Genomic DNA, 57671 nt, shown 5'->3' on the forward strand with positions numbered 1-57671 from the left:
ACCGGCATTGTTCGATCAGTATTCCATAAGCCCGCTTGGCATCCCGGTAATAATTGGACACCGCTCTGCCACGCCGGATGCTTCGCCGGCGTTAGCCGCGTGAAGCCGCCGGAACCAGGGTCCAGAGAACCACCGCTTCCGCATCCGAGGGGTTGAGCCAGGTGTGCGGTTCCCTGCCGGGAAAGGTGATGGTATCGCCGGCTTCCAGCTGGTAGCGGTCGTTGGAAAAGATCAGCTCGAACCTGCCGGCGATGATGTGCAGGGTCTCCACTTCGCAGTCCACCGAATACAGGTCCGATTCACCCTTGCCATAGGGCTCAATGACGGCACGGATCATCTGCAGACGACGTTCGGAGCGGGCTGTCAGCAGACGCTCGTTGATGCCTTCCCCGCCGAGGCTGATCCTCGGCGCTTCGTCCAACCGGGTCAGGTGCGTTTCGGGGACGATGAACAGGTCCCCGATCGAGATCGACAGAACCTGGCAGAGCGTGACGAGGGAAGCGACCGACGGCGATGTCAGGTCCCTTTCCACGCGGCTGAGGAAGCCCTTCGTCAGGCCGGTGGAGTCGGCCACCTGCTCGATGGTCATGCGCTGCGCCTGCCGCGCAGAACGGATCCGGGACCCGATCGCCACCGGTGCATTACTGGGTTCTACTGGCAGAGCCTTCATGGTTTCCTTCCGCGGCGGCTGATTCCCGAGCATACCGAAGCTGTCCGCACAGTCGTCGCCGGTGTCAACCGCCACAAAAACGTCCCGCAGGTGCAGGGCCGCCGGTTCGAAGCGGCAGTCCTGCACCTGCGGGACGTTTTTGGGCTTATGGGTCGCCCACGTTGCTGTCCGCCGCGTCCGCGTCCACGGCATCCGCGTCCGGCCCGTCCGAGCCCGGTTCCCGTGCGTCCAGGCCCGGGTTGTCCTCACCCGTCCACACCTTGATCGCTGCCCAGGCCACGGCGGCTACCGGAACGGAAAGAATCGCCCCGATGATCCCCGCCAGGATGGTGCCGGCGGTCAGCGCCAGCAGAATCACCAGGGGATGGATGCTCAGGGAGCGGCCCATGACCACCGGCTGCAGGAAATTCCCCTCCAGCTGGTTGACCACCACGACGGCGAGAATCACCATCAGCGCCACGAAAGGCCCGTTGGCCACCAGGGCAACCAGCGCGGCGAGCGCTCCGGCAACAGTGGCACCCACCAACGGCACGAAGGCGCCGACGAAGACGATCACGGCAAGGGGCAGCGCCAGCGGCACACCGAGGATAAACAGGGCAAGGCCGATGAAGACCGAATCGACCAGGGCGATGATCGCCGTCCCGCGGACATACCCGCCAAGCACCTCAAGGCTTCGGAATCCCACCAGACGGGCCTTGCGGAGCCTCTCCCCCTTGAAGCCGCGCAGCATGAACGCCCAGATCCTGTCGCCGTCCTTCAGGAAGAAGAAGAGGATGACCGCCATCAGCAGTACACCCGTGATGAAGGTGCCGGCGGCGGTGAGGCCGGAGAGCGCCGTCGATCCCGCGGTCGCGCTCGTCGCGAAGTCAACCAGCGCCTGACGCGCCTCCTGGATCTGGGCGTCGTCCACCGGCAGCGGACCGGTGCGGATGAATTCGTAGACCTGGTCGAACCCCTCATTCGCGCGGGACACCAGTTCATCGAACTGGCCGCGCACCGCGAACACTATGCCGGTCACAACACCGCCCAGCACACCGAGCAGCAGGAGGAAGGCAAACGCCGTGGCGAGTGCACCCGGCCAGCCCTTGCGCCGCAGCATGTTGACGAGCGGGCTGATGGCAGCGGCCAGGATAAGCGCCAGGAGCAGCGGGATGACCAGCAGGCGCACCTGGATCAGCGCGTACACCGACACCACCAGCGCCGCGATGAGCAGCAGCAGCTGCGCGCTGCGGATGCTCGCGCGGCCCAGGCCGTCTTTCCACGGGCTCGATCGGTATTGTGCTGCACTGGTGTCGTCTCGGTACTCCACGGGCGCTTCTTTCTTGCTGGGAGAGGAGCCTGCCGGGCGCAGGCGCGTTCGCTACTACCCTACGTGCCGGTCTTTAGAGGGGCAGGAACAGCACTGTGTAGATTCCCAGCGCGCCCATGGCGGCCACCGCCAGCGAGGTGCACACCACCGCGACGACGTCGGCGTCCACCTGTCCCCGCGACACCCCGGCGACGCTCCGCGCATACCGTCGGCGCTGGCTTCCATAGATCCCCATTGCTGCGGCCAGCGCTGACGCCACCAGCGCGACGGCAAACCACCCGTGGTCCGGCACCCACCGCAGGAACAACAGGCTCGAGCCGACCAGCGCTGTCAGGGTCCTGCCCCAGGCCAGGGACGTCCGCTCCGGCTGTAATCCCGGGTCCCGGTCCAGCACGGTCAATTCAGGTGCCCCTCACCAGCACAAAAACGACGACGACGGCGGCAACCGCCGACCCGCCCAACGCCAGCAGCGGCGCCAGGAACGGCAGCGGCAGGGGGGTTCCGTGGCGCATGGCGCGCTCCACGTTGATCCACCGGAAACAGGCCACCGAGGAGATGACCATGGCGAGCAGGAGCAACAGTACCGCGAGGGTGGTGCGCAGCTCGGGAACGAAGATGTCGGTAGTGAAGGCCTCCACGGCGATCCCGCCGGCCATCAGTGCAAGCGAGGTGCGGATCCAGGCGAGGAACGTGCGCTCGTTGGCGAGGGTGAATCTCGCGTCGGGTTCGGTTCCCCCGCGCAGGACGCGCCGCGCGAGGCCGCTCCGGCCGCCGCCGTCGTCATCATTCCGTGTGGTATCCACCGCTTCATCCTAGCCAGAGGGCGGTCGGGCATCGGGAACGGGTAGCATGAGTGTTTGCGAAGGGGAGTAGTTCCGGAGTGTGTGCTCCGCGGCCTGTCGACATACTGGCACTCAGTGATGATGCCCGGCAGTCCACCGCGTCAGCGGCGAACGAGACCTTCGGCCATAAGTTAGTTGATGGCCGGAGCCCCAAGAGCCCTGGCCGTGGAATATCAGGAGCCGGCTTTGACCCCCCAGGGAACGCGAACACCCGCCGATATCAAGCGTTGGCGCCAGTATCTGGCGGACGAGCGTGCGGAAGCCGCAACCTACCGCTACCTCGCGCGGAAGCGCGGCGGCGAGGAGCGGGACATTCTTCTGGCGCTCGCCCAGGCGGAAGGCCGGCACGAACAGCACTGGCGCGCCCTGTTGGGGGACGACGTCGGCAAGCCCCTTCGCCCGTCGCTGCGGAACCGGGCGCTTGGCTTCCTTGCCCGGCGGTTCGGCTCGGTCTTTGTGCTCGCGCTGGCGCAGCGGGCGGAGGGCCGCTCCCCCTATGCTGCGGATCCGTCGGCCACCAACGCCATGGCAGCCGACGAGCAGATCCATGAAGAGGTTGTGCGCGGCCTCGCAACGCGCGGGCGCAACCGGCTCTCCGGCAATTTCCGGGCTGCGGTGTTCGGTGCGAACGACGGCCTGGTGAGTAATCTCGCCCTGGTCATGGGGATCGGCGCCACAGGGGTTTCCAGCGCCTTCGTGCTGTTCAGCGGCATTGCCGGGCTGCTCGCAGGGGCACTGTCGATGGGAGCCGGTGAGTACGTGTCGGTGCGCTCCCAGCGGGAGCTGCTGACGGCGTCGCGCCCCACACAGGTCACTCTGACCGCCGCCAAGGAGCTCGATATCAACGCCAATGAACTGGTGCTGGTCTACCGTGCCCGCGGGATGTCCCCGGAGGCGGCCGAGCACCGCGCGGCAGAACGTATGGGGAGGTTCAGCTGCGACTGCGATCCGAGCCTGTCCCTGCAGCCGGAACGCACGGAACCCCGGGATGAGCATGAGAGCGTCGGCAGTGCCATCGGCGCCGCGGCGTCCAGCTTCTGCTTCTTTGCCTCGGGGGCCATCATCGCCGTCCTTCCCTACATCTTCGGGCTTTCGGGCATCTCGGCGATCGTAACTGCCTGCGTGCTGGTGGGGCTGGCGCTGCTGGGGACGGGGGCCATCGTCGGCCTGCTGTCCGGTGCCTCGCCGCTGAAGCGGGCGCTGCGGCAACTCGCGATCGGGCTTGGAGCCGCCGGCGCAACCTACCTCCTGGGGCTCGCGTTCGGAGTCTCGCTGGGCTGAACTGCTGGGCCGTAGATAACGGTTCGCTCACGTGACCGTTTCGTGCTGTCAGTAATGCAGACCAGGCGGTAGCGTCCAATGCGGGGGATGCGGCACTGCAGGGTTCTTGCGAGGCGATTCTCCGCCAGATTCGATCCGCTTCCTCACGAAAGTACGCCCTTGTCCAAGCTGCCCTCCATTATCACCCTCGCCACGATTGCCGCCCTCCTCGCGGGCTGTTCCAACGCTGCCAGCGAGCCGTCCGCCGAGTCCGCCTCGCCGTCTGCTGCGGAGTCGGAGTCAGCTACACCGTCTGCTGAGCCGACCGCCGAAGCGACTGCCGAGGAAACCAGTCCGGCTGAACCCGAGGAGTCTGCTGAACCGTCGGCCGAGCCGAGCCCCGAACCGGCGTCGGAACCTGCCGCGGAGGCTCCTGCTGAGCCGGCACCGACTCTCGAACCGCTGCCGGCGGGCCCGAATGACCCGTTCGTGCCACCGCCGCATGGTGAGCCGAACCCGCTCGCACCGGTCACGCCCGGCATCCCGGGAGTTCCGCACTCCAGCCGGGAATACTTTGACTGGGTGAAGGTCACCCCGGTGCAGGGCGACGTTGAGACTGCTCCAACGGCAACCATTCGGCAGGGCGAGACGCTGGCCGTCATGGGGGACGGGTATGCGCCGGGTCAGAGTGTTTACGTGATGCTCGGCTGGCCCTACACCGACTACAACTACATCGAGGAGCCGGCCACCGCGGTCGCCGACCAGAACGGCTACTTCATCTACCCGATCGTCATCGGGACCAACGTGCCGCCTCGCGACTACGTCGTGATGACAAAGCCCCGGGGTGCTGACGGGCGCTTCGATGAGAGCCAGAAACGCTACCACAACCTCATCATCACGGCCGCAGAGTAAGGTCTTCGATTCGGCGCTTCGCCAGGCTGGCAGAATAAGAACTCTTTGGGGGACCCATGATGCTCGAACCTTCACCCGTCCTGCTGTTGATCTACGTCGTCATCCCGGCACTGCTCAGTGCACTGGTGCTCTACGCCGTCGTTCGCTTCGGAGTGAAGCACGGCATGCGCGCCTACTACTCCGAAGTGGGACGCAAACCCGGCGACTGAAGAGCTATCCGGGGCGGCTCGCGACCGGCCGGCGGCGCGCCGTTGAAACAATGCCCGCGCCGCGCCTCAACCCGTGAAGGCGCTGCTCCGTGCTGTGCCGTCATACCCGCCGGCAGGGGCATTCATCCCGAACAGGAAGCCCAGCGTTGGTGCAACATCGATGGTCCTCGCCTGCTCGGACGAGACAACCCCGGCCCGTACGCGCGGGCTGCCACCGCTGATGAAGAACGGAATGGGTTCCGTCGCGGGATGCCCGTGGTTGCCGGGAATCGGGTTGGACACCACATACGGATCGGAGAAGCGCCAACCCGCCCGACAGGTGGCGATCAGGTCGCCCGCTTCCGGTCCGAGGCGGAGGCTCGACGGGTCGGCTACTGCCAGCACCCCGGGATGCGCGGCGACCAGGCTGGACACCTCTGCCAGTCCTGAATCCCTGCTTGCTGCAGGCCCGGTCCAGTAGAGCAGGTCCGCTCCCCCATTCTGGGCGATGACTACCTGCGAGCGCAGGTCCTCGCGCTCCCTGAGGATCAGGTCCACCGAGATGACGTTGGTGGGGATAGACCAGTCCATCGAATGGTCCGCCAGCACCAGCAGCACGCTGGTGTCCCATTTCCCGGTGGCGGTGAGGTGGTCGATGAAGCGGCCGACCTGGCGGTCCGTCGACGCGAGCGCCGCCGTGCGCGCCGCCTGCAGCGTGGTTCCGCTCAGGTCGCTGTGTCCCATGCGGTCAACATCGCCCAGATTCGTAAAGACAAGGTCCGGGTCAGCCGCGTCCACCATGGCGATGATGGCATCCATGGTGGCAGCGTCCGGTGCATGCCCGCTCACAGGGACGATCGGCGCCGGTTCCCACCGGTACGTCGCCCGTTCCCCGAAAATCCCATACAGGTACTCCTTGCTGAGCACCGTTCCGGTGGTCCGGCCGGCCTGGTTGAGCCGTTCGATGATGGTTGGGAACCGGAGGTCCGTCGGGCGGTCCAGGTCGCGCTGTACTCCCTCGGCCCTGTCATAGATCTTGTTGGCGGGCACGCCGGTGCGGTCGGGACGCGCGCCGGTCATCATCATCACGTGGTTCGGGATGGTCTCCATGACGGGCAGCGAGCGGGCCGCCGGATAGGTGGTGCCGGACCCGCGGAGCGCCGCAAGCCTCGGAGTGAGGGCGGGCGTTATCTCGTCGGGACGGCAACCATCGACGACCAGTACGTACGCCCGGACGCGCTCCTGCGGGCCTTTCGGCTTCGCCCACGCGGCACCCGGCGCACCCGAAAGAATGACGGCGGCGCCTCCCATAGCGCCCCAGCGGAGGATCTGCCGCCGCGTGGCTTCCTGGTTCACGGACAGCGGTCCGTTCACCGATGATGAGGTGTTGTTCATGCCTGTCCTCCTGCCGGGGTTACCTTCTGGGTGCCCGCTGCTACCTGCCATGACTGGCTGCGCGCAACAGTGGAGCGTGGATCCGTCCGTTCGGTGAGGACGTACCAGTCCATCCGGAGCCCGGCCGGGGTCACATTGAGCACTGAATAGCCGTGAGAGTCGAAGTCGAGGTATTTAACCTGCGGGTTGTTGGCCTTGAATGCTGATTCGACCGACAGGGAGGCCGTCCGTGGCGGCACCCGCAGGATGTCGTCCAGGTTGTCGCTGGTGACGGAAGTACAGACCAGTTCCACTCCGACTGAGTTGCCGTTGACCGGGTACGTTGCAGGATCTGCGGGCAGGTCGCAAGCCCAACCGGAGTGGATGTCGCCGGTAAGGAAAACGGTGTCGCTGATGGCCCGGTCCCGGAGGTGCCGCAGCACCCGGGACTGGTCTGCGGCGTAACCGTCCCACTGGTCCACGTTGTAGGGGACACCATCAATGGTTGTGGTGCCCAGGAGCTGCTGCATCGCACCCAGTTCGGCCGTGCTGAGTGTGGAGGGGAATCGGATGGGGGTGATCATGACTGGGTTGCCGACCAGCTTCCACTGGGCGTCCTGCGACGACAAACCGTTCAGGAGCCAGTCCATCTGCGCCTCGCCGGTGATGCTGCGCGCCGGATCATCGACAGCCGGATCGGTCGGCCCAGAGGCCTGCTCGTCCCGGTAGGTCCGCAGATCCAGCATGGAGAGACTGGCCAGCGAGCCGAAGGTGAGGCGGCGGTAAAGCTGCCCGCCGGCGTCGTACCTCACCGGCATCCACTCCGCATACGCTTGCTGCGCTGCTGCCCGGCGTGCCTGCCACGCGCCTTCCGTCCCTTCGGTATGGTTTTCCGCGCCGCCGGACCAGGCGTCGTTGGCGGACTCGTGGTCATCCCACGTGACAACAAACGGCGCTACTGCGTGGAGCGCCTGAAGATCGGCGTCCTGCTTGTACTGCGCGTGGCGGCGGCGGTAGTGCTCAAGGACCGTCATCTCGATGGCCGGATCGTGTGGACGGACGACGACGTCACGGGCCTGATATTCACCCGGCGCGTACTCGTAGAGGTAGTCGCCCAGATGGAGGACGAGGTCCAGGTCCGGGTGTGCGGCAAGGTGCCGATAGGAGGAGAACCAGCCCGCCTGCAGGTTGGCGCAGGACACCACTCCGATGCGCAGACCGTCGACCGGCGCACCGCTGGCAGGGGCCGTACGTGTCCGACCCACCGGTGATACCACTTTTCCCATCCTGAATCGGTACCAGTAGGTCGTTGCAGGCTCCAGGCCGGTGGCGTCGACCTTGACCGTGTGGTCGCGCCAGGGACCGGTGGCGGTGCTGCCGCGCGAAACGATGCGGCGGAACTCCGGAGAATTCGACACCTCCCAGGTGACCGTGACCTCCGGACCTGCGCCGGAACCCGGCAGCGATTCGTTGCTCGGGGTCACCCGGGTCCACAGGAGAACGCCGCCGGGCAGCGGGTCACCCGAAGCTACACCGTGGCGGAAGGGGCCGGCCGTTACCGGGGCGGACAGTGCGGAAGGGGCGCCGACGGAAGCGGTGGCCGCTCCCACAACTGCAACGGTGCCGGCAGCACGCAGGACATCACGACGGGTGAAAGGGGACATGTCTCAATTAGATAACGGAAAAGCTACCGGGCAGTAACCGAAAAGCGATGTGCGACGGATCGTTTCCATAAAATTCATCCGCCGTTCAGGCTGCAGCCCACGGGACCGGCTTCCTAGTGCCTCTCTACCCCGAGCACGACGCCGGCCGCATCGGTCGCACGGTCCGGAACCGTGGTCGGGGACTCCAGATGCACCGCTCCGGAGGGCAGGATCCCGGCACCCCCGAAGCGTTCCATCACCCGCCACTGCGCGGTCACGTCTTCCCCTGCATGGTTCGGTGGAAGGCGGTCCCAGAAGTCGAACCCGCCGCACTCCACCAGAGCCGCCCGGTTGAACAGGACGCACCCTCCCACCCAGGCCACCTTGTACAGCCGCCAGTCCCCGGGCGCGAGGTCCAGTTCCGCCGCGGTGTGCGTCAGGTTGGCGGCGTTATGCAGCGGCCACCTCTCGAAGGACGGGCGGTCGGGGCGCACCTGCTCGGGATGCACTCCGTGTTCCCAGAACTCAAGGCTGTGGCGTTCATGCTCACGACGGTCGTCAAGGTAGGACAGTCCCTGCACCGCCGCACCCACAAGACCGCATCCCGCGTCCCTCAGCGCTGCATGCATACGCGCAATCATCCCCGGCTCGAGCCAGACGTCGTTGTCCAGGAACAGCACTTCGGGTGCGCTTGACCGTTCCAGCAGGAATTGCCGCTGCTGCGCCACTCCCCGCCGAGGCAGGTTGCGCTCCAGAGTGACGGCGCGTCCCTGCACACGGAGAACGCGGATCATCGCCGCCACCGCCGGCTCGTCCCACACCGGTTCAGCGTCACTCTGGTCGCTCAGGATCACCGCGAAGTCCGGACCATCCTGGGCAGCGAGCCCGGAGAGAGTGACCGCCAGCTCGGCTGCACGGTTATACGAGGGAACGAGCACCTCCAGCGACGGCTCCCCAGCGGGAGCATTCCGCCCCCACTCCCCTGACCACCGGCGGCTCATGGCGCCGAGGTGGGGGTAGCCGGAGCGGTCCGGATCTTCTCGACCACAGCCGTCGTCGACCGCTCCGGAACATAATCGAGGATCCGCACCACCCCGCCGCACCGCTCCACCACCGGTGCCTCCTCCAGCATCTGCGACGAATAGTCCCCGCCCTTCGCATAGACGTCCGGCCGCAGCGCCTCGATCAGCGGCACGGGAGTGTCAGTGTCGAACGCGGTCACATAATCCACACAGCTGAGAGCAGCAATGACGCCGGCGCGGTCGGCCAGCGTGTTGATGGGCCGGTCCGGCCCCTTCAGGCGCCGTACGGAATCATCACCGTTCAACGCCACGACGAGCACGTCACCCAGTTGCTTTGCCTGGGTCAGATAGCGGGTGTGGCCGCGATGCAGCACATCAAAGCAGCCATTCGTCAGCACGATTCCGCGGCCCTGCTCCCGTTCAGCAGCGACACGCGCCAGCAGCTCATCGAGCGGGAGGACTGCGGAGGAAAGTCCCCCGAGATACTGGACCAGATCGCTCGTGGAACACACCGAGGTCCCGGGCCTGCCGACCACCACGTCAGCCGCGGCCTGCGCCAGATCCAGCGCCGCCGTCATCGGCATGCCCGCCGCCCGCGCCGCCGTCAGGCAGGCCACAAAGGTATCCCCCGCACCCGATGCCTGCTTCTCCGACGCCGGCCGCGCCCACGTCCGGTGCGCCTGCCCCTCCGGTGCCAGCAGCACGGTGCCGTCCCGGTCCAGGGTCACGACGACGGCGCCCGCCTGCGTCGCCGCGAAAAGCTCCTCCCGCCGCTCCGTCACCAGCGCGGCACGGTCGTCCGCCGCTGCCGTCGGGAGACTGACGCCGAGGAGCCGTGCAGCCTCCTGGGCGTTCGGCGTGACAATGGCCGGCGCCAGCTCAGACCAGGGACAGGGATCGTGCGCATCGACAACCGTCAACGCGCCGCCGGAGTGCTCCCGCACAGCCTCCCGCACGGCCGGCCCCAGGGCACCGGAACCGTAATCGCAGACGACGACGGCGGCGCTGCCGGACAGCGCGGCAGGAACCGCTGCTGCCATGGCGGCGACCGCCCCCGCCGGCGGCTCGCCGTCCTGGTCATCCAGGCGCAGCATCACCTGGTCCCCGCCGATGATCCGGTTCTTGGTGGTCGTCCGGACCTCCGCTGCAGTGACGAGCCCGGAAGTGTCCACCCCGGCGTCGTCGAGCAGTATGCGAAGCCGGGCACCGGCGTCGTCGGTTCCGATCAGGCCCACAAGCCGCACCCGCGCGCCGAGGGCAGCAAGGTTCATGGCGGTGTTCGCCGCGCCGCCCGGCGCATACTCGCGGCGCTTCAGATCCACCACTGGCGCGGGAGCCTCACGGCAGAACCGTTCAATGCTGCCGCTCCACCAGCCGTCCAGCATCACGTCGCCCACGACGGTGACCACGGGCGCCACTCGGGCGAGCTCGGCCGGCACCCATTCCGTGAGGCCGCGGGCTTCAGACAATGCCGTCATGGCCGTCCCCCCTTTCCTGGCGCCTCGATGTGCACCACCTTGACGGTGCAGAACTCGTCCAGCAGTTCCGGCCCGTACCCGAAGCCGTCCCCGGCTTTCCCTCCGCGGCTGGGCCGAACCCCCCGGAGCGCCGCCGAAGACGGCGTTGACCTTCACCGTGCCCACCTTCAACGCCGCGACAGCCTTCTGCGCATTGCCGATGGAGCCGGTCAGGATATTCGCCGCGAGCCCGTACCTGCCGGAAGCAGCCAGTTCCAGTCCCTCGTCGAAGCTGCCGACACGTTGAACCGGTGCCACCGGACCGAAGGACTCCTGGCTCATGATGTCCATCTGGTCCGAGCAGTTCAGCAGGACGGTGGCGGGGTAGTGCGCGCCGGGTCCATCCGGGATGGCGCCACCCTCCACTGCCTCGGCTCCCCTGTTGAGCGCGTCCCGGACCTGGCCGTGCACAGTCTCACGCAACCGCCGGTCGACGAGCGGGGCAAAAATTCCCGACTCGTTGCGCTTCCGTGCCTCGCCGGCCAGCGCTCTGCAGAAGTCATCAGCGATGGCCTCGTGAACGTAAATGCGCTCGACGGCCGTGCAGATCTGGCCGCTGTTACTGAACGCACCGATGGCAGCCTGCTCCGCTGCCCAGACAGGATCGACGTCGGAGTCCACGAGCAGCGGATCGTTCCCGCCGTTCTCCCGGATCACGTGCGCCCCGGTCAGCACGGCGGCACGGGCTATGCGGGCACCGGCAGCACTCGACCCGACGTGCGCAAAGACGTCGACCGCGCCCTCCGTCAGAAGCATCCCTCCGACATCGGCGCCTCCCGTGAGTGTGGTCAGAACACCCGCAGGGAAACAGGGCGACAGAATATCGCCGAGCAGCCTGCCAAGGTGCGGGCAACGTTCACTGGGTTTATGGATAACCGTGTTGCCGGTGACCAGGGCGGCACCGAGCAGCCCGGAGGCAACCGCAACCGGATCGTTCCAGGGGGTGAGCAGCACGGCCACGCCGCGGGGCTCCGACAGCGTGTAGTCGGAGGCAAGGACGGAGCCCCGGAGGCTGTGGCCGCGGTGGAGTGGGCCTACTTCCGCGTACTGCTCAAGGGTTGCCGCTCCGGTTTCGATGCCAGCCAGGGCCTCCTCCCGCGGCCGCCCGGTTTCCCTGCTGTTCAGCTCCGCAAGGTGGTCCGCATCTGCCCGGAGTGCTCCGGCAGCCGCTTTGACCATCTGCGCACGTTCGGCCGGCGCCAGTGCCGCCCACTCGGGCTGCACTGACTGCGCCAGCCGGACAGCAAGGGCGACCTGCTCCCGTCCGGCGCGCTCCACCGTTCCCACCTCGCTCCCGTCACGGGGATCCACGATGGTGATGGACGATCCTTGTTCAGCAGCACTTCCGCGGGTCATTGTCTCGGGCTCGCTCGTCATTGCGCTCCTTGTCTGGCAGCGATTGCTTCGTGCCAGAGGAGTACCCACGGGGCGCCGATTTACACACCGATCCAGGGTGAATTACGTCTGGGGAGCCGGTTCCGGCCGAGGGCTCTTATTGTTAGCCGACGCCCTGGTCAGACGCATCGGCAAGGGCAGTACCGAACCGGTCGAGCGCCTGCTCTCCCACGATGTCTCCGGGCAGCAAGGGAACCTGCAGCAGCGGGATACCGGGCAGGGACTGGCGCAGGGTCGTCAGGTGGGCATCCTCAAGTGCGCGCCGGTCCGCCAGGAGGCGTCCGGCGTCGGAGGGTGACCGTTTGTTGACCACCAGTGCTCCCACCTGGACTCCTGCACCGGCCAATTGCCGGTGCAATTCCACGGTCTCAAGCACCGGCAGCCTTTCGGCGGCGAGGACGATGACGAAGGCGCAGCTCTGCTCGTCGACGAGGACCGTGCGCAGCGATTCAAACCGCTCACGCCGGCGCAGGAGAATCCGGCGAATCTGCGCATCGCGCTCCTCCGCCGGTTCGGGTAATCGCTGGGTGCCCACGACGGCCTCTGCGGCATCTCGGTCCTCCAGCCCACGCAAAGCGGCCCCAAACCGCTCGGACCGGCCGCGACGCCGCAGCAACCCCTCAGTCCAGGCAGACATGATTTCGGGCAGCGCCATCAGGCGTGCGGTATGTCCCGACGGTGCGGTGTCAAAGACCACGAGGTCATACTCACGCAGTCCAAGATCCACCAGCTCTGCGATGCGCTCCAGAACGGCTGACTCATGCGCTCCCGGGGAGTCCCGGGCGAGCTGCATGTGCTTGTCGACCTCGCCGGCGAGGTGCTCGGGCATGAGCCTGCGGATGGTGCCCCCCACTGCTGCGAGATGCGCCTCAGTAGTGGCTACCGGGTCCACTTCAATCCCGTCGAGGGCCCCGGGTTCACCCGAACCACTGCGGAGCCCCCGCGCGAGCGGAGTGATCCTGTCCCCCACCGTGCGTTCCCACAGGTGCCCGAGATTGTGAGCCGGGTCCGTGGAGACAACGAGCACCCGCCGCCCCGCGCGGGCCTGCGCGAGCGCGGTGGCGGAGGCAACCGCTGTCTTGCCCACGCCGCCCTTCCCGCCCACAAAGACCACCCGCCGGGCCCCGGCCAGCTCTAGCAGCACGAGATGTGGTCAAGTGGAGAACGGTCCATACCCATCCGGCGGTGCCAGTCGTGAAACCTGTCGTACACCACCGGCAGCAACTCCACCGTGTAATAGCTTGCGGGGTTCGGCACGCCCAGCGCCTCCGAGAGGACCAGCATCATGAAAAGATCCTCCTCATCCCGCTGCGCGCGGGCGAACGTCCGCCGGTAGGGCGCCACATAGAACTCGTGCAGCCCCGCACCTACCTGCTCCCGTACGGCATGCAGGCGGTGCAGGAGCGTGCTCGTGGACACCTTTAGGAGCGCGTCCGGGCGCCGGCTCGATCGCGCTCGTCATCCTCGAGCTCCGGTGGGTTCTTCTTGGCCTGCGACATGGCGATTGCCGATTCGAAGATGACCCACACGGCAGCAACAAGGATGATCACGTCAAGCCCAAGCAGCAGCCAGTTCCCGGCAGCGTAGAACTGTCCCATCTGAACAATGAGCGCGTAGACAGACATCACCAGCAGGAACAGGAGCGGCACCAGCACGGGGGTCACCGGACGACCCTTACGCAGCAGGATCACGGCGATCATCGATAGCGTCAGCCCTGCAAGCAGCTGGTTGGTAGTACCGAAGAGCGGCCAGATCAGCATGCCGCCCGCACCGTCCGCGCCGGCTCCGAACGTCAGGCCCATAGCGATGGCCAACACAATCAGCGTTGCTACGAGTTTGTTGAGGTTGACACCGATGATGCTCGCGGCTTCCTGGACCACGAAGCGCTGCAGCCGGATGCCCGTGTCCATGGTGGTGGCCGCGAAGAGGACAGCCATCGTGGCGAGGATGGTGGCGCTCAAACCTGCAGGAATACCCAGGCCGCTGTTGACGATCGCGCCGCCGCCCTGCACAAAAGCACTCACTCCGCCCTGACCGAAGGCGCTGTAAACCTCTTCCCATTCCGCGATGGTCCGGAAACCTGCCGTCGTCGCGATGATGGCGCCCAACGCAAGAAGACCCTCGCCGACGGATCCGAAGTAGCCGACGAAGCGTGCGTCCGTCTCCTTGTCGAGCTGCTTGGACGACGTACCCGAAGACACGATGCCGTGGAAGCCGGAAATCGCACCGCACGCGATGGTGACGAAGAGCAGCGGGACAATACTCGGCGTGCCCTCGGGAACGGCGCCATTGAAGGCGGGAGCCACCACGGTGGGCGCCGAGACGAGGACCGCACCGTAGAGGATGCCCAGGGCGATGAAGAGCTGGAGGCCGTTGATGTAGTCGCGCGGCTGCAGGAGCATCCACACGGGCAGGACAGAGGCAATGCCCGCGTAGACAAAGAGGATGACAATCCAGAAAGAGTTCGCTGACAGGCCGAGGATCGTCTCGGGCAGGACCACCGGAACCTGGTCGCCGATGAGGATCAGCGCATAGAGGGCCACGACTCCGACAACGGAGACCGCGGGGAGGTTCCACTTGTACCGGTAGATGGCCTGTCCGATGAACAGCGCGACGACGATCGCTCCCCAGGTGGGGATGACGGCGGTCGGTGTGCTGGTGAGCAACCCGGCGATCACCACGGCGAATGCCGCGTTCACCATGAGCAGCACGAGGAAGATGATGACCAGGAACAGGTTGCGCCCACGGTTCCCGATGTACTTGCTGGAGAGCGAACCGATGGACTGTCCACGGTGCCGGGCGGACGCCCACAGTGCGCCGAGGTCATGAGCGCCCGCGAAGAAGACGGTGCCGAGGGTGACCCAGAGGAAGGCGGGAAACCAGCCCCAGATGACTGCGATAGCCGGGCCGACGATGGGAGCAGCGCCGGCCACCGAGGTGAAATGGTGCCCCCAGAGCACGTATTTATTGGTGGGGACGTAATCCACACCGTCGTTCAGTTCGTGAGCCGGAGTCACGAAGGAGTCCTGCAGTTTATAGATCCGGCGACTCAGGAACCGGGAGTACAAGAGATACCCGAGGATCATCATGGCAACGCCTATCACGGCAAGGACGACGGAATTCACGGGCGCTCCGATCTCGGGGGTGTACCAGGGTGATGTGACCTAGCCTATACGCAGAAGGGAGTATACGCAGGCCGCAACGACGCCACCGCGACGTCGTCGTCGATCAGCGCCGCATTCACCGCCACCGCGAGCCGGTAGGCGTCCCCCGCCGCCGAAATTACCTGCGCGGCAGGATCGGCGGCGTTGCCCACCGCCCACACCCCGTCAACGCTGGTGCGGCCGGTTTCATCCGTGCTGACGCAGCCGTTCTCGCCGGTCCGGCACTCCGGCACCTGCACAATCGAGGTGTCGACCGTGGCGGCGGGTTCATAGAACAGGGCCTCGCAGGGATGCAGGTCGCCGTTGTCCAGCCGCACTCCGGCCAGCGACTCGGAGCCGCCGAGCAACGCCCGCACCCGGCCTCCAACCACTTTCACTTCGCGGGAGGCAAGGGCATCGGCGGCTTGTGCGTCGAGAGTTTCCATCTCGTGGGTGAACAGGGTGACGTCCGTCGAGAACTGGCGGACCAGCAGTGCCTGATGCACGGAGGATCCCCCGGATCCGAGCACGGCCAGCGCCCCGCCCTGATGCTCCCAGCCATGGCAGTACGGACATTGGAAAAGGCCTCTGCCCCACTGCGCATCGGCTCCTTCGATCTCCGGCAGGATGTCCTTCAGGCCCGTCGCGAGAATGATCTGCCGGGCGTTCAGCAGGCGGCCGTCAGCGAGCCGTACGCAATGATCCGGCCGGACTTCCTCCGCAGTCGCGTCAACGAGTTCGACCCCGTAACTCCGTACTTCCTCGCGCGCCACATCGAGGAACCTGGTGGGAGGAATGCCGTCACGGGTGAGATATCCGTGGATATGCCCGGCCCGAACGTTGCGTGGGTGCCCTGCGTCCACGACGGCGACGCGGCGGCGTGCCCGCCCCAGAAGGAGGGCGGCACTCAGTCCCGCCGCGCCGCCGCCGATAATGACGACGTCGTACTTGTCCTCCGCGCTCATGCGCGCAGGCTTCCCACTCTTGCCAGTGCCATCACGCTACGTGGAGACGTCATTCTCGATGTCTTCAGCCAGGTCATCGACCTTCTCGGGGCGCAGGTGGACGCCGGCTTCATCGAGCCGCTCCTCAAGGACATGCGTGACGTCATCCTCCACGTGACCCAGGCGGATCTCGGAACGAACATCCTCCGCGACGTGCTCGACTGTCTGCTCCTGCCGCTCCGGTGGGTCGATGCCGAGTGGTTCCCGGCTGACGTCGGCGCCCTCCTCCGATTCTTGAGCCATTGCAAATACTCCTTCCTGGTTGAGTGGGAACCGTGTGCTCAGTGCCGCGGCTGCGCCGGGTTGGTGGGAACACCCTGCGAGGGCGGGTTGACAGGTGGGCCGCTGGTTTCGGGGCTTACCGGTGACCCGCCTCTGGCGCTGGTCACCTCCGGGGTGTCGGGATTGGCGGATCCGCTGGGTTCGGCACCGCTGCGGAGCGCCTCCACCCGGTGCTCAAGGACCTGCACTACGGGAAGCCGGTTGCCGTGGGAGCGCTCGTACTCCAGGAGCTGGTTCACTGCCGATTCGTCCAGTCCGCTGATCCTGCTGGGCAGGGTGCCTAACGGAAGATGGTCATAATCGGGCAGGGGAAGATCTTCGTGTCGTGGCGATTCGCTCTGTGTCATTGGTTATCACTCCGAAGGTTCAGTGGCTTCATCCGAGGGCTCTTCTTCGATCACCCCTTACAAACAAAACAGTATGCTTACTATCTTGCGGTTGTCGATGGGTCACCTCGCCTGATTGCTAAGCCTGCTGATAATCTACGGATAGAGCAAAATCGGATAGGGCAAAGGAGTCCTGGGATGGCTGGAAGATTCGAACTCTACTTCGACGGAGAAAAGCGGTACCGGTTCCGGCTGACCGGGGACGACGGCGCAACCCTGGTGACCAGCGAACCATACAGTGACAAGCCGACTGCGGTGGCGGGCATCAATGGAATCCGCGACTGCGCATCCACTGCGCTCATTTCGGATCTCACCGACGGTGACGAATACGAGTAATTTGGACCCCGGTCCGTCTATGGCAGGCGCTGCCCCATCACGTACCTGTCGAGGTTTTCGAGAGTGCGCTCGATTGACTCCGGATGTTTCCTCGTGAACCCAAGAAGCTTCAGCAGCGGCCGGCCGGGGACCGAGCGCGCGTCCCATTCTTCGGCGACCAAAGTACCGCCGTCGTGCTCCTGCAGGGTGTAGCGCCAGACATGGCGCGAAAAGTGGCGCCAGGCAATCCGCCTGCCCTCCTCGAACTCCACCACAGTGTTGAGGATTTTGTAGGGTGCGCCGATCTTCATGTCCATGCCGAAGCGTGCCCCTTTCGAGAGCCGCTGCGGCCCGTTGGGCTGCTCACCCGTCACTGTGCCGGAGCCGTCAATGACGCTGTGCAGTGCGGGTGTTGCAAGGACCTCGAAGATTGCGGAGGCAGGGGCAGGGATGAACCGCTCGCGGCGGATCAGGTAGGAAGTGGTCATTGGTTCATTCTCCACCGGGCGGGCGGAGATGACGGTTTCATCCCGGCAAATCGGTCATAGACGCCCGCTCGATTGCGAGTTCACACCAGTGAAACAGGTGTGCCGGTAACCAGCGACTCCTGCGCAGCATCCGCCACCCTCGACGCCGCTACGGCATCGGCCGCCGTGCAGGGGTTCTCTCGCTCACCCAGGACCAATTCGACGAAGGCCGCCATCTCCTCGCGATAGGCCTGGGCGAAACGCTCGGCGAACGTGGCGTGCGGCGGACCCGCAGGGAAACCGACCGCCGGCTCCGCTGAACGGAGGGCCGCGCCACTGTCGAGTCCCACCGCAACCGTCGCAGCGGAGCCCTGCAACTCCAGCCGGACGTCGTGGCCTGCGCCGTTGTAACGCGACGCCGTCACCGTGCCCACGGTTCCGTCGTCGAGCGTGACGACGGCGAGCGCCGTGTCCACGTCGCCCACGGCGCCGATCGCCGGGTCACCATTGTTACTGCCCCGCGCATAGACCTCCATAATCTCGCGTCCGGTGATCCAGCGCAGGATGTCGAAATCATGCACCGAGCAGTCCCGGAACAGCCCGCCCGAACCGGCAAGGAACTCAACGGGGGGCGGGAACATGTCGCAGGTGACAGCCCGGAAGGAATGGATCCAGCCCAGTTCCCCGGCCTGATAGGCGCGCCGCGCTTCGACGTATCCCGCATCGAATCGACGCTGGTGGCCGATCTGCACGACGGCGTCCGCGGCCCGGATTTCCTTGAGAAGCGGAAGCGAGGACGGGACATCCCCGGCGACCGGCTTCTCACAGAACACCGGCAGACCGGCCGCGATGCCGGTGCGGATCAGTTCCGGATGGGTCATGGTGCCGGTGGCGATTACCAGGCCGTTGACCCCCTCGGCGATCAACTGCTCCACCGTCCGCGCATGACCGGCACCGAGACGTGCGGCGACGCTGCGCGCATGGTCGACGGCGACGTCCGTGAGCACCAGCCGCAGGTCGACTCCACGTTGAGCGAAGGATCGCCGGAGGCCCATGATGTTTTCGGCATGCATGTGACCGATCCGGCCTACTCCGGCGAGTCCGAGCGTGATTGTCCGGTTCATGGATCCTCCTGCGTGAAGGCGGCGCGGAATGCCAGGAGCGCTTCATTACTGTCTGACAGCGCGTACCCCTCAAGGCCCACTGTGCCGTCGAAGCCCAGCGCCTTCAAGGTACGGCTGATGGCCGGGTAGTTGATCTCACCGGTGCCGGGCTCACAGCGGCCCGGGACATCCGCCACCTGCACCTCGCCGATATGCGGAAGTGCAGCTGTGAGCAGCCCGGTCAGGTTCCCCTCGCCAAGCTGCGCGTGGTAGAGGTCCAGCATCAATTTCACGTTTGGGTGGCCGACGGCGGATACCAGTGCGATCGTGTCCCGTGCCCGCGCGAGCGGAATGCCGGGGTGATCCAGGACCGTGTTCAGGTTCTCCAGGCAGAAAGTCACGCCGTAACGTTCACCAAGCTGCCCGAGCCGCTCAAGCGTCCTGGCCCCGGTCAGCCACATGCTGCCGTCCGGACGCCAGTGCGGGCGGGCGGCCTGCCCGTCGACCAATTCAGCGGAATGCACCACCAGCCGCTCCACCCCCAGCTCGAGGGCGGTGGGGATCAGCGCTTCGGCGGTCCGCACCACCTCGTCGGCGGTTGCAGCCTCCACAAGACTGCCGGCGCTATAACCGGTCATGGAGGAGAAACGGGCGCCGATGGCCCTGAGCGCCGCAATGTCCTTGGTGCGGGAGTCCCAGATCTCCACGTCGAAGCCCGCGGCATGGATCCGCTCCACCCGCTCCATGAAGGGCAGGTCCGTAAAGAGCATCTCGGCCGATGCTGCGAGTCTCATGCCGGACGGCCCGCATGCTCAGGGGCAAGCTGCACGGTCCGGCCGGTCTCGACGGACTCGATGCAGGCCCGTGCCATGGACAGGGCGCGCCGGGCGTCGTCGAGCCCTGGTGTGAGGCGCACACCGTGGTCAGGCGCGGCTGTGCCGTCACGGCGGCACCGGACGATGGCGGCGAAGTCCGCCAGCTCGTCAATATAGGCATCCGCGAACAGTTCCACATTCAGCCGCGGGGTATCCGCGGAGACTCCGTCTGCAGTGAACCGGCGTGCCGCGGTTTCGGTTTCCCGTCCGGCCTGCACCATGCCGGCAGAGCCGAAGACCTCCCCACGTACGTCATAGCCGTATAGGGCGCTGAAACTTGCCTCTGCCACGGCGATCGCGCCATTGGAGTACCGGACGGTCACGACGGCGGTATCGAGGAAACCCCCGTCTCGAAGATTGGGCTCCACCAGGGCGTCGGCAACTGCATGGACGCTGATCGGTTCGGCGTCAGCGTTGAACCAGTTGAGGGTGTCGAAGTCGTGAATCAAGGTTTCGAGGAAGATGGTCCCCTGCGGGATCCGTGTCGCATGGGGAATGTTCCCGGTACCCGGGTCGCGGGTGAGCGAACGGAGCAGTTGCGGAGTCCCGACGACACCGGCCGCGACGTCGCGTCGGGCGGCAAGGAAATCGTTCGCGTACCTGCGGTTGAACCCGATCTGGTAGTGGACGCCGGCGGCCGCGACCGCCTGCCGGACGGCATCGAGCTCTTCGAGGTCCAGTCCGCCGGGCTTCTCGCAAAACACATGCTTCCCCGCCCGGGCGGCGGAGATGGACAGCCCGGCGTGAAAGCGAGCCGGGCCGGCGATGACCACGGCATCGATGGTGGGGTCGGACAAGAGGTCATCGGCCGTGGCGGTGACGGATGGGACGCCGAGTTCTGCTGCCAGTGCGACGGCAGTGTCGACAGCAGGATCGGCGATTGACTGCAGCCGGGCGCCCGGAATATGCCGGGCGAGCGACCGCCCGTGGAAAGCGCCCATCCAGCCCGCGCCGACGAGGCCGATGCGCACAGGTTCAGGGACATGGACAGGAACGTCTTGGTAGGGCATGGCAGCGTTTCTTTCGGGAGGGACGGATAGGACAACCGGGTACTAGATCGATCTAGAGGCGTGTCTGACTCAATGGTGCCACCTCCGCACCGATGATGTCTAGAACGATCTAGTAAGATGGTTCGTATCCCATCCAGACGGGCCGGTGAGCGGCCCAGCGAGGCACCAAGCCGATGACCCAGCCCCGCCGGCCCACCATGGCCGACGTCGCCGCCGAAGCCGGGGTATCCCGCGCCCTCGTGTCCATCGTCATCCGGGGGGCTGCAGGTGCCGGCGAGGCCACCCGGGCGCGGGTCCTGGAAGCCGCCGAACGTCTGGGCTACCGGCCGGATGCCCGCGCCCGCCTCCTGCGCAGCAGCCGAAGCCGACTGCTCGGTGTCGTCTTCGATATCACCGGCCCGTACCACACAGAGCTGGTGGGCCACCTCTACCCTGCTGCCCGCACACGCGGCTACGGAATCACGCTCAGTGCCTGCGGGCGCGCCCAATCGCAGCATGAGGCGGTGCATTCGCTGCTGGATCTGGGGGTCGAGGCCCTCATCATCCTCGCCCCGGAGACGCCGGACGAGGATCTCGCCAGGCTGCCGGTGCCCGTGGTCTCGGTGTTCAGGCCAGCCACCCACCCGGACGTCGCCAGTGTCGCCTCCGACGAACGGGCCGGCGTCGACCTAGCCATGAACCATCTGCTCCAACTGGGGCACCGGCGCATAGCCCATGTCGACGGCGGCGACGCCGTCGGCGCCCAACCGCGCCGGAGTGCCTATCTGGAATTCACGTCCAGCCGGCCCGGAGAACTGGAACCGCCGGTGGTTCTGTCGGCCGGTTCCGAACTTTCGGACGGCCGGGAGGCGGGTGCCCGCCTGCTGGAGGAAGCCCGGCGCCCCAGCGCGGTTCTGGTCTTCAACGATGTGTGTGCCCTCGGCGTACTTCAGGCCCTGCTCACAAACGGAGTGCCCGTTCCGGAAGAAGTCTCGGTGGTGGGATACGACGACGCGAGCCTTGCAGCCCTGGCCCATGTGCCGTTGACCTCGGTCAACCAGCAGGGGCCGGATCTGGCGGCAGCAGCCGTGGAGGCCGCAGACGCGGCCCTGGCCGGGGAGTTCCGGCACGTGCTGATCCCGCCGTCACTGACCGTGCGCGCGTCCACGGGGATACCGAACACAGGAGACCACATGTGCGAAGGGGCCGCCTCCCATTGAGCCGGACCCTTCCTGTACAGACCGGTTTACAGCGCGTCAGCGTCTTATGACACCGTGACGGCGGCAGCTTCACGCAGTACGGCTGCCGCGACCTCCAGTCCTTCAATCCGACCCAGGGAAACATCTTCATGCTCGATGTTGACCATCATTTCCGGGTCTACCTCACGGAGTGCCTGGAGGAATTCGGCCCAGTATGCGGTGTCGTGCCCGCGCCCGAGCGCCACGAAGTCCCAGGCGGAGTCCTTTGGCCATTCATTGGCCCATTCGTCGCCGCCAAGGTTGGTGCGCGGCTCCTCGGGCGAAAGCCGGCGGAAACTGTTGTCGAGCACGCCGTAGAGTCGGGCGTTGCCCGGGTTGATCCGGACATCCTTGGCCGCGGCATGGAGCACGAGCGGTCCAAGTTCGCGGATCACTGCCACCGGGTCCATTTGCTGCCAGAAGAGGTGGGACGCGTCCAGCTCCACGCCCACATGGGTGGCCCCCGTCAACTCAATAAGCCTGTAAACATCGGCGGTGTTGAACACGACGTTCTGCGGATGCAGTTCCAGCGCCACCTTGACGCCGTGGTCCGCAGCCAGCCGATCGGTCTCCCTCCAGAAATCGGCCACGATCTTCCACTGGTAGCCCAGAACATCCAGTGCGGCCGAGTTCCATGCGTTCACAATCCAGTTGGTGACCGTCGCACCCGGCTCACCACCGGGCAGACCGGACATGGTGACCACCCGGTTCTGGCCCAGCCTCTCGGCGAGGCGGATGGAGCGGCGAATGTCCTCGGCGTGTTTTTCACCGATTTCCGGCCTGGGATGCAGCGGGTTGCCGTTGCAGTTCAGGCCGGCGATGGACACCCCTGTTCCCTCGAAGATTCCGAGGTAGTCGTCGCGCGCCGCGTCGCTCTCGAGGATCTCGTCGAAGGTGGGGACGTGTACCGCAGGGAGGAAACCTCCCGTATTGATCTCGATGCCCTCAAGACCGAGGCCACCGATAACCTTGAGCGCCTCAGGCAGTGGGCGGTCGTGCAGAATCGCGTTGTAGACGCCGAGTTTCATGGTGCTGATCCTTTCGGACGAAGTTCAGAGGAGGTTCAGGCGAACGCCGGAGCCGGGATGGTCATGCTCTGGCCTCCGGCCTGGGCGGAGGAAGTGACGGCTGCCAGGATCTCCATATTGCGGACCCCCTCATCAAAGCTCGCGCAGCGGGGCAGGGATGCATCCTCGGGCACCCCTGCGACTTCCTCAAGGAAGGCGCGGGCCTGATAGACGAAAGCCTCATTCTGGCCGAAACCGACGCTGGGAGCATCCATAGCCAGGCCGCCGGCAAGGTACGGGTGCTCCGGGCCGAGGATAACCTGGCGGTAGCCGTTGTTCGCGCTTGCGCCCTCGTGCAGGAAAAGACCGATTTCCGCGGGACGGCGCTGGTTGAAAACGGCGGCACCGTTTTCGCAGAACACCTCGAAGGTGAGGGTGTTGGCGTGGCCGGCGGCCACCCGGGAAACCTCAAGGGCACCGATACCGGCGGGGAAGCGCGCACCGAAGGCAGCGACGTCGTCATTCTCCACCGGCTCGAAAGAGTCACTGACGGCGGAGTGGTCGTGTCCCAGCACTGCACCGAGCGGCAACGGGCGCTGGTTGATCACTGTGCTCAGCTCGCCGCCGCTGACGGACTGAATATCTCCGCAAAGGAACTCCGCCACGTACGCCAGATGGCTTCCGACGTCGGCGAGAGCACCGCTGCCCGGACCGCCCTTGTAACGCCAGCTCATCGGCGCATGGGGGCTGCACCCGTAGTCCGTCCAGTAGCGACCGCTGAAGTGGAGGACCTTCCCGAGGGTGCCGTTGCGGATGAGGTCGCGAATGTAGGCAATGCCGGGCGTGCGGCGGAAGGTGAAGCCGATACGCGCGGTGGTGGAGGCAGCATTGGCCGCAGCGGCCATGGCGCGGGCGTCCTCGAGCGTGTCACTCAGGGGCTTTTCGCAGAGCACATGCTTGCCCGCGGCCAGCAGTCCCTCGACCACCTCGCGGTGGAGCCTGTTGGCGATGACCACGCTGACCACATCGATGTCGTCGGCCTCGGCGATGGCCTGCCAGGAACTGTCATGGCGTTCGTAACCAAAGCGCTGGGCGGCGGCGGAGCCAAACTGGGCATTCACGTCTCCGATGGAGACGAACCGGAGCGGAGGCAGGACGGGGTTATAGAGCGAGGCTGCTGTCCGGTACGCCGCGGCATGGGCTTTACCTGCCATGCCCGCGCCGATGACGGCTACACCGAGGGAATCACGCATGATCTCTCCTTTGAAATCTGGGGAAGATGTAAGGGGGAACGCTGGAATGGATTTTTTGGAGCGCTCCATAAATACGCTAACCGGGTGATATTGTCCTGTCAATAGGTCTTTATTCTTGACAGGTTTGTCGGAACGAGGGAAAGGAGGTGGTGGCCGTTATGATCCCGCCAATTCCCCGTCCGACGATCTATGACGTTGCTGCCCGCGCCGGCGTCTCGAAATCGCTGGTGTCACTTGTCCTGCGCGGGTCCGCCAACGTCAGTCCTTCCCGACGGCGTGCAGTGGACGCAGCAATCGAGGAACTGGGTTACCGGCCCAGCCGTGCCGCGAGCTCCCTCGCCGGCAGCAGGAGCCGTACTATCGGCGTCGTGATTGATGACTTCGGCAACCCGTGGTTTGTGGACCTGTTGCGCGGACTGAGGTCGGTCCTGGACCCCGAGGAGTTCCATGTGACCGTTGCGGACCTGCAGCTCGACGCCGTCTCCGGGCGCAACCCGGTGGACGGTTTCCTGGCAATGCATGCAGAAGGGCTGGTACTGGCGGCTGAACCGGAGCCTGCGATGCTGGAACGGCTGACCATCCCCACGGTTGTCGCCGGATCCCGGGAATGCATTCCCTCGGGCGCCGACATCGTTGCAACCGACGATGTGCTCGGCGCCCGCATGGCTCTGCAGCATCTGTTTGCTCTGGGGCACCGGTCAATCGGTCATCTGACCGGTCGCAGCGGGGCTGCCAGGCTCCGACTCGCCGGCTATCGTGAGTCGATGTCGGAGGCAGGCCTGCCCGCGCTGGTCACAGGTGAACTCGGTGGGACCACTGAGGGGGCAGGCTATGCGGCCGCCGGGGAGTTGCTGGATGACCACCCCGGAGTCACAGCGATCTTTGCGGCAAATGACACGATGGCGCTCGGCGCGCTCGCAGCGCTGCGGGAGCGGGGCAGGGAAGTTCCCCGGCAGGTTTCTGTCGCAGGATATGACAACACCGCTATTGCTGCTGCCAGCTACCTCAACCTGACCAGCGTGGACAACCATAGTGACGACATTGGTGTCGACGCCGCCCGCGCCCTGTTGGCCCGTATCGGGGATCCCGAGCGTGAACCGCGGCACATCCTCCGGAAGCCTTCGCTCGTCACCAGGTCCTCCACGACGAAGCCTCCGCCCTGATGTCGGCGACTCCTGACGGGCCGCAATTGTGGAACCGACGGCTTGCTCTGCTGGTAGCTGCCACCTTCTTCATGGAGTTCCTGGACGGAACGGTCCTCACCACGGCCATCCCCAGCATTGCCGATGAGTTCGGGGTTTCGCCTGCCAGCGTGAACATCACCATGACCGTCTACTTATTGACAGTGGCCATGGGTATTCCGCTCAGCGGGTGGCTCGTTGAACGGGTAGGAGCCCGCCGCATCTTCTGCCTGGCCATCGCGATGTTCACGATTGCCTCCCTGCTCTGCGCTCTGAGCCCCAATCTGACCATGCTGACTCTCAGCCGCATACTTCAGGGGGCAGGCGGCGCGCTGATGGTCCCCGTGGGTTCCCTCGTGGTGCTCCGCGGCACCCCCAAACCGGAGCTCCTGCGCGCAACGGCGTATCTGGTGTGGCCAGGATTGCTGGCGCCGGTGCTGGCGCCGCTGGTGGGTGGGTCGCTGACAGAGTACTTGTCCTGGCACTGGATTTTCCTCATCAACCTGCCGCTCGGGGCGGCGGCGTTCATGGCGGCGCTCCGCCTGGTTCCACGAGCCCCGACCGGCCGGGGCCGCCGGCTTGACTGGCTTGGGCTGGTCCTCGTCACTCTCGGCGTTGGAGCACTCGCGACAGGATTGGAACTGGCGGGCACCCATCCGGAGGGAACATGGACCGCCCTTGGGCTGGCGGCCGGCATGTCCACCCTGGCAGCCGGCGTCCTGTGGATGCGCAGGGCAGCCAATCCACTCTTCGACCTCTACGTGTTTTCCACCCGGACATTCAGGGCGACGCATACCGGCGGCTTCATCTACCGGGCCACGATCAGCGCCGTACCCTTCCTCCTGCCGCTGATGTTCCAGGAAGGATTCGGCTGGAACCCTGTCCATTCCGGGGCGATGGTAGCCGCCGTCTTCATTGGAAACGTCGGAATCAAGCCGGTCACTACGCCGCTGATCCGCCGGCTCGGATTTAAGCCGGTCCTGGTTTTTGCGTCTCTCGCCTCCGCCGGCACCTTCGCCCTCTGCGCCATGATCACTGCCGACACCCCGCAAGCGTTGATCGTTGCACTGCTCGTCCTCAGCGGAGTGTTCCGCTCAATCGGGTTCTCAGCTTATGCTTCCCTCCAGTATGCGGATATCACGCCGCAGCAACTCACCTCCGCGAACGTCGTCTCCGCCACTCTTGTCCAGCTCGCCGCCGGAACAGGAATCGCCGTCGGCGCCCTCCTCCTTCGGGTGTTCGACTCTGCCACCCTGCCCGGCCCGGTGCTCGGTGATCTGCTGGACAGCACAGCAGCCGGGAGCGATACAGCGGCCTACCGGGGCACGTTCCTCTCCATCGCCCTCCTGATGCTCCTCAGCACAATCGACAGCATGACGCTGCACCGTGATGCCGGAGCGGAGGTCAGCGGGTCCTCACCTAATTGATGTCGATGAAGGAACGACGACGGCGGCCGGCCTGGGAATGCCCTGGCCGGCCGCCGCCGTCGTCGTCGTACGGTTATTTCGCCTTGCTTTCACCGCCGATGGAGGCGGTCTCCTTCTCAACCTCGGCGAGGATGTCGGTGTGCCCACCCATTGCCTCGAGCTCGTGCGCCAGTTCGGCCAGCTCCGCTCCGCCGGCCATCTGCCCGGTCAGCTCATCGAGCGTGATGTCCTTCTTGTGGTGGTAGCCGATTGACTTTCCACGCTTGAGCAGCAGGAACCTGTCGCCCACCGGGTACGCGTGGTGCGGGTTGTGGGTGATGAAGATGACCCCGAGGCCGCGGTCGCGGGCCTGCAGGATATAACGGAGCACGACGCCGGACTGCTTGACGCCCAGTGCTGCCGTGGGCTCATCAAGGATCAGCACCTTCGCGCCGAAGTAGACCGCCCGTGCAATGGCCACGCACTGGCGTTCACCGCCGGAGAGCTGCCCGATGGGCTGCTCCACATCGCGCAGGTCGATGCCCATGTCGGCGAGTTCATTCTTGGTGATCTCCTTCATCTTCTCGACGTCGAGCCGTTTGAATGGACCAAAGCCCGTGGTCAGCTCGGATCCGAGGAAGAAGTTGCGCCAGATCGGCATGAGTGGGACGACGGCGAGGTCCTGGTACACCGTTGCAATGCCAGCGTCAAGCGCGTCGCGTGGGGAGGAGAACTTGCGCTCCTCGCCCATGACGGTAAGAGTTCCCTCGTCGTGCTGGTGCAGGCCCGCAATGATCTTGATCAGGGTTGACTTGCCGGCCCCGTTGTCGCCCAGGACGCAGGTGACGCGGCCGTTGTCCACGGCCATGGTCACATCCCGCAGTGCGATGATATTGCCGTAGTGCTTGCCGATGCCATCCAGCTGAAGCAGGTGAACCGGCCGGTCAGTCAGCGGGTCGGTCTCTCCCTGCAGCAGGGTGGCGTTGGAGATGTGGTCTTTCCGGGTTTTTTCGGCGTTCATTGTCAACGAACCTCTTACTTCAGTTCCGCGCGGCGCTTGACCACGAGATTGACGACAGTTGCGATCAGGAGCATCAGGCCGAGGAAGAACTTGAACCAGTCCGGGTTCCACTCGGCGTACACGATGCCCTTGTTCGCCATCCCGAAGATGAAAGCACCGATTGCGCCGCCGACCGCCGACCCGTAGCCGCCGGTTAGGAGGCACCCACCGATCACCGCGGCGATGATGTACAGGAACTCGTTGCCCACACCCTCGCCCGACTGCACAGCATCAAAAGCGAAGAGGTTGTGCATCCCGAGGATCCAGCCGCAGAAACCCACACCCATGAACAGGCCGATCTTGGTTGCCGCGACCGGCACGCCGACTGCCCGGGCCGCGTTGGCGTCACCGCCGACGGCGAAAATCCAGTTTCCGACCTTGGTGCGGAGCAGGATCCAGGAGGCAACGAGAACCATGGCAATCCAGAAGAAGACTGTGATCTTCACATCGACACCGGCGACGTTCACCGAGGAGGCGAAGACAGCGCGTGCGGAATCGAAGCCGTCCATGGCGGAGATCTTCGGGGATGAAACACTTCCACCGATCAGGCGGGTCAGGGCAAGGTTCAGGCCGGCGAGCATCAGGAAGGTTGCCAGCGTAACGATGAAGCTTGGCAGCTTTGTCTTGATGAGGATGATCCCGTTGATCAATCCGATCAGCAGCGACACGCCCAGCGCCAGGAAGACGCCGACCCAGACGTTGAACGAAAAGAACCAACTGAACAGTGATGCAGCCAGGGCCGAACTGATCACGGCCACTCCGGTGGACAGGTCGAACTCTCCACCGATCATCAGTAGTGACACCCCGACGGCCATGATGCCGATAGTCGAGGAGCCGTACAGGACTGTCGCGAATGACGACGGCTGCAGGAAGGTGGGGGCCACAAGGGCGAAGAAGGCGAAGAGGCCGATAGCTCCGACCAGGGCTCCGATCTCCGGGCGCCCCAGCAGCTTGGACATGGTGCTCTTCTGCCCCACGCGTTCATCCGCGGCGAGGATTGGGGGGGTGGTGAGTGTCGCGTTGCTCATGATGTTTAATCTCCTGTTAGGACCGGAGCGGGGGCTCGTTGGATTGCCGACCCCCGCGCCGGCTCTGCGGTACTGCTAGCGGACGCCCTGTTCGGCGAATTTAAGGACATCCGGGGCGGACTCCTGGTCGACGATCGCCGGGCCGGTCAGCACCGGCTGGCCGCCGCCGATCTTGAAGCCGCCGCGCTTGGCCTGCCACAGCGCATCGATCGAGCCATAGCCCTGCAGCCAGGGCTGCTGGTCAACGGTGAAGAGCACCTCGCCGTCCACGATCTTCTGCGCCAGCTCCGCATTCATGTCGAAGCTCGCAGCCTTCGCTTCGCTTCCGGCGTCCTTGATGGAGTCGAGCAGCGTAAGGGTGATGGGTGCGCCGAGGCCGATAATGACGTCGGCGTCACTGGTCGCCTGCAGTTTGGCTGTAGCTGTGGAGGCGACGGCCGTCATGTCCTGTCCGTTGACATAGAGGATTTCGGTGCCGGGAACCTTGGCCTTCACACCGGCGCAGCGAGCTTCCAGGCCGACGTGCCCCTGCTGCTGGATGACGCAGATGGGGTGCTCGTATCCGTCAGCGGCAAGGCGCTCGCCGACGGCTTCGCCGGCAAGCTGCTCGTTGGAGCCGAAGTGCGTGAATGCGCCGAGTTCAGCGGACACCCCTTCACCGGCGTTGAGACTGACGACAGGAATTCCAGCCTCCGTTGCTTTCTGCAACGCGCTCTTGAGTGCGTCGGGGGTGGCGAGGGTCACGGCGATTCCATCCACACCCTGGTCTATGGCCTGTTCGATGAGCTGAGCCTGGCGGCCGCCTTCAGGATCCGAGGTGTACAGCAGTTCGACATTGTCCTTGGCAGCAGCCTCCTCCGCCCCCTTGCGGACAATGTCCCAGAAGGTGTCGCCGCCGGACGCGTGGGTGATGAGGGCAATCTTCATGCGCTCGGTTTCGGCGACCTGCCCGCCTTCGGCATTGCCGCCGTCCTCCTGGGGTCGACCGCCGCCGCTGGAGCAGGCTGCCAGGGCAAGCATGGGGACGAGGACGAGGCCTGCGGCCACCTTTCGCCACTCAAACTTTTTAATCACGCGAATCTCCTTTGGTTCGTGAGGTCCCGCTGGGCGGGTTCCACCGTTTGGTTGCCCGGACGGAAGTGGGTGTCGGTGGTCCTGCATCCATCATGGTGACTCCAGTCACATAAGTCAACAGTATGTAAGGACATATTTACATCAGCATCAGCACTGTCGAAGATTCAACGTACGCTGTTATGATCAAAGTACATATGTCTTATGTCCTGACAAGTAGACATGTGACCGACAGTCCCGAAGGAGGAGTTCAATCGTGGCCACCCCGCTCAAACTCCATATCGACAGGTCTTCACCCGTCCCCCTCTATCACCAGGTGGTCCAGGGCATCGAGGCCGCCATCCACGGCGGGACACTGCCCGCAGGCACGCGCCTCGACAATGAAATCGACCTCGCTGCGCAGCTCAACCTCTCCCGCCCGACCATGCGCAAGGCGATGGATGAACTGGTTCGCTCCGGTCTTCTGGTCCGCAAGCGCGGGGTCGGCACCCAGGTGGTTTCGAGCCAAGTGCGCCGCCATCTTGAGCTCTCCAGCCTGTTTGATGACCTCACGCGCACCGGGAGTAAGCCCCAGACGGAAGTGCTCAGCTTCTCCCATGTCGACGCCGACGAACCCACGCGTGAAGCACTTCAGCTCGGAACCGGCGCCCGCGTCTACCACTTCACCCGGTTGCGATCGGTGGACGGGAAGCCGCTGGCTCTGATGGAAAATTCAGTGCGGGACGACATCACCGACATGGATGAGTCCGGTCTGGCCAAAAGGGGCCTCTACGAAATCCTCCGAACTGCCGGGGTGAACTTTCGGTTGGCCAACCAGCGCATCGGAGCTGTCACGGCCAACGAATATCAGGCGAAATTGCTCGGCACCGAGGTCGGGGCAGCCCTGGTCACGATGGAACGCACTGCTGTCGACGACACTGGTCGCGCCGTCGAGACCGGCCGCCACGTCTATCGGGCGGACTCCTACAGCTTTGAAATGACCCTCGTCCAACGCTGACGCAAAACCGTCACCGAAAGGATCCATCATGACCGACTGGTTCTACCCCCATCGCACGGCTGCGCGCGGCAACTGGGAGGTGGCCCTCGGGGCCACCGACGACGCCGTTGCGCCAGGTGGCTGGATGCACACCGGCCTGCGGGTCACCACTCTCAAGGCAAACGAGGCAGTACACCTCGCTGCGGCCGCGGAGGAACGCATAGTCATTCCGCTTGAAGGCGCGGTGCGGGTTGGAACCGAAGACGGCGACGTTATCCTGCGGGGCCGGGCCTCGGTCTTCACCGGACCCAGCGATGTGTACTACTCCGGCACCGATACAGCCCTGACACTGAGCACCGACGAGGGCGCCCGCGTTGCCGTTGCATCAGCGCCGGCGTCCAGCAGCTACCCTGCGCGACTCATCCTGGCGGAAGATATCCCCGTCGAACTCCGGGGAGCCGGCAACTGCTCGCGACAGGTGCACAACTTCGGCACCCCGGCGGCGCTGGAAGCGGACCGTTTCATAGTCTGCGAGGTGCTCACGCCCTCGGGCAACTGGTCCTCTTACCCGCCTCACAAGCACGACGAGGAGAAAGAAGGCGAAACTTCGCTCGAGGAGATCTATTACTTCGAGACCCGTGCCGCGGATGCGTCGGCGCCGACGCCCGCTGATGCCGTCGGCTACCAGCGGGTGTATGCGTCGGATGATCGGCCGATCGATGTCTCCGCCGAGGTTCGGACAGGCGACGTCGTCCTGGTCCCTTACGGCTGGCACGGCCCCGCCATGGCTGCTCCCGGATACGACCTTTACTACCTCAACGTCATGGCCGGTCCGGGCCCGGTCCGGCAGTGGCTCATCAGCGATGACCCGCACCACGGCTGGGTCCGCCAGACCTGGGATTCCCAGCAGGTCGACCCCCGGCTGCCGTTCGACGCATGACCAGTTCCCCACAGCTGCCCCGGAATGGTAGCACTTTGGCCATCGGATAGCGGTGCACCCCTATCCGATGGCCAAAGTGCTGTCACGCCTGGACGCTTGCGGGGAGGTGTGCCCGCGCTGCGGCGCAGTCAGCGTTGGGATGCCGCGGCGTGGGCTTCCTTGAATTCGTGCTCCAGCTGCTCGAGGCTCTTGTCACGGGTTTCGGGAATGAACCTGCGGGCGAAGAGAATCGCCCCTACGCCGAGAGCCGCGAAGAAGAAGAACGTGTTGGAGATCGTGATCGCTGCCACCAGGATCGGGAAGCTGAAACTGACCGCGAAGTTCACCATCCAAAGCACGAAGACGGAGACACCCATGCCCATCCCGCGGATCTTCAGCGGGAAGATCTCGGAGAGCATCAGCCAGGTCACCGGAGAGATCGCTCCCTGTTGGAAAGCCAGGAAGGTGATGGTGAAGGCAAGGATGACGAAGCCGCGCAGCGTGCCCTCCGGCAGCACCAGGGAGAAGATGCCGATGGCGAGCAGGGCAGACGTCGTACCGACCTGCCCGGTGATGAGCATGGGCCGGCGTCCCACCTTGCCCAGCAGCCAGATGCCCACGAAGGTCGCTGCCACCGAAATCACGCCGTTGGCGATATTTGCCGTCAGCGCGGCCTGGGTTCCGAAGCCGGCGTCGTCGAGGATGTGCGTGCCGTAGTACATGATCGAGTTGACGCCGGTGATCTGCTGGATCACTGCAAGGCCCAGGCCGACAATGAAGACACGCCGCAGCCAGGGCTCGCTCAGGTCCTTGATGGTGCCCATCTTGGCCTTGTAGTCCTCGACCGCCATCGCCTTCACCTCGTCGAACTCGGTGCGGGCGGTTTCGTGCGCCCTGATCCGGTTCAGCACGGCAAGCGTCTCGCCGAAATTACCGATGGAGGCTAGCCAGCGTGGGCTTTCCGGAACGAAATGCATGCCGATCCAGAGTCCGATGGCCGGAAGTGTGGCGATGACGAGCATCCAGCGCCACACCCCGTCGGCGTCGCCGAAGACGTTGCCGAGGAACGCGTTGGTAATGAAGGCCAGCAGCTGGCCGGTCACGATCATCAGTTCATTCCGAGTCACCATCTGCCCGCGCCGTGCGGCCGGGGAAAGCTCGGCCAGGAAGATCGGCACCATCACCGAAGCGCCGCCAACCGCCAGCCCGAGGACAAAGCGGGACAGCACCATCACGGTGACATCCGGCGCGAAGGAGGCACCGAGGGTCCCGAGAAGGAAGACGACAGCGAGGACGACGATCATCCGGCGCCGGCCGTACCTGTCAGCCAGGCGGCCGCCGAAGACGGCACCGAACGCGGCCCCGAAGAGCAGTGAACTGGTCACAAGCCCCTCGGTGAAGGGGGTAAGCGCAAGGTCCTCTGCCATAAACGGCAGGGCGCCGTTGATCACACCTGTGTCGAAGCCGAAGAGAAGACCGCCGAGCGTGGCGATCCAGGTGATGCGTCGAAGATACTTGCTCTGCCGGTCGTCACCGGGCGCCGTCGGGCGCGCGCTATCGGCAGTGGGCAGGGTAGTCATAAGTTCTCCTGGGCGCGCCGGAAGCGCGCGGGTTCTGTAGGGGGAGCGAATCAGGGCCGAGCGGCCTGGGAGAGGCTGCGCATGCGCTCAAGCTGGTACTTCGAGACCTGTTCCGCATTCTCGTTCTCGGCGAAGACACTGGAAACCATGACGGTGTCCTCCTTATCGAGGAACCCGATCCCGGCGAGGCCGCCGAAGAATTCGTCCCAGTTGACGTCGCCGTCGCCGATCTTCAGGTGCTGGTGAACGCGGACCGGATTGCCGGGCGGGTTGGTGATGTACCGCAGCCCGTGAGACCGGTGGTGGTCCATCGTGTCCGCGACGTGGACCAGGCGCAGCTTGTCCCCAGCCGCCTGCATGATTTCAAGGGGTGAGTCCTTCATGTGGAAGGTATGGGCGGCGACGTAGACCATACCGATGTTCGGGGAGTTGAGGCCGCGGATCACGCGCAACGCCGCCAGGCCCTCCTCGACGAAATCGTCCGGGTGCGGATCAATCAGGACATCGAGGCCTTCGCGCTCGATGATCGGCAGGAGCTCCTCCATGGACTTGTAGAAGGCGTCCTCGGATTTTTCTGCCCGCTCCGGCCGACCGCTGAACTCTGTGTTCATGGTGCTCACACCAAGATCGACGGTGAGCTGAATGGCGCGCTTCCACTTGCGCACGGCTGCAGCGCGGGTCTCCTCATCCGGGCCCGACCAGCGCAGCACCGGCAGGACCGAGGCAATCCGGACCCCGGCGTCGTCGCACGCGGCGCGCAGCTTGCGGACCAGTTCGTCGTCGGCCTTGGGGTGGGCGAAAAAGGGGATGAAGTCCGGATGCGGGGTGAGCTGGAGGTATTCGTACCCCAGATCGGCGGCCAACTGCGGGAATTCGAGGAGGCTGTGGCTGGAGTGGAACGGGGTGGGATCAAGCGCGATTTTCATGAGGACCTCTCAGACGAGTTCGGCTTCACGGGCCTGGCCGTAAAGGGCGGGCCGCTCGACGAGGTTGACAGTGACCTTCTCTCCGGTCTTCTGTGCCTGTACACCGGCCTCACAGCACGCGGCGGTCGCATAGCCGTCCCACGCGGAGGGGCCGCCGATGGTGCCGCGGCGTGCGGCGTCGGCCCAGGCCTGCACCTCGACGTCGTACGCGGCGCCGAAACGCTCCTCAAATCCGGGAGTCACCCGGCCGCCCCAGGTCCCGGCAGTGCGCATATAGGGTCCGCTGTCGCCGCCGATGGTCACCGTGCCCTGCTCGAAGACAGCCTGCGTGGCGACTTCATAGCCGAACTGTGCGTTGACGTAGATCTCGACATCGGCGAGCACACCGGACGCCGTCTCGATCAGGACGTGCTGGGGGTCGTGCTGGCCCTCGGGCGCGTTGCGGGTGGGCTTGCCCAGGCGTACCTGGACGCTGGTAATCTCCTCACCGGCGAGGAAGCGGATCACATCGAATTCGTGCACCACGGAGTCGTTGATCAGCATCTCGTTGGTGAAGCCGGCGGGGGTGTCCGGGTTGCGGTGTGCGCAGTGCAGCATCAGCAGCTCGCCCAGCTTCTCTTCCCGGATGACCCCGCCGAGCTGTGCATACTCTGCGTCGAATCGGCGCATGAAGCCCACCTGGATGCGCTGCCTGCCCAGCTTCTCCTCGGCGCGGACAACCCGCAGGGCGGACTCGGCGTCGGGGGTGAGCGGCTTCTCGCACAGGATCGGCAAATCCTTCTCGAGGGCCTTGAGGACGGTGTCCTCATGGAGGAAGCCCGGAGTGGCGATCAGGACGGCGTCGACGTCGCCCCGCGCCAGTGCCTCGTCGGCGTCGGTGAGGGCAACGGCGTCGGGCAGGCCGGCCACGGCGGCTTCCGCGCGGGCCTGGTCCACGTCGACGACGACGGACACCCGGGCTCCGCTGATGCGGCGGCTGAGTCGTTCGATGTGGTCGATGCCCATGCGTCCGGCACCGATCACTGCTACACGCAGGGTCTCGATCATGATGTTTGTTCCTTTTGGTCGGTGTGGATCAGCTGCTCAGCGGACGGTGGTACGGGAACCGCAGGAAAGCAGGTACTTGCGGGTGCGGGCGGCGATGGGCAGCGGGACGTCGAAATCGACGGGGTACATGTCCTGCTCGACGATCCCGAAGATCGGCTTCTGCAGCGACTCGACCGCCTCGATGACCTCGCGGAGGTCCGGCAGTCCGTTCGGCGGCTCAATCATGACGCCGGCGGTGTTCGCTGCCGCCCAGGTCAGGTTCTGCTCTCGGACCGTCGCCAGGACGTCGGGGTTGATCTGCTTCAGGTGCAGGTAGCCGATCCGCTCGGGGTACTTGCGGATGAGGTCCACGCTGCTGGCTCCGCCGTACTCGGCATGGCCGGTGTCCAGGCAGAGGGTGAGCAGCTCCGAGTCGGTGTTTTCCAGCAGCCGCTCGATGTCCCGCTGACCCTGCACATGGGAATCTGCGTGGGAATGGAACTGCTGCTGCAGGCCGAACTGATCACGCAGGCGACGCCCGAGTTCGTCATGCCCGCCAAAGAGCGAATCCCACTGTTCGGGCGTGAGAACCTCGTTCTCCACCGCCTCACCTGTCACGTCGTCGCGCCACATCGCCGGGATGACGACGATGTGTTCGCCACCCATGGCCGCGGTCAGTTCGGCGACCCGGAGTGCGGGCTCCCAGGCTTCCTCCCACTGGTCTTTCCCCCGGTGGAAGGCGGTGAACACCGTACCGGCGGAGATCTTCAGGTCCCGCTGCGCGAGCTCATCGGCCAGCCGCGACGGGTCGGTGGGCAGGTACCCGTACGGGCCCAGCTCGATCCACTTGTACCCGGCCTCGGCCACCTCGTCGAGGAAGCGTTCCCAGGGAGTCTGCTTCGGGTCGTCGGGAAACCACACGCCCCAGGAGTCGGGTGCGGTGCCGATGATCAGCTTGTTGTCGTTGGTCATGGTGATGGTCCGTCCTAGCTGCTGGGGAATGCGTAGGAGGCGGCGGAGACGTGTGCCGGTTCCGGCCACCGCTGGGTGATGACCTTGCCCCGCGTGTAGAACCTGACGCCGTCGGGCCCGTAGATATGCAGGTCACCGAAGAGGGAGTTCTTCCAGCCACCGAACGAGTGGTGCGCCACGGGCACCGGCAGCGGAACATTGACACCGACCATCCCCACCTTGATGGAACGCTGGAAGGTGCGGGCATAGGCGCCGGAGGAGGTGAAGATCGCCGTGCCGTTGCCGTACGGATTGGCGTTGATGAGGTCGATCGCTTCCTCAAGTGTCTCCACCCGGACCACCACGAGCACCGGGCCGAAGATTTCCTCAGAGTAGGCGCTCATGTCCGTGCGCACCCGGTCCAGGACGGTGGGGCCGACGAAGAAGCCCTCCTCATGGCCCTTGACCACCAAATCCCGGCCGTCCACCACGAGGGCGGCGCCGTCCTGCTCGGCTTCGGTGACGATCTTCAAGATGCGCGACTTCGATGCCGGGGTAATGACGGGACCCATGTCGGCGTCGGGCGTGGTGCCCTCGTTGACGTGGACAGCAGAGGCACGCTCGCGGACCTTGTCGACGACGGCGTCGGCCGCCTCTCCGACGGCCACAGCCACGGAGATCGCCATGCAGCGCTGCCCGGCCGAGCCGAACGCTGCTGCCGCCAGGTGGTCAGCCGCATTGTCGAGGTCGGCGTCGGGCATGATCACCGCGTGGTTCTTGGCGCCGCCCAGTGCCTGCACACGCTTGCCGTGCGCGATGGCGGTTTCCTGGATGTAGCGGGCCACCGGGGTCGAGCCGACGAAGGAGATCGCGTCGACATCGCGGTGGGTCAGCAGACCGTCCACAGCCTCCTTGTCGCCGTGCAGGACGTTGAAGACGCCGTCGGGCAGTCCGGCCTGCTTCCACAGCCGGGCAAGAAGGAGTGAGGGCGAGGGGTCGCGTTCGGAAGGCTTGAGGATGAACGCGTTGCCTGCGGCGATGGCCACCGGCGCCATCCACAGCGGCACCATCACGGGGAAGTTGAACGGGGTGATGCCCGCGACGACACCGACCGGCTCCCGGAACGAATAGACGTCGATGCCGGTGGACGCCTGGTCGGAGTACTCTCCCTTTAGCAGCTGGGAAATGCCGCACGCGAACTCGACGACTTCGAGTCCTCGTCCGATCTCGCCCTTGGCGTCCGAGAGCACCTTGCCGTGCTCAGCGGTGATGAGGGCGGCGAGCTCGTCGATGTGGGAAGCAACCAGCTCGCGGAACGCGAACAGGATCGAGGTCCGGCGGGCCATGGAGGTGTTGCCCCAGCTGTCGGCGGCGGCACGTGCTGCGGCGACGGCCGCGTTGATGTCCCCGGCGTTCGCGAGCCGCAGCTCCGCGCTGACCTGTCCGGTGGCCGGGTTGTACACCGACTGGGTGCGGTCACCGGAGCCCGCGGTCTCGACGCCGTTGATGAAGTGGGTGATGGTGCTGGTCTCTGCGACGGTGGATGTCATGATCCGCTCCTTTGCGTTGCCGTTTCAGCCCAGGAAGGGCTTCTGGCGGGACTTGTGGTGGGTGTAGGTCTGGTAGGCGTCCTGGGTGGATTCCAGCTCGGATACTTCCGAGACCGGAACATCCCACCAGGATTCGGAGCTGGGGGCGTCCAGCAGCGGGTCCGATTCGACGTGGATGACGACAGGGCCGCTTCCCTCGGTGCCGGACTTGGCGTCCTTGATGGCAACTTCGAGATCGGCGATCACGCTTGCCCCGGGCGCGATCCGGATCACCCTGGCGCCCAGGGATTCGGCGTTGGTGGCGAGGTCGATCGGCAGGGTTGGGCCGTCGTCGAACGTGTGTCGGTCCTTGTCCAGCGTGCGGTATCTGGTGCCGAAGCGCTGGGAGCCGAGCATCTCGGAGAGCGCGCCGATGGAAGCGTAGCCGTGGTTCTGGATCAGCACCACGATCAGCTTGATTCCCTCGGCGACCGCGGTCACCAGTTCGGTGTGCATCATCAGGTAGGATCCGTCTCCCACCATCACGACGACGTCGCGCTCCTGGCCGCCCCGTTGGGCTTCTGCGATTGCTGCACGCTTCACACCGAGCCCGCCCGGGATTTCGTAGCCCATGCAGGAGTACGCATATTCCACGTGGTAACCCCAGGGGTCGCGTACCCGCCACATCTTGTGCAGGTCACCCGGCAGTGAACCGGCGGCACAGATGACGACGTCCTGCGGATCCATCGCGCGGTTGGCGGCACCGATGATCTCATTCTGGGACGGCAACGGGGTGTGCCGCTCGTCGAACGCAGCATCGACGATGCTGTCCCAGCTGCTCTTTGCACGGGAGACGGCCTGCTCAAGGTCAGCGCCTGCCCGGTAACCGCCGAGGACCTCGGTGAGCTTGACCAGCGCCTTGCGGGCGTCGGCGACGATGGGCAGGGAGGTGCCCTGCTTGTACGCGTCGATGGCGGCAACATTGATGTTGATGAAGCGCACGTCCGGATTCTGGAATGCCGTGCGCGACGCCGTCGTGAAGTCTTCGTACCGGGTGCCGATGCCGATAATCAGGTCAGCTTCGGCCGCAATAGCGTTGGCCGCCGTCGTGCCGGTGGAGCCGATGGCCCCCAGTGAGTGACTCGAGTCCCAGGGCAGCACACCCACGCCGGCCTGCGTGTTGCCGACCGGGATCCCGGTGGCTTCGGTGAAAGCCGCCAGTTCGTCCTGGGCAAAGGCGTAGAGTACTCCGCCGCCGGCGACGATCAGGGGGCGCCTGGCAGCGCGGATAGCCTCGGCGGCCGCCCGGATGTCCTCCGCTTCCGGCTCGGGCCTGCGAATGCGCCAGTCACGCTCGGCGAGGAATTCTTCGGGCACGTCGAGCGCTTCGGCCTGTACGTCCTGCGGCAGAGAGATGGTGACGGCGCCGGTCTCGGCCGGGTCGGTGAGGACGCGCAGCCCATTCAGCAGCGCGGAGAACAGCTGCTCCGGCCGAGACACGCGGTCGAAGTATCGCGAGAGCGGTCTGAAGGCATCGTTGACGGAGACGTCGTATGCCTCCGGACGCTCGAGCTGCTGCAGAACCGGGTCCGCTGCCCGGGAGGCGAAGGTGTCGCTGGGCAGCAGCAGGACGGGAAGCCGATTGGTTGTGGCCAGGGCGGCACCGGTCAGCAGGTTGGTGGAGCCCGGCCCGATGGAGGTGCTCACAGCGTAGGTGGCGCGGCGGCGCGTGTGCCGGGCATAGCCCACCGCCTGGTGCACCTGAGCCTGTTCGTTGCGTCCCTGGTAGTAGGGCATCAGCGCAGGGTCGGAAACCTGGTACTGCTTGAGCGCTTGCCCGACACCTGCGACGTTGCCGTGCCCGAAGATCCCGAACATGCCCGGAATCAGCCGCTCGCGGTACACAGTGCCTGAACCCGAGCCGCCGGCAGTATCAACTGTGTACTGGCGGCCCAGGAATTCGACGACGGCCTGGGCGACGGTCATTCTGCGCGTAGCCATCAGAGGGCCAGTTCCTTTCGGGGTTCAGAGGTTGTATCGGTCCGCAGCAGCGAGGCGGCGGTGGCGACGGCTCCTGCGACGTCGTCGTCCTGGGGGTAAAGGAGGGTCCGACCGACGGTCAGGCCCTGCACGCCCGGCAGTGCGAGCGCACGGCCCCAGCTCTCGTACACCTCGTCCGGTGCCGCTGCCGGGTCACCGCCGAGGAGGACGGTGGGCAGCGTGGTGGAGTCCATGACCCGTTCCATCTCGGGGACGACCGGCAGCTTCATCCACGTGTAGGCGCTGCTGCTACCAAGGCTCTGGGCAATGGCGACCGACTTGATCACGGCGTCGGCGCTGAGGTCGTTGACGATCTTGCCGTTGTGCCACGTGGACAGGAACGGCTCCACCATGGCGACAAGCTGGTGCTCGGCGAGACTGTCGACCGCTTTCGCCGTGGCTTCCAGGGCGCGGGCTGTCGCGGGGTCACCGAGGCAGATGCGGGTGAGCATCTTGCCACCGGTGGCGCCGAGCTCGGCCAGGACGGGCGCTGTGTGGCCGGTGAACCGGTCGTCGATCTCGTTGACGAAGCCTGCCAGGCCGCCGCGGTTCATTGAGCCGAACAGCAGTTTCCCGTCCAGCGCGCCGAGCAGCAGCAGGTCGTCGAGGATGTCAGGCGAGGCGAGGACGCCGTCGACGGCGGGGTTGGACAGGGCGATCTGTAGCCGGTCCAGCAGGTCGAGCCGGTCGGCCATTGCCGCCGGGTTTGAACGCACCGCCAGGGCGCCCCGGGCCGGATGATCGGCGGCGACGATGAAATTCTGCTTACCGTAGATCAGGCCCGGGTGCGGTCGGCGCGTCTTGGCGGCTCGGGCGACGGCTCCTGGATCTTCCAGCCGGACCCGGCTGAGGTGATCGTAGCGTCGGGAGTCGGTGGTGGCTTCACGCATTGGTCGGCACCAGCCGTCCGCGTTCGGCCAGCAGGGAGGTGACTTCCTCCGGCGTCGGCATCGCGTCGGCGCACGAGAGGCGGGAGGCGACGATGGCTCCGGCGGTGTTCGCATAGTCCAGCACCTGCTGCAGCGGCCAGCCGGCCAGGAGTCCGTGGCAGAACGCGCCACCGAAGGAATCTCCCGCGCCGAGGCCGTTGACCGTCTCGACCTGGACCGGGGCAGAGACCACCCGTTCCGTGCGGGTCTTTGCCATGACGCCCTCATGCCCGAGCTTGACGACCGCGATCTCCACCCCGGCGGCGAGTAAACGGTCGGCCTGCTCATCCGGGCTGCCCTCACCGACGGCGACGGAGCATTCCTTGTCGTTGCCAATCGCAACGGTGACGTGCGGCAGGACCCTGGCGATCTGCGCTCGTGCGGCTTCTTCCGTTTCCCAGAACATGGGCCGGTAGTCGAGGTCCAGGATGGTGTACTGGCCCGCGACGAGTCCCGTGCGGGGGCGGACCTCGTGAGCTTTGAGATGCGCGCTGCGGCTGGGTTCCTGGGAGAGGCCGGTGACGGTGGACCAGAAGATCCGCGCATTCCTGATCGCGTCCAGGTCGAGTTCCTCCGCGCTGATCTGCAGATCAGGTGCTGTCGGGGTCCGGTAGAAGTACAGCGGGAAGTCGTGCGGCGGCTTGATCGCGCAGAAGGTTACAGGTGTTGGCCAGAGGGGCACCGCAGTCACGAAGCTGTCATCGACGTTGAACTTGCGCAGTTCACGGTGGAGGTAGGCCCCGAAAGGGTCCTCACCCGTGCGGGTGATTACCGCCGTCGAACGGCCGTGGCGTGCCGCCGCGACGGCTACGTTGGAGGGCGAGCCGCCGAGGTATTTCCCGAAGGACGTGACATCCTCCAGGTCGACTCCGATGTCGTTGGGATAAATGTCGACGCTTATGCGTCCGATGGTCAGCACGTCGTGGGGCACGGCGCACCTGCCTTTCGCATGCTGGCTGGAGCGGGTGTGAAGTGAAGCACATGTTCACTGTGCCTCATGACGCTTGTCCTGTCAAATGTTTGTACTGACATCGCTACATAGCCCCGGCTGCGGATGGGACCGCGAGTTCGCCGGTTACGTACTGCGCGCGACCGAACCCGAATGACCAGTCCCCTGCGCCATTCTCGACGTAGCCAATGAAGATGTCGGCGCCGTCGACACCCACTTGTCCGAGGCTCGATGCGACGCGGGCAAACAGGGCCGTCTTGGCGTCCTGACTGCGACCTCGCTGAGTGAAGATCTGGATCATCACCACGCCTTCGCTGCGCTCGAACCCAAGGCCTGCATCCTGGGCGCGCAGTTGCCCTGACGGATGCTCGGTGAGGATGTGGAACAGATCGCGCTCGGGGATCCGATACTCGTCAACGATCGCCCGATGTACGGCACTGCTGATGTCCTGTACTTGCTGGGGGGTCCGGCCGGTATTCACGTCAATGCGGACGAGGGGCATGGGGGCTCCTTGGGTAGTTTCCCTACTTTGTCCTGACATACTATCAAAACATGGAACCTGGCATAACCCCTCTGACGACAACTGTTGGCTCATTCCGGGCGGGCGGAGATGACGGGATGAAGCCGCCGGGCCCGTTATATCCGCCCGCCAGATGCCGGCTTGCGCTCCGCCTGGGCGTCCATTCCCGCCGAGAGGTCCGGAGCGGCCGACACCGGGGCATCCCGCTCGATCACCCTGGAGAGTTCCTTCTCGTGGACGAACGCGAACAGGAGCGCAGCGATCACACCGAGCGGCGCCATGTAGAGGAACAGCGGCGTGAGTGCGTCATTGTAGGACTGGATGATCGGCAACCGGAGGGCGTCGGGCAGCCCGCTGACAATCTCCGGAGTGAGCGAATTGGGGCCACCATCCAGCGCAGCCCCGCCGGCGGGCAACCGCTCCACCAGGAGTTCGGCCACCCGCGCGGTGAACAGGCTGCCGACAACTGCCGAGCCCAGGGTGGCGCCGATCTGCCGGAAGTAGTTGTTCGAGGCCGTCGCCGTCCCCACCACTCGGTTGGGGAACGTGTTCTGCACGATGAGCACCAGGATCTGCATGGTGAGCCCCAGCCCCGCGCCCATCACGGCGATGTAGGCGCAGATCACCCAGACCGCCACGAGCGGCCCCATGGTCGAAAGAAGCAGTAGCGCGGCGGTGACGGCGAGCGCACCGGCGATGGGCATCCACTTGTACCGGCCGGTCCTGCTCACCAGGAACCCCGAAACGGTGGAGGTCAGGATCAGTGCGCCCATCATCGGGATCATCAGGAGCCCGGCGTTGGTGGCGCTGGCGCCGGTCACCATCTGCAGGTAGGTGGGCAGGTAACCGATAGCGCCGAACATGGTTACGCCGATGAGCAGGCCGCCGGCGGTGGTGAGAATGAAGTTGCGTTCCCGGAACAGGTTCATCGGCAGGATGGGTTCCTTTGCCCTGCGCTCGACCGCAACAAACAGGCCGGCCGTCACCAGCGCGAGGGCGAGCAGGCCGAGAATCGGCGCCGACATCCACGGGTACCGGGTGCCGCCCCAGGTGCCCGCCAGAACCAGCGACGTCGTGGCAATGGCGAGCAGGACCATCCCGGCGATGTCGACGTGCGGGTGGGTCCGTTCACGCGCGGGCAGATGCAGGTGGAAGAGCACCACCACAACGGCGAGGAGCCCCAGCGGCATGTTGATCCAGAACATCCAGCGCCAGCCGGGGCCCTCGGTGAACCAACCGCCCAGCAGTGGTCCGGCCACCGAGGCGAAGGCAAAGACCCCGCCCATGGCACCCATGTATCTGCCGCGCTCCCGGGCCGGAACGACGTCGGCAATGATCGCCTGTGAGAGGATCATCAGTCCGCCGCCGCCGAGTCCCTGAACGGCACGGCCTGCGATGAGCCACTCCATGTTCGGCGCGAGGCCGCCAACGATGGATCCCGCCATGAAGATGCCGATGGCGAACAGGAGGAGGCCCTTGCGGCCGATCAGATCGCCGAGCTTGCCGTAGATCGGCATGACGATCGTCGCGGCCAGGATGTAGGCGGTGATCACCCAGAGCATCTGGTCGACGCCGTTGAGCTCGCCGACGATAGTGGGCAGCGCCGTGCTGAGGATCATCTGGTTCAGAGCGGCCAGGAGCATCGAAAGCATCAGGCCCACGAAGAGCAGGAGCAAGCCCGACTCCTTGCGGGCTTCCGGCCGCAGAGAAGTTGGTTGACTCACAAAACTATTATTGCACGCGCTCCCAGCTGCGCCCTGGCCGGCGCTTGATCCAGGGCCGACGTCGTTCCTCCCCCGTCCGGAAGATTGGGCACACACGCGATGACTACGTAGACTGAACGTTCTGGTGAGCCGGGAAGTCTGGTCGGCGTATGTCCACGCTGCCCGATCGACTCAAGGAACCACCATGACACCCGAGCATAATTCTCCCCCGGAAGACCACCGCCGTGACAGCCCGCGCCGGCGCAGCTATCCCGAAGTCCTGCGGATCGGCGAGATCCTGCGCAAGGAAACCGTCGGCGGCATCCTCCTGGTAGCCGCCGCCCTGATCGCGATTGTGTGGGCAAACTCGCCCTGGGCGGATTCCTACTTTGCACTGCGCAACTATGAGGTCGGGTATGAGCCGTGGCATCTGCGGCTCAGCCTGGGCAAGTGGGCAGCTGACGGACTTCTGGCGATCTTCTTCTTCCTGGTGGGCCTGGAGCTCAAACGCGAGTTCGTCGCCGGGGACCTGCGCAACCCCCGCCACGCCATGGTTCCCGTGGCTGCGGCCGTCGGCGGAGTGGCGGTTCCTGCGGGGATCTACCTGCTCTTCAACGCAGGCAGCGAAACCGCGGGCGGGTGGGCCATCCCCACCGCCACGGATATCGCCTTCGCGGTAGCAGTCCTGGCCATCATCGGTTCCCATCTGCCGCCGGCGCTCCGGCTGTTCCTGCTGACCCTCGCTGTGGTGGATGACCTGATGGCCATCACCATCATCGCCGTCTTCTACACCGAGGAAGTCGGAGTAACGCCGCTCCTGCTGGCGCTGATTCCGCTGGCCGTCTTCGCCTTCCTGGCGCAGCGCTTTCCCCGGTTCTTCGGCCTGCATGCCTGGGCAGCCTGGGTGATTCTCCTTCCCCTGGGCCTCGTGGTGTGGGTCCTGGTCCACGAGGCCGGCATCCACGCCACAGTAGCCGGCGTTCTCCTTGGCTTCGCGGTTCCCGTACTGCGCAGCCAGGCCAGCGGTGGCCCTGAAGCCGGGCATGGGCTGGCCGAGGAATTCGAGCACCGCTTCCGCCCGATTTCCGCAGGCTTCGCCGTTCCCGTCTTCGCGTTCTTCTCGGCAGGAGTGGCGGTCGGAGGCTGGGAGGGTCTGGGCGCTGCCCTCACCGCACCGGTCACCGTGGGCATTATCGTGGGCCTGGTCGCCGGGAAACCGATCGGAATTGTCGGCGCCACCTGGCTCACCATCAGGATCTCTGGCCAGCGCCTGGACCATTCCTACCGGTGGATCGACCTGTTCGGCGTCTCACTGCTGGCCGGGATCGGGTTCACGGTCTCACTGCTGATTGCCGAACTCAGCTTCCCGGCGGACAGTCCCAGTACCGACTTCGCGAAAGTTGCCGTGCTGACCGCCTCCGTACTGGCGGCGCTCATCGCCGCGGTGGTGCTCAGCACCCGCAACCGGCAGTACCGCAGGATCGAGGCTGAGGAGTCGGTCGACGCGGACCACGACGGCATCCCGGACGTCTACGAGACGGACGACCCCGCGGGCGACGCCCGCTCGTAGAAGCCCGGCGCGGCAGCGGTTACCGCAGCACGACCGTCCGGTTGTCCTGCAGGATCACTCTGCCCTCGCAGTGCCACTTCACCGCGTTGGAAAGCGCCTTGCACTCGGTGTCCCGACCGGCCGCGACCAGTTCCTCGGGGCCGAAAGTGTGGTCAACCTCCATGACCTGCTGGGAGATGATCGGCCCCTCGTCCAGCTCGCTGTCCACGTAGTGTGCGGTGGCGCCGACGGTTTTGACGCCCCGCTCGTACGCCTGGTGGTAGGGCTTGGCACCCTTGAAGCTGGGCAGGAATGAGTGATGGATGTTGATGGTCCGTCCGGTGAGCCGGGTGGCAAGTTCATCGCTGAGGACCTGCATGTATCTGGCCAGCACCACCAGCTCCACGTCATAGTCATCGACCAGTTCCAGCAGCCGCTGCTCGGCGGCCGGCTTCGTCCCGGCAGCGACCGGGACGTGGAAGAACGGGATCCCGTGCCACTCCACAAGTGACTGCTGGTCCAGGTGGTTGGAAACCACCGCAACAACCTCAACCGGCAGCTCACCGCTGGCGGCACGGAAGAGCAGATCGTTCAGGCAGTGCCCAAACTTCGACACCATGATCAGCACACGCCGCTTCTCACCGTGGCGGTGAAGCTGCCACCGCATTCCGAAGCGTTCGGCGAGCGGAGCGAAATCCTTCCGGAAACGTTCGGCAGCCCGCTCCGCCCGCTCCGTTTCCGACTCCACGTCCGGCTCAGGCGCCGGTTCGGACGCCACATGGATCCGCATGAAGAAGTGGCCCCGGCGGCGGTCGCCGAACTGCTTGTTGTCCACGATGTCGCAGCCGTGGTCCACCAGGAATCCGGTGACAGCGTGAACAATCCCGGGCGCCTCGGCGCAGTCGAGGGTGAGGACGTGTTCCACGGCGGTCCTTGTGGACGATCCGATGGCTGCTTCCGTCTGGTTCATCTGCAGGGTGGTCATTTTTAGCACTCCGTTACATTCACGGGGACGTTCACGGCGAGGCCGCCGCGGGAGGTCTCCTTGTATTTCGATTTCATGTCTGCGCCCGTGTCGCGCATGGTCCGGATGGCCTGGTCAAGGGAAACGATGTGCCCGCAGTCGCCGCTGAGCGCCAGCCGGGCGGAGTTGATCGCCTTGATGCTCGCGATGGCGTTGCGTTCGATGCACGGGACCTGCACCAGGCCGCCTACCGGGTCGCAGGTGAGGCCGAGGTTGTGCTCGATTCCCATCTCCGCGGCCTTCTCCACCTGCTGCGGGGAGCCGCCCAGCACTTCACAGAGAGCGCCGGCCGCCATTGAGCAGGCGGACCCAACCTCACCCTGGCATCCGACTTCAGCACCGGAGATCGATGCGTTCTCCTTGAAAAGAATCCCGATGGCTGCCGCGGTGAGCAGAAACCGGATGACGCCGTCGTCGTCAGCTCCCGGCACAAACTTCACGTAGTAATGCAGCACTGCCGGCACTATCCCGGCGGCGCCGTTGGTGGGAGCGGTGACGATGCGCCCGCCCGCGGCGTTTTCCTCGTTGACGGCGAGCGCAAAGAGGTTCACCCAGCCCATGGCCCGCAGGGGGTCGGCGGCGGCGTCGGCCTCGGTCAGTTCCTTGAAGAGCTGCGGCGCACGACGGCGGACCCTGAGTCCGCCGGGAAGGACTCCTTCGCTGTCGCAGCCGTTGGCGACGCACTCCTGCATAACCACCCAGATACGCAACAGTTCCCGGCGCAGCTCGGACTCGGTCCGCCAGGAGAGCTCGTTGGCCAGCATGATCCCGCTGACCGGCTTCCCTGTCCGGGCGCACTGTTCGAGAAGCTCCGCAGCCGTGCTGAAGGGGTACGGAACACTCGTCCGGTCGGCGCTGATGCGGTCCGCGCCGGCGGCGGATTCGTCGACTACGAATCCGCCGCCCACGGAGTAAAAGGTGCGCTCCAGGACGGGTATGCCGCCGTCGTCGAACGCTGTGAAGGCCATCCCGTTGGGGTGGTAAGGCAGCGCCTTCCGCCGGTGCAGGATGAGGTCCTCCGCGCTGTTGAACCCGATGCGCCGGCTGCCGGCGAGGTTGAGTTTCCCTTCCTCGAGCACCGCCCGGAACGCCTGTCCGGCAGTGGCGGTGTCCACCGTTTCCGGGTCCTCCCCCGTGAGCCCGAGCACCACCGCCTGGTCGGATCCGTGTCCCCGGCCGGTCGCACCGAGCGAACCGAACAGTTCCGCCCGCACCCGTCGGGTCCGTTCCAGCACCTCCTGTCCGCGCAGCTCCTCGATGAAAAGCCGCGCGGCACGCATCGGTCCCACCGTGTGGGAGGACGAGGGACCGATGCCGATGGAGAACAGGTCAAGTGCGGAGAGCTTCATCAGGGGACCTCGGGGGAACCGAATTCGGCCACGGCATCCAGCAGCCAGCGCGCAACGTACTCCGCGAAGGAGGCCCGCGGGAAGATCCGGTAGGTAGTCTCATCCACCTGCCACAGCAGCACCGGAACCGGGCCCAGCAGGGTGGACACCGCTGTCCCGGGCTTGAAGACCCGGGGGTGCAGATCCAGCGGACAGCCCTTCTCCAGCACCTTGCGGGCGGACGGACCGCTCAGTTCCAGGGTAGTCCGGTTGGCGGAGAGATCGACGACGGCGCCTGGCGCATCTCCCAGCGCAACTGCCAGTTCCCGCGCCGCGTCCGAGCCGTCGGGGGCCACCAGCAGGAACTCATCCGGCCCCTGCCAGAGGATGGCCGTTCCGGCCGGACTGCCGCTGACCTCACCGCAGCGGGTGGGCAGCGGGGCGCCGGCCGCTGCGGAGAGAGCGTCCCCCGCCGGTGAGGCTGGGTCTGCGCGCAGCCCCACCATGGTGAGGAACGGGACTTCGTGGAGTGCAGCGCCGGGGTTGGTTCCCTCCCATAGCGCCTCTTCCAGGTGCGCGAGCGGGCTCCGGCGCAGCTGCGCCCCAGCAACCCGTGCGTCCAGCGGTGATGTCGGTGATGTCGGTGATGTCATGGTTACCTGCTCAGCCATCGCGACGGCTCCCTTCGGCGTCGTACAGTACGGTTTCTCCCACGGTGACTTCGACCAGCTGGCCGTTCACCGGGGCAATGAGTGTTTCGCCGATGCGGTTCCGGCCGTTCCTGATCAGTGCCAGCCCGAAGGACCTGCCCAGCGCGGCGCTGTGGTAGCTCGAGGTGACGTGCCCTTCCATCGGCACCGGTCCCGCTTCCGGGGTGATCGGTACGCCGGTTGAGACAAGCTGGGTACCCTCGGGCAGACGGATTGTTCCGTCCACCGGCAGCACGCTCACCATGTGCTTGCGGTCCGTGCGGCTACTGTCCAGCCGCGCGTAGGAGCGCTTGCCGATGAAGTCCTTGACCTTCGAGACGATCCACTCCATGCCCGCATCCTGCGGGGTGACCGTACCGTCGGTGTCCTGCCCGACGATCGGGTAGCCCTTTTCGGCGCGCAGCACGTGCATGGTTTCGGTGCCGTACGGGGTGATACCGAACTCGGCTCCCGCGTCAGCGACCGACTCCCAGACGTGCAGCCCGTACCAGGAGGCCACGTTGATCTCGAACGCCAGCTCACCGGAGAAGGAGATCCGGCAGATCCGCGCCGGAACGCCGGAGGCCAGCACGGTTTCGCGGAACGTCATGAACCCGAAGGCGTCGTTGGAGACGTCCAGGTCCGGTGCCAGCCGGGCAATCACCTCGCGGGATTTGGGCCCGACGACGGCGACCGTGGAATACTGCTCGGTCACCGAAGTGAACACCACGTCGAGTTCAGGCCACTCGGTCTGGGACCATTCCTCCAGCCAGTCCAGCACCTTCGCGGCACCACCGGTGGTGGTGGTCAGGAAGTAGCGGTCGTCGTCCAGGCGGAGGTTGACGCCGTCGTCGAAAATCATGCCGTCCGGCGTGCACATCACGCCGTAGCGGGCGGAACCGGGAGCCAGCTTCTTGAACGCGTTGGTGTAGATCCGGTTGAGGAACTCACCGGCGTCCTTCCCTCGCACTTCGATTTTTCCGAGGGTGGTGGCATCCATGAAGCCGACGCTGTTGCGTACTGCCGCGCATTCGCGCAGCACCGCTGTGTCCATGTCCTCCCCCGGCTGAGGGTAGTACCAGGGACGCTTCCACTGGCCGACGTCCTCGAACTTCGCGCCGTGGGCAACGTGCCAGGAGTGGATCGGGGTGATGCGAGCGGGATCGAACAGCTCACCGCGCTCCCGGCCCGCAAGCGCCGCGAACGCGACCGGCGCGTAGGGTGCGCGGAAGGTGGTGGTGCCGATCTCGCCGAGGCTCGTGCCGCCGTCATTTCCGTTCAGTGCCGCGGCGATCACGCCGATGGCGTTGACCCCGGAGGTCTTGCCCTGGTCATTGGCGGTGCTGATGGAGGTGTAGCGCTTGATGTGTTCCACGCTGCGCATGCCGGCACCGGTTGCGCGGAGTACGTCGGCCACGGACTGGTCGCGCTGCAGATCCACGAAGTGCGCGCTCCAGTCCGTGCCCTCGGGCGCGGGGGCGAGCCACAGCGGACGGGTGACCCCGTCCGCGGGCGGCAAGTCGGCAAGCGGAGTTGCGGCCTGGATGCCGCCGTCGTTCACGAAGCCGGCGTTGAACGCGGCAATCGCCCCGGCTGACTTGCCCTCGGCAACACAGCCGTCCAGCCGGTAGGTGCCACGGGCGGCACCGACAACCTGCTGGGCCTCCACCTCGGCGGCGGGCACGAAGGCCACGAGGTCCTCGTCCCAGCGCAGTTTCCCCTGACGCTGGCTGTGCAGGTGGACTACCGGGCTGAAGCCGCCGGAGACTGCAAGAAGGTCACAGTCCAGAGTTTCCGCCTCGCCGGCCAGTGCGCCGTCGCTGTCGATCGCACTGATCGTCACCGAGGTGATCCTGCCCCTGGCTTCGGCGGTGCCGTTGTCCCGGGCGTCAGTGTCGATGACGGCGCTGCCGGGAATCACCCGGATGCCGGCCTCTGCCGCGCGGCGGGCAGCGGTGCTCAGGCCCGGGCGGGTGTCGACGACGGCGGCAACCGTGACACCCTGTGCTGCGAGCTCCCCGGCCAGGTCATAGACGCTGTCATTGGTGGTTGCGAGCACCACGTTGCGGCCGGCGAGTACGGCGTACCGGTTGAGGTACGTGCGCACGGCCGAGGCGAGCATCATGCCCGGCCTGTCGTTGTTCCGGAACACGAGCGGGCGTTCGTGGGCGCCGGTTGCGAGGACAACCTGGGCAGCCCGGATATGCCAGACGCGCTGACGGGAGACGCCTGCCGGCGCCGGGGTGGCCAGGTGGTCGGTACGGTTCTGGACTGCGATGAGGTAGTTGCCGTCATAGCTGCCGAAGACGCTGGATCTGCTGAGCACCGTGGTTTCGGGGGCAGCGGCCAGCTCGGCGACGACGGTCCGTACCCACTCGCGGGCTGGCACGCCGTCGATGGTCTCTGCAGCCGGGCCGTCTTCACGGGGACCGGACAGGACCGCGCCGCCCGGTTCGGGCTGGTCGTCCAGGAGGATGACGCGGGAACCGGTTGCCGCTGCCGCGCGTGCCGCGGCCAGCCCGGCCGGTCCGCCGCCAACAACGGCGACGTCGGTGTGAACGTACTTCTTGTCGTAGACGGCGTTGTCCGGGGTGGGGTCGAGTTTGCCCCTGCCGGACAGGTACCCGGCGCGGAGCCCGTCGACCAGTTCCACCATGGTGGCGGGAAGCATCGATTCTGCGGTGCCGCCGTCCTCCGCTGCCTCAACCCGGAGAAGCGCGTTGGGTTCATCGACTCCGGCGCTCATAATTCCGCGGGGCCGGCCGAGGTAAAGGGAGGGCGCGGCCGAAATCCGGCCGTTGGCCAGGAGCGCGGACGCCACAGTGTCGCCGGGGTGACCGGTGAACGCCTCGCCGTCGATGGTGAAGCTCAGTACGCGGGACCGGTCGATATGTCCGCCGGATGGCAGACGGTGGAACTGGCTCATCGGGGTCCTCCCGTTGGTCCGAAGGCGGGTGCGCCGGAGGGTGTGAGGGTGCTGGCATCGGGACGGGGCTGTCCCATGCGGTAGACAGAGAGAACCTCGTACGTGACGGTGTCGCGCAGCACGTTGAACCACCGGCGGCACCCGGTGCTGTGCACCCAGCGCTCCGCGGAGATTCCCTTCGGGTTCTCCCGGTAGAAGAGGTAACGCGCCCATTCCTCGTCGCTGAGGTCGGACGGGTTCTCGGGGTAGGCAACATGGGCCTGGCCGCCGTAGTGGTATTCGTTTTCGTCCCTGGCTCCGCACCAGGGGCAGTTGATCAACAGCATGACTGTCCTTTGATTAGTGGCGAAGATCTAGTGCGCTACGGCAGCTGCGCCGTGCTCATCGATGAGGGCGCCGGAGACAAAGCGGTCCAGCGCAAACGGGGCGTTCAGTTCGTGGGGCTCGCCCGAGGCAATGGTGTGGGCGAAGGCCCAGCCGGCGCCGGGAGTGCCCTTGAACCCACCGGTCCCCCAGCCGCAGTTGACGTACATGTTGTCCACCGGGGTCTTACCGACAATCGGTGAGGCATCGAGCGTCACGTCCACGATCCCGCCCCAGGTGCGCAGCACGTGCGCCCGGGCGAAGATCGGGAAGAGTTCGACGGCGGCTGCCATCTGTTCCTCGATGACGTGGAAGGACCCGCGCTGGCCGTAGCCGCTGTAGGAGTCAACCCCCGCCCCCATCACCAGCTCGCCCTTGTGCGCTTGCGAGACGTAGACGTGAACGTGGTTGGACATGACCACGGTAGGATGCACCGGTTCATGCAGTTCAGAGACCAGGGCCTGGAGTGGGTGGGACTGGATGGGCAGATCGAAGCCGGCGAGTTTCGCGAGGACGCTGCTGTGCCCGGCAGCGGCCAGCCCCACGGCGCCGGTGTTGATCCGGCCGCGGCTGGTCTCAACGCCGACCACACGGTTGCCGTCCTTGATGAACCCGGTGACCTCGCAGTTCTGGATGATGTCGACACCCATTTCGTCGCACTTGCGTGCGAATGCCCAGGCCACGTGGTCGTGCTTGGCGATCCCGGCGCGCGGCTGGTACGTCGCGCCAAGCACCGGGTAGCGGATGTTGTCGGAAATGTTGAGGATGGGGCAGAGTTCCTTGACCTGCCGCGGGTCCAGCCACTCCGCGTCCACGCCGTTGAGCTGGTTGGCGTTGACGCGGCGCATACTCTCGCGGACATCGCCCAGGGTGTGGGCAAGATTCATCACGCCGCGCTGGCTGAAGAGGAAGTCATACTCGAGTTCTTCCGGGAGTCGCTCCCACAGCTTGAGCGAGTGCTCGTAGATGGCCGCGCTTTCATCCCAGAGGTAGTTGGAGCGGATGATGGTGGTGTTGCGGGCCATATTGCCGCCGGCCAGCCATCCGCGCTCCAGCACGGCGATGTTGGTCATCCCGTGGTTCTTGGCGAGGAAGTACGCGGTGGCAAGCCCGTGTCCGCCGCCGCCCACAATAATGGCGTCATAGGAGGTTTTGGGCTCCGGGTTGCGCCAGAGGAAATCAGGATGCTCCGGCAGCAGATCGGCGGTCATGAAAGGTCTCCGTTCAGGTTCGGGTAGAGCGGGAACTTCTCGGCGAGGACGGCTACGCGGTCCCGCAGCTCCGCCTGGAGTTCGTCGGTCAGGTCAAGACTGAGGGCTGCTGCGATGATGTCTGCCACCTCGTCGAATTCACCGGCGCCGAAGCCCCGGGTTGCCAGCGCCGGCGTTCCGATTCGCAGCCCGGAGGAAACCATGGGCGGGCGGGGGTCAAACGGCACTGCGTTGCGGTTGACGGTGATTCCGATGCGGTGCAGCCGGTCTTCAGCCTGCTGTCCGTCGAGCTCGGAGTTGCGCAGGTCAACGAGGACCAGGTGCACGTCGGTTCCACCGGTGACCACCGAGATTCCGGCGCGGGCAACGTCGTCTTCCATCAGCCGTCCTGCCAGTGCGCGGGCACCGTCGAGGGTGCGCTGCTGACGTTCGCGGAAGTCCTGTGTTGCTGCCATCTTGAACGCAACCGCCTTGGCGGCGATGACGTGCTGCAGGGGCCCGCCCTGCTGCCCGGGGAAGACGGCGCTGTTGATCTTCTTCGAATACCCGGCGCGGCTGAGGATGACACCTCCGCGCGGCCCGCCGAGGGTTTTGTGCGTGGTGGTGGTGACAACGTCGGCGTAGGGGACCGGACTCGGATGCAGCCCGGCTGCCACGAGCCCGGCGAAGTGCGCCATGTCCACCAAAAGGAAAGCGCCGACCAGGTCAGCGATCCGGCGGAACTCCGCGAAATCAAGCTGGCGGGAATAGGCCGACCAGCCGGTGATGATCATCTTCGGCCGGTGCTCGAGCGCCAGTGCCTCCACCTGCGCCATGTCCACCCGGTGGTCATCCTCGCGAACGTGGTACGGCACCACGTTGTAAAGCTTGCCGGAGAAGTTGATCTTCATTCCGTGGGTGAGGTGGCCGCCGTGGGCGAGATTGAGTCCGAGGATGGTGTCGCCGGGATCCAGGAGTGCAAACATCGCGGCCGCGTTGGCCTGGGCGCCGGAGTGCGGCTGCACGTTGGCGTACTCCGCCCCGAAGAGGGCCTTCACACGGTCGATGGCGAGCTGCTCGATCACATCGACGTGCTCGCAGCCGCCGTAGTAACGCTTGCCGGGATAGCCCTCGGCGTACTTGTTGGTGAGGACCGAGCCCTGCGCCTCCATCACGGCCGTGGGCGCGAAATTCTCCGAGGCAATCATCTCCAGCGTCGACTGCTGACGCTCGAGTTCATGATCAATGGCGGCTTTGATCTCGGGATCTGCCGCGGCCAGGGTGATTGACAGGTTCGTCACGAGTGGCCCTTCCTTCGAAAGTAGACGACTAATGTCTGACTGATATATCAGTACTGGACTAAATGGTATGCTGTAGATCACACAGCGTCAACAGGCTCATGAAAGTGCCTGTGGCGGATCAGCCTGGGCAAAGGAGATACCCATGAGCGTGACCGAGGCATTTCCAGAAAGGACCGAAGGACACCTATCCCTGGCCGAGCGCGCCTACCGGGAGCTGCGCGACCGGCTGATCATGCTCGACATCCGGCCGGGTGACCCGATCAACGACGGTCAGCTTGCGGCCCAACTGGGCATCGGGCGCACACCCGTCCGCGAAGCGCTCAAGCGGCTGGAGACGGACCACATGGTGGTCTCCTACCCGCGCAGGGGAACTTTCGCGACGATTGTCGACATCACAGCCCTGGCGGACATTTCCGAACTGCGCCGCGTCCTTGAACCGCTGGCCGCACGCAAGGCCGCGCTCAGTGCCAATGCCCGGATGCGGGAGGAACTCTTCACCCTCGCGGATGACATTCAGCGTCTGGATGACGCCGCCCCGGGGAACATGTCGGACCTGATGCGCTACGACCTCAACGTACACAGGATCATCTACCGCACCGCGGGGAACCCGCACCTCGAAGACACCCTGATCCGACTGGATAACCTCGCAACCCGCATCTGGTGCCTCGTCCTGGACAAGGTGCCCACCGTCGCCGGGCACGTCTCCGAGCACGTCCGGCTCCTCAAGGCCATCGGCGACGGCGACGCGGACCAGGCTGCGAAACTCGCCCTGGAGCACATCACCAGCTTCGAGGAAACCATCCGCACCGTGCTGTAGGCACCGGGGTTTGGGTGGGTTTCATTGCCGCCCTCCTGCAGGGGGCCACGGAGTTGAACCGGCGGGCGGCCCGCAGGGATGCCTGGCCAAACGCCAACTCCGGAATTTTCCATGACCGTCTGTGAAGCGGAGCTGCACCCCGCCGCCACCGGTGCGCCCCTGTGGGTTCCGCTATTGACAGTGATCGACACCACATCTAGTCTGATGCAACAAGGTTGCACTGAATGCAACTCCCGACAACTTGGTGGTTTTCATGACTGGCACAACGGGCAACGACGCCCCTACCCTAGGACCGACCCTCAGCGGACAGGGACGAGTACATCCGACCGGAGTAGGCAAAGACACCCGACGGCGGGTAGTAGCCGCCAGCTTCATCGGCAACTTCGTCGAATGGTTCGACTACGCGGTGTACGGTTACCTCGCCACAACGATCGCAGCCGTTTTCTTCCCTGAGTCCGACCCGCAGGCCGCTCTTCTGCAGACCTTCGCCCTCTTCGCCGTTTCCTTCCTGGTCCGCCCGCTGGGCGGCTTCGTGTGGGGCCATATCGGTGACAAGGTGGGACGGCGGAACGCACTCTCCCTGTCAATCCTCATCATGTCCGCCGCGACATTCTGCATTGCACTGATTCCCAGCTATGCCAGCATCGGAGCCTGGGCGCCGCTGCTGCTCCTGTTCATCCGCATCATCCAGGGGTTCTCCGCCTCGGGTGAATATGCCGGCGCCTCAGCCTTCCTCGTGGAGTATGCGCCAGCCAACAAACGCGGACTCTACGCCGCGGTCGTACCCGCAAGCACCGCTGCCGGACTCCTGCTTGGTTCTCTGCTGGTTACCCTCATGACGAGCGTGCTCAGCTCGGACCAGATGGAAAGCTGGGGCTGGCGCCTCCCCTTCCTGCTCGCCGCTCCCATGGGCCTGATCGGTCGCTACATCCGCACCAAGCTTGAAGACACGCCGGTCTTCCGTGAACTCGCCGCCGAAGACAACGCCATCAAGGCACCGGTCCGCAGCCTCTTCAGGAACCATTGGCGCCAGTTACTTCAGGCCGTGGGAGCTGTGCTCCTCAACGCCGTGGGCTTCTACGTGATCCTCAGCTACATGCCTACCTACCTCTCTGCAGAGCTCGGCGTGGGTGCAGCGGAGTCGTACTTCGCCACCACCATCGCACTCGTCACGTATATCGGCTTCATCTTCCTCACGGGGATGCTCTCGGACCGCTTCGGCCGCAAGAAGGTGCTCATATCCGCCTCGGTGCTGTTCATAGTGCTCACCGTTCCGGCCTTTGCGCTGTTGGATACCGGCAACTTCCTCGTGATCGTGCTGGTCCAGATCCTGCTGGGCGCCATGCTGACACTGAATGACGGAACACTCCCGAGCTTCCTGGCTGAAATGTTTCCCACCAGGGTCCGGTACAGCGGTTTTGCCGTCAGCTTCAACCTCTCCAACGCACTTTTCGGCGGAACTGCACCCTACGTCGCCACGCTCCTCATTGCGCTGACCGCCAATGACCTTGCGCCGGCCTGGTACCTCGTAGGCGCAGCCTTCATCTCACTCATCGCGGTGTCCCTGTCACGGGAAACCAGCCGCGCGCCCCTGCGGCACCAATAAACCTTCCTCCACTGTTCACAACCCCTACCTAGGAGATTCGATGACGATCACAACTACGCCTGCAACCCGCGTTGCCGACCTCGGGCGCCTGAAGGTCCTGCACAACGGAACCAAGCAGCCCCTCACCTTCTCGGACGCTGAGTTCGAACGCCGCCTTGCCGGCCTCCGGCGGATCATGGCCGCAAAAGAGCTCGACGCCGTCATCCTCACCAGCTACCACGGCATCAAGTACTACTCGGACTTCCTGTACACAACGTTCGGCCGCAACTACGCACTGGTTGTCACCGCCGATGACTCGGTCACCGTAACCGCCAATATCGACGCCGGCATGCCCTGGCGCACCAGCTACGGCGAGAACATCGTCTACACCGACTGGAAGCGGGACAACTTCTATTTCGGTCTGCAGGAAGCCCTGCGCCAGCGCGGTGTCAGCGCCCGGCGTCTCGGCGTCGAGGACGACGCCCTGCCGTTGATGACCCGCGAGCGCATCCAGGCCGCCTTCGAGGGCGTCCAGCTGCTCGATGTATCCCAGGACGCCATGCGCCAGCGCATGATCAAGTCGGCCGAGGAGATCGAGGTCATCAAGCACGGCGCCCGTATCGGTGACCTGGGCGGTGAAGCCATCAAGGCAGCGATCCGCGAGGGCATCAGCGAATACGAGGTCGCGTTGATCGGCACCGAAGCCATGGTGCATGAGATCGCACGCACCTTCCCGCACCGCGAGGTCCGCGACACCTGGGTGTGGTTCCAGTCCGGCATCAACACCGACGGCGCCCACAACTGGGCGACCACCCGGAAGCTGCAGCGCGGCGACATCCTCTCGCTGAACTGCTTCCCGATGACCTCCGGCTACTACACCGCACTGGAGCGCACCCTGTTCCTCGGCCAGC

53 protein-coding genes (1 of these 53 cut by a window edge) are annotated in these 57671 nt (G+C 65.5%); 13 read left to right on the forward strand and 40 right to left on the reverse strand.

What is annotated here, in order from left to right:
* Window positions 1–91: 91 nt before the first annotated feature.
* The 4 genes from BLS52_RS07835 to BLS52_RS07850 form a co-directional block, all read right to left on the reverse strand.
* Window positions 92–670 (reverse strand): cupin domain-containing protein, encoded by a 579-nt coding sequence (locus BLS52_RS07835; RefSeq protein ID WP_090585876.1) that lies wholly within the window; start codon window positions 668–670, stop codon window positions 92–94.
* A gap of 145 nt (window positions 671–815) precedes the next feature.
* On the reverse strand, window positions 816–1979 hold the full coding sequence (locus BLS52_RS07840; RefSeq protein WP_090585702.1) for an AI-2E family transporter: 1164 nt from the start codon (window positions 1977–1979) through the stop codon (window positions 816–818).
* A 73-nt stretch (window positions 1980–2052) separates the two neighbouring features.
* Entirely contained in the window at window positions 2053–2373 is a 321-nt protein-coding gene (locus BLS52_RS07845) for a DUF202 domain-containing protein (protein WP_342707437.1), read from the reverse strand.
* A gap of 7 nt (window positions 2374–2380) precedes the next feature.
* Window positions 2381–2782, reverse strand: a complete 402-nt coding sequence (locus BLS52_RS07850; protein ID WP_090585704.1) for a YidH family protein — start codon at window positions 2780–2782, stop codon at window positions 2381–2383.
* Window positions 2783–2959: 177 nt separating this feature from the next.
* On the opposite strand from BLS52_RS07850, the gene BLS52_RS07855 reads away from it, so the two are divergent.
* The 3 genes from BLS52_RS07855 (at window position 2960) to BLS52_RS18475 (ending at window position 5202) form a co-directional block, all read left to right on the forward strand.
* Window positions 2960–4102 (forward strand): VIT1/CCC1 transporter family protein, encoded by a 1143-nt coding sequence (locus BLS52_RS07855; protein WP_090585705.1) that lies wholly within the window; start codon window positions 2960–2962, stop codon window positions 4100–4102.
* Window positions 4103–4261: 159 nt separating this feature from the next.
* Window positions 4262–4993, forward strand: coding sequence for a hypothetical protein (locus tag BLS52_RS07860; protein ID WP_090585707.1), 732 nt, complete (start codon window positions 4262–4264; stop codon window positions 4991–4993).
* A gap of 56 nt (window positions 4994–5049) precedes the next feature.
* Complete coding sequence (locus BLS52_RS18475) at window positions 5050–5202, forward strand: hypothetical protein (protein WP_175460115.1); 153 nt, start codon at window positions 5050–5052, stop codon at window positions 5200–5202.
* A 66-nt stretch (window positions 5203–5268) separates the two neighbouring features.
* Here the strand turns inward: BLS52_RS18475 and BLS52_RS07865 are convergent, their stop codons facing one another.
* The 10 genes from BLS52_RS07865 to BLS52_RS07915 form a co-directional block, all read right to left on the reverse strand.
* Window positions 5269–6576, reverse strand: a complete 1308-nt coding sequence (locus BLS52_RS07865; protein WP_217636729.1) for an alkaline phosphatase family protein — start codon at window positions 6574–6576, stop codon at window positions 5269–5271.
* Window positions 6573–8219 carry an alkaline phosphatase D family protein gene (locus tag BLS52_RS07870; protein ID WP_090585709.1) on the reverse strand — a complete coding sequence of 549 codons (1647 nt, stop codon included), beginning with the start codon at window positions 8217–8219 and terminating at the stop codon, window positions 6573–6575. Before BLS52_RS07870 ends, BLS52_RS07865 begins: the two co-directional genes overlap by 4 nt.
* 113 nt (window positions 8220–8332) lie before the next feature.
* Window positions 8333–9199 (reverse strand): glycosyltransferase, encoded by an 867-nt coding sequence (locus BLS52_RS07875; protein ID WP_090585710.1) that lies wholly within the window; start codon window positions 9197–9199, stop codon window positions 8333–8335.
* The gene (gene rfaE2 / locus BLS52_RS19045) at window positions 9196–12114 is read right to left on the reverse strand and encodes a D-glycero-beta-D-manno-heptose 1-phosphate adenylyltransferase (RefSeq protein WP_342707434.1); all 2919 of its coding nucleotides are present in this window, start codon (window positions 12112–12114) and stop codon (window positions 9196–9198) included. The genes BLS52_RS07875 and rfaE2 overlap by 4 nt, the downstream gene beginning before the upstream one ends.
* Before the next feature lie 121 nt (window positions 12115–12235).
* Window positions 12236–13276 (reverse strand): ArsA family ATPase, encoded by a 1041-nt coding sequence (locus tag BLS52_RS07890; protein ID WP_090585714.1) that lies wholly within the window; start codon window positions 13274–13276, stop codon window positions 12236–12238.
* The gene (locus BLS52_RS07895; protein WP_245702755.1) at window positions 13267–13551 is read right to left on the reverse strand and encodes a cory-CC-star protein; all 285 of its coding nucleotides are present in this window, start codon (window positions 13549–13551) and stop codon (window positions 13267–13269) included. Before BLS52_RS07895 ends, BLS52_RS07890 begins: the two co-directional genes overlap by 10 nt.
* Before the next feature lie 2 nt (window positions 13552–13553).
* Window positions 13554–15257, reverse strand: coding sequence for a carbon starvation CstA family protein (locus BLS52_RS07900; protein WP_090585715.1), 1704 nt, complete (start codon window positions 15255–15257; stop codon window positions 13554–13556).
* A 44-nt stretch (window positions 15258–15301) separates the two neighbouring features.
* On the reverse strand, window positions 15302–16240 hold the full coding sequence (locus BLS52_RS07905; protein WP_090585717.1) for an NAD(P)/FAD-dependent oxidoreductase: 939 nt from the start codon (window positions 16238–16240) through the stop codon (window positions 15302–15304).
* Between the two features lie 36 nt (window positions 16241–16276).
* Window positions 16277–16522, reverse strand: coding sequence for a hypothetical protein (locus tag BLS52_RS07910; protein WP_245702756.1), 246 nt, complete (start codon window positions 16520–16522; stop codon window positions 16277–16279).
* A 38-nt stretch (window positions 16523–16560) separates the two neighbouring features.
* Window positions 16561–16908, reverse strand: a complete 348-nt coding sequence (locus BLS52_RS07915) for a DUF8129 domain-containing protein (protein ID WP_090585719.1) — start codon at window positions 16906–16908, stop codon at window positions 16561–16563.
* A gap of 177 nt (window positions 16909–17085) precedes the next feature.
* On the opposite strand from BLS52_RS07915, the gene BLS52_RS18480 reads away from it, so the two are divergent.
* A complete protein-coding gene (locus BLS52_RS18480; RefSeq protein ID WP_175460116.1) occupies window positions 17086–17283 on the forward strand; it encodes a YegP family protein in 198 nt (65 codons plus the stop codon).
* 17 nt (window positions 17284–17300) lie between these two features.
* On the opposite strand, the gene BLS52_RS07925 is transcribed toward BLS52_RS18480, so the two are convergent.
* From BLS52_RS07925 to BLS52_RS07940, 4 genes are all read right to left on the reverse strand, one after another.
* Complete coding sequence (locus BLS52_RS07925; RefSeq protein ID WP_090585720.1) at window positions 17301–17750, reverse strand: SRPBCC family protein; 450 nt, start codon at window positions 17748–17750, stop codon at window positions 17301–17303.
* An 80-nt stretch (window positions 17751–17830) separates the two neighbouring features.
* Entirely contained in the window at window positions 17831–18853 is a 1023-nt protein-coding gene (locus BLS52_RS07930; RefSeq protein ID WP_090585722.1) for a Gfo/Idh/MocA family protein, read from the reverse strand.
* On the reverse strand, window positions 18850–19626 hold the full coding sequence (locus tag BLS52_RS07935) for a TIM barrel protein (RefSeq protein ID WP_090585724.1): 777 nt from the start codon (window positions 19624–19626) through the stop codon (window positions 18850–18852). The genes BLS52_RS07930 and BLS52_RS07935 overlap by 4 nt, the downstream gene beginning before the upstream one ends.
* Window positions 19623–20717, reverse strand: coding sequence for a Gfo/Idh/MocA family oxidoreductase (locus BLS52_RS07940; RefSeq protein ID WP_090585725.1), 1095 nt, complete (start codon window positions 20715–20717; stop codon window positions 19623–19625). The genes BLS52_RS07935 and BLS52_RS07940 overlap by 4 nt, the downstream gene beginning before the upstream one ends.
* Window positions 20718–20890: 173 nt before the next feature.
* Between BLS52_RS07940 and BLS52_RS07945 the strand changes: the two genes are divergently transcribed.
* Entirely contained in the window at window positions 20891–21916 is a 1026-nt protein-coding gene (locus BLS52_RS07945; RefSeq protein ID WP_090585727.1) for a LacI family DNA-binding transcriptional regulator, read from the forward strand.
* Window positions 21917–21960: 44 nt separating this feature from the next.
* Here the strand turns inward: BLS52_RS07945 and BLS52_RS07950 are convergent, their stop codons facing one another.
* Window positions 21961–22962 (reverse strand): sugar phosphate isomerase/epimerase family protein, encoded by a 1002-nt coding sequence (locus BLS52_RS07950; protein ID WP_090585728.1) that lies wholly within the window; start codon window positions 22960–22962, stop codon window positions 21961–21963.
* A gap of 35 nt (window positions 22963–22997) precedes the next feature.
* Window positions 22998–24194 carry a Gfo/Idh/MocA family protein gene (locus BLS52_RS07955; RefSeq protein ID WP_090585730.1) on the reverse strand — a complete coding sequence of 399 codons (1197 nt, stop codon included), beginning with the start codon at window positions 24192–24194 and terminating at the stop codon, window positions 22998–23000.
* 158 nt (window positions 24195–24352) lie between these two features.
* On the opposite strand from BLS52_RS07955, the gene BLS52_RS07960 reads away from it, so the two are divergent.
* Together BLS52_RS07960 and BLS52_RS07965 are read left to right on the forward strand one after the other, a co-directional pair.
* Window positions 24353–25357: a LacI family DNA-binding transcriptional regulator gene (locus BLS52_RS07960; protein WP_090585732.1), complete on the forward strand. Its 1005-nt coding sequence runs from the start codon at window positions 24353–24355 to the stop codon at window positions 25355–25357.
* Window positions 25357–26802, forward strand: coding sequence for an MFS transporter (locus BLS52_RS07965; RefSeq protein ID WP_090585733.1), 1446 nt, complete (start codon window positions 25357–25359; stop codon window positions 26800–26802). Before BLS52_RS07960 ends, BLS52_RS07965 begins: the two co-directional genes overlap by 1 nt.
* Before the next feature lie 73 nt (window positions 26803–26875).
* Here BLS52_RS07965 and BLS52_RS07970 read toward each other — a convergent pair whose 3' ends face one another.
* The 3 genes from BLS52_RS07970 to BLS52_RS07980 form a co-directional block, all read right to left on the reverse strand.
* Complete coding sequence (locus tag BLS52_RS07970; protein ID WP_090585735.1) at window positions 26876–27802, reverse strand: ATP-binding cassette domain-containing protein; 927 nt, start codon at window positions 27800–27802, stop codon at window positions 26876–26878.
* A 14-nt stretch (window positions 27803–27816) separates the two neighbouring features.
* Entirely contained in the window at window positions 27817–28869 is a 1053-nt protein-coding gene (locus BLS52_RS07975; protein WP_090585737.1) for an ABC transporter permease, read from the reverse strand.
* A gap of 75 nt (window positions 28870–28944) precedes the next feature.
* Entirely contained in the window at window positions 28945–29940 is a 996-nt protein-coding gene (locus BLS52_RS07980) for a substrate-binding domain-containing protein (protein WP_245702761.1), read from the reverse strand.
* 256 nt (window positions 29941–30196) lie between these two features.
* Here BLS52_RS07980 and BLS52_RS07985 point away from each other — a divergent pair, with 256 nt between their 5' ends.
* Window positions 30197–30937 carry a GntR family transcriptional regulator gene (locus BLS52_RS07985; protein WP_090585740.1) on the forward strand — a complete coding sequence of 247 codons (741 nt, stop codon included), beginning with the start codon at window positions 30197–30199 and terminating at the stop codon, window positions 30935–30937.
* A 28-nt stretch (window positions 30938–30965) separates the two neighbouring features.
* A complete protein-coding gene (gene iolB, locus BLS52_RS07990; protein WP_090585742.1) occupies window positions 30966–31856 on the forward strand; it encodes a 5-deoxy-glucuronate isomerase in 891 nt (296 codons plus the stop codon).
* A gap of 128 nt (window positions 31857–31984) precedes the next feature.
* On the opposite strand, the gene BLS52_RS07995 is transcribed toward iolB, so the two are convergent.
* From BLS52_RS07995 to BLS52_RS08040, 10 genes are all read right to left on the reverse strand, one after another.
* Complete coding sequence (locus tag BLS52_RS07995) at window positions 31985–33415, reverse strand: sugar porter family MFS transporter (RefSeq protein ID WP_090585743.1); 1431 nt, start codon at window positions 33413–33415, stop codon at window positions 31985–31987.
* Window positions 33416–33465: 50 nt separating this feature from the next.
* Window positions 33466–34341: a sugar phosphate isomerase/epimerase family protein gene (locus BLS52_RS08000; protein ID WP_090585745.1), complete on the reverse strand. Its 876-nt coding sequence runs from the start codon at window positions 34339–34341 to the stop codon at window positions 33466–33468.
* Between the two features lie 9 nt (window positions 34342–34350).
* Window positions 34351–35388: a Gfo/Idh/MocA family protein gene (locus tag BLS52_RS08005; protein WP_090585747.1), complete on the reverse strand. Its 1038-nt coding sequence runs from the start codon at window positions 35386–35388 to the stop codon at window positions 34351–34353.
* Between the two features lie 36 nt (window positions 35389–35424).
* Window positions 35425–36339 (reverse strand): sugar phosphate isomerase/epimerase family protein, encoded by a 915-nt coding sequence (locus BLS52_RS08010; protein ID WP_090585748.1) that lies wholly within the window; start codon window positions 36337–36339, stop codon window positions 35425–35427.
* Window positions 36340–36353: 14 nt separating this feature from the next.
* Window positions 36354–37868 carry a CoA-acylating methylmalonate-semialdehyde dehydrogenase gene (locus BLS52_RS08015; RefSeq protein ID WP_090585750.1) on the reverse strand — a complete coding sequence of 505 codons (1515 nt, stop codon included), beginning with the start codon at window positions 37866–37868 and terminating at the stop codon, window positions 36354–36356.
* 24 nt (window positions 37869–37892) lie between these two features.
* Window positions 37893–39833: a 3D-(3,5/4)-trihydroxycyclohexane-1,2-dione acylhydrolase (decyclizing) gene (gene iolD, locus BLS52_RS08020; RefSeq protein ID WP_090585752.1), complete on the reverse strand. Its 1941-nt coding sequence runs from the start codon at window positions 39831–39833 to the stop codon at window positions 37893–37895.
* Between the two features lie 14 nt (window positions 39834–39847).
* Complete coding sequence (locus tag BLS52_RS08025; protein ID WP_090585754.1) at window positions 39848–40777, reverse strand: Cgl0159 family (beta/alpha)8-fold protein; 930 nt, start codon at window positions 40775–40777, stop codon at window positions 39848–39850.
* Window positions 40770–41747, reverse strand: a complete 978-nt coding sequence (iolC, locus tag BLS52_RS08030; protein ID WP_090585756.1) for a 5-dehydro-2-deoxygluconokinase — start codon at window positions 41745–41747, stop codon at window positions 40770–40772. Before iolC ends, BLS52_RS08025 begins: the two co-directional genes overlap by 8 nt.
* Before the next feature lie 103 nt (window positions 41748–41850).
* Window positions 41851–42267, reverse strand: a complete 417-nt coding sequence (locus BLS52_RS08035) for a tautomerase family protein (protein ID WP_090585758.1) — start codon at window positions 42265–42267, stop codon at window positions 41851–41853.
* A 134-nt stretch (window positions 42268–42401) separates the two neighbouring features.
* On the reverse strand, window positions 42402–44009 hold the full coding sequence (locus BLS52_RS08040) for an MDR family MFS transporter (protein WP_245702757.1): 1608 nt from the start codon (window positions 44007–44009) through the stop codon (window positions 42402–42404).
* Between the two features lie 184 nt (window positions 44010–44193).
* Here BLS52_RS08040 and nhaA point away from each other — a divergent pair, with 184 nt between their 5' ends.
* The gene (gene nhaA, locus BLS52_RS08045; protein WP_090585759.1) at window positions 44194–45558 is read left to right on the forward strand and encodes a Na+/H+ antiporter NhaA; all 1365 of its coding nucleotides are present in this window, start codon (window positions 44194–44196) and stop codon (window positions 45556–45558) included.
* Window positions 45559–45577: 19 nt separating this feature from the next.
* Here nhaA and purU read toward each other — a convergent pair whose 3' ends face one another.
* Genes purU through glyA form a run of 7 tightly spaced genes read right to left on the reverse strand, consistent with a single transcriptional unit; the run spans window position 45578 to window position 54358 of the window.
* Window positions 45578–46522, reverse strand: coding sequence for a formyltetrahydrofolate deformylase (gene purU / locus BLS52_RS08050; RefSeq protein ID WP_090585761.1), 945 nt, complete (start codon window positions 46520–46522; stop codon window positions 45578–45580).
* Between the two features lie 2 nt (window positions 46523–46524).
* A complete protein-coding gene (locus tag BLS52_RS08055; protein ID WP_090585763.1) occupies window positions 46525–47910 on the reverse strand; it encodes an L-serine ammonia-lyase in 1386 nt (461 codons plus the stop codon).
* Window positions 47910–48560 carry a sarcosine oxidase subunit gamma gene (locus BLS52_RS08060; protein ID WP_090585765.1) on the reverse strand — a complete coding sequence of 217 codons (651 nt, stop codon included), beginning with the start codon at window positions 48558–48560 and terminating at the stop codon, window positions 47910–47912. The genes BLS52_RS08055 and BLS52_RS08060 overlap by 1 nt, the downstream gene beginning before the upstream one ends.
* Window positions 48553–51504: a 2Fe-2S iron-sulfur cluster-binding protein gene (locus BLS52_RS08065; protein WP_090585767.1), complete on the reverse strand. Its 2952-nt coding sequence runs from the start codon at window positions 51502–51504 to the stop codon at window positions 48553–48555. Before BLS52_RS08065 ends, BLS52_RS08060 begins: the two co-directional genes overlap by 8 nt.
* Window positions 51501–51830, reverse strand: a complete 330-nt coding sequence (locus BLS52_RS08070; RefSeq protein ID WP_090585769.1) for a sarcosine oxidase subunit delta — start codon at window positions 51828–51830, stop codon at window positions 51501–51503. Before BLS52_RS08070 ends, BLS52_RS08065 begins: the two co-directional genes overlap by 4 nt.
* A gap of 27 nt (window positions 51831–51857) precedes the next feature.
* Window positions 51858–53078: a sarcosine oxidase subunit beta family protein gene (locus BLS52_RS08075; protein ID WP_090585770.1), complete on the reverse strand. Its 1221-nt coding sequence runs from the start codon at window positions 53076–53078 to the stop codon at window positions 51858–51860.
* Window positions 53075–54358: a serine hydroxymethyltransferase gene (gene glyA / locus BLS52_RS08080; protein ID WP_090585772.1), complete on the reverse strand. Its 1284-nt coding sequence runs from the start codon at window positions 54356–54358 to the stop codon at window positions 53075–53077. The genes BLS52_RS08075 and glyA overlap by 4 nt, the downstream gene beginning before the upstream one ends.
* A gap of 142 nt (window positions 54359–54500) precedes the next feature.
* Between glyA and BLS52_RS08085 the strand changes: the two genes are divergently transcribed.
* From BLS52_RS08085 to BLS52_RS08095, 3 genes are all read left to right on the forward strand, one after another.
* A complete protein-coding gene (locus tag BLS52_RS08085; protein ID WP_090585773.1) occupies window positions 54501–55175 on the forward strand; it encodes a GntR family transcriptional regulator in 675 nt (224 codons plus the stop codon).
* Between the two features lie 253 nt (window positions 55176–55428).
* A complete protein-coding gene (locus BLS52_RS08090; RefSeq protein WP_090585888.1) occupies window positions 55429–56781 on the forward strand; it encodes an MFS transporter in 1353 nt (450 codons plus the stop codon).
* A gap of 40 nt (window positions 56782–56821) precedes the next feature.
* Window positions 56822–57671, forward strand: partial view of a M24 family metallopeptidase gene (locus BLS52_RS08095; protein ID WP_090585775.1) — the 5' portion only. It continues 404 nt past the right edge of the window; the window shows 850 of its 1254 coding nt (coding positions 1–850); it begins with the start codon at window positions 56822–56824; its stop codon lies beyond the right edge, outside the window.

Origin of the sequence: Arthrobacter subterraneus (genome assembly GCF_900099735.1) — a bacterium.
Taxonomy (GTDB): domain Bacteria; phylum Actinomycetota; class Actinomycetes; order Actinomycetales; family Micrococcaceae; genus Arthrobacter_D; species Arthrobacter_D subterraneus.

Coding starts and splice junctions, on each gene's coding strand:
- BLS52_RS08065 (WP_090585767.1), bottom strand. CDS start 51,504: ATGAGCCAGTTCCACCGTCTGCCATCCGGCGGACATATCGACCGGTCC.
- BLS52_RS07870 (WP_090585709.1), bottom strand. CDS start 8,219: ATGTCCCCTTTCACCCGTCGTGATGTCCTGCGTGCTGCCGGCACCGTT.
- BLS52_RS07960 (WP_090585732.1), top strand. CDS start 24,353: ATGATCCCGCCAATTCCCCGTCCGACGATCTATGACGTTGCTGCCCGC.
- BLS52_RS08075 (WP_090585770.1), bottom strand. CDS start 53,078: ATGACCGCCGATCTGCTGCCGGAGCATCCTGATTTCCTCTGGCGCAAC.
- BLS52_RS07875 (WP_090585710.1), bottom strand. CDS start 9,199: ATGAGCCGCCGGTGGTCAGGGGAGTGGGGGCGGAATGCTCCCGCTGGG.
- BLS52_RS07970 (WP_090585735.1), bottom strand. CDS start 27,802: ATGAACGCCGAAAAAACCCGGAAAGACCACATCTCCAACGCCACCCTG.
- BLS52_RS07905 (WP_090585717.1), bottom strand. CDS start 16,240: ATGAGCGCGGAGGACAAGTACGACGTCGTCATTATCGGCGGCGGCGCG.
- BLS52_RS08070 (WP_090585769.1), bottom strand. CDS start 51,830: ATGCTGTTGATCAACTGCCCCTGGTGCGGAGCCAGGGACGAAAACGAA.
- BLS52_RS08000 (WP_090585745.1), bottom strand. CDS start 34,341: ATGAAAATCGCGCTTGATCCCACCCCGTTCCACTCCAGCCACAGCCTC.
- BLS52_RS18480 (WP_175460116.1), top strand. CDS start 17,086: ATGGCTGGAAGATTCGAACTCTACTTCGACGGAGAAAAGCGGTACCGG.
- iolB (WP_090585742.1), top strand. CDS start 30,966: ATGACCGACTGGTTCTACCCCCATCGCACGGCTGCGCGCGGCAACTGG.
- BLS52_RS08005 (WP_090585747.1), bottom strand. CDS start 35,388: ATGATCGAGACCCTGCGTGTAGCAGTGATCGGTGCCGGACGCATGGGC.
- BLS52_RS08025 (WP_090585754.1), bottom strand. CDS start 40,777: ATGCGTGAAGCCACCACCGACTCCCGACGCTACGATCACCTCAGCCGG.
- BLS52_RS07910 (WP_245702756.1), bottom strand. CDS start 16,522: ATGGCTCAAGAATCGGAGGAGGGCGCCGACGTCAGCCGGGAACCACTC.
- BLS52_RS08015 (WP_090585750.1), bottom strand. CDS start 37,868: ATGACATCCACCGTCGCAGAGACCAGCACCATCACCCACTTCATCAAC.
- BLS52_RS07935 (WP_090585724.1), bottom strand. CDS start 19,626: ATGAGACTCGCAGCATCGGCCGAGATGCTCTTTACGGACCTGCCCTTC.
- BLS52_RS07950 (WP_090585728.1), bottom strand. CDS start 22,962: ATGAAACTCGGCGTCTACAACGCGATTCTGCACGACCGCCCACTGCCT.
- BLS52_RS08085 (WP_090585773.1), top strand. CDS start 54,501: ATGAGCGTGACCGAGGCATTTCCAGAAAGGACCGAAGGACACCTATCC.
- BLS52_RS07945 (WP_090585727.1), top strand. CDS start 20,891: ATGACCCAGCCCCGCCGGCCCACCATGGCCGACGTCGCCGCCGAAGCC.
- BLS52_RS08090 (WP_090585888.1), top strand. CDS start 55,429: ATGACTGGCACAACGGGCAACGACGCCCCTACCCTAGGACCGACCCTC.
- BLS52_RS07925 (WP_090585720.1), bottom strand. CDS start 17,750: ATGACCACTTCCTACCTGATCCGCCGCGAGCGGTTCATCCCTGCCCCT.
- BLS52_RS08060 (WP_090585765.1), bottom strand. CDS start 48,560: ATGGCTGAGCAGGTAACCATGACATCACCGACATCACCGACATCACCG.
- purU (WP_090585761.1), bottom strand. CDS start 46,522: ATGACCACCCTGCAGATGAACCAGACGGAAGCAGCCATCGGATCGTCC.
- BLS52_RS07865 (WP_217636729.1), bottom strand. CDS start 6,576: ATGAACAACACCTCATCATCGGTGAACGGACCGCTGTCCGTGAACCAG.
- BLS52_RS07995 (WP_090585743.1), bottom strand. CDS start 33,415: ATGACTACCCTGCCCACTGCCGATAGCGCGCGCCCGACGGCGCCCGGT.
- BLS52_RS07855 (WP_090585705.1), top strand. CDS start 2,960: ATGGCCGGAGCCCCAAGAGCCCTGGCCGTGGAATATCAGGAGCCGGCT.
- BLS52_RS08055 (WP_090585763.1), bottom strand. CDS start 47,910: ATGAAGCTCTCCGCACTTGACCTGTTCTCCATCGGCATCGGTCCCTCG.
- BLS52_RS08035 (WP_090585758.1), bottom strand. CDS start 42,267: ATGCCCCTCGTCCGCATTGACGTGAATACCGGCCGGACCCCCCAGCAA.
- BLS52_RS07975 (WP_090585737.1), bottom strand. CDS start 28,869: ATGAGCAACGCGACACTCACCACCCCCCCAATCCTCGCCGCGGATGAA.
- iolD (WP_090585752.1), bottom strand. CDS start 39,833: ATGACCGTCGCCCAGGCCGTCGTCGAATTCCTGGGCCGCCAGTACACA.
- BLS52_RS07915 (WP_090585719.1), bottom strand. CDS start 16,908: ATGACACAGAGCGAATCGCCACGACACGAAGATCTTCCCCTGCCCGAT.
- BLS52_RS07955 (WP_090585730.1), bottom strand. CDS start 24,194: ATGCGTGATTCCCTCGGTGTAGCCGTCATCGGCGCGGGCATGGCAGGT.
- nhaA (WP_090585759.1), top strand. CDS start 44,194: ATGACACCCGAGCATAATTCTCCCCCGGAAGACCACCGCCGTGACAGC.
- BLS52_RS07930 (WP_090585722.1), bottom strand. CDS start 18,853: ATGAACCGGACAATCACGCTCGGACTCGCCGGAGTAGGCCGGATCGGT.
- BLS52_RS07940 (WP_090585725.1), bottom strand. CDS start 20,717: ATGCCCTACCAAGACGTTCCTGTCCATGTCCCTGAACCTGTGCGCATC.
- rfaE2 (WP_342707434.1), bottom strand. CDS start 12,114: ATGACGAGCGAGCCCGAGACAATGACCCGCGGAAGTGCTGCTGAACAA.
- BLS52_RS07835 (WP_090585876.1), bottom strand. CDS start 670: ATGAAGGCTCTGCCAGTAGAACCCAGTAATGCACCGGTGGCGATCGGG.
- BLS52_RS07965 (WP_090585733.1), top strand. CDS start 25,357: ATGTCGGCGACTCCTGACGGGCCGCAATTGTGGAACCGACGGCTTGCT.
- BLS52_RS18475 (WP_175460115.1), top strand. CDS start 5,050: ATGATGCTCGAACCTTCACCCGTCCTGCTGTTGATCTACGTCGTCATC.
- BLS52_RS08010 (WP_090585748.1), bottom strand. CDS start 36,339: ATGACCAACGACAACAAGCTGATCATCGGCACCGCACCCGACTCCTGG.